We start from the raw sequence: 56369 nt of genomic DNA on the forward strand, positions 1-56369 counted from the left end.
AATCGCGGCCAGTGCGATACCGATATCGCCGAGAAGAACAACAACCAGGCCAGTCCAAGCGCGAGTCGTCTGAACCTTCTTGATGTCTTTGCTCAGCATGGGGTCCTCCAGCCCGCACCGGCAGTAGGCAAGCTGATGGGGTCTTTAGGGCATCCCCCCGGCGGAGTTGCGACGCGCTGCTTCCAGCGTTGCACCAGTCACTGGAAGCCGCATCTCGAACACCGGTTTGCTGAATAACAAACAATTGAATCGGTAATTATCGATGGCGGGTTACGCGAGCACCCGCTGAAGATGCAACGAAGAAGAGAGGGTCTTACGCTTGGATGCGCAGTCTGTGTTCGAGGGGAGAGGACAGGGCCATGCCGTTCGTGCAGGCAGACATTCAAGTCGCCCAGATAAACGACAGAGAGTGGCGGCTACTGCAACCCCTCGTCTATGCAGGTGCCAGTGATCTGTTCACGGTACCTGGGGGAGGTGAGGGCTTTGTCACCGACTTCGCATCCGTACCGCGGATCTTCGTCTGGCTTTTCCCTACCTACGGTCGGTATACCAAGGCCGCGATTCTCCATGACTTTCTATGCCGCAATCCATCGCTGATCGGTCGCGCTGACGCAGATGGTGTATTCCGCCGAGCCATGCTTGAGCTGGAAGTACCCTTCCTGCGTCGATGGATCATGTGGTCCGCAGTGCGCAGCGGCTCGCTCCTGCGAGGCATCAAGCCGAGGGAATTTCCAGTCTGGTTCCTTGTCGCGATCCTGTCGCTGGTGTTCCTGGTGCTTCCTGGAATCGTGCTGATCATATGGCTGGGACTCTATGGGCTTATCGAATGGATCTCCTTCGGCTTCCTGAAGCTGTTCAGCCGGCGACGACGGGTCAATCAGCCGCATGTCCTGCAGTTGGTCAGGGTCCCTTCTAGCGGCTCCCATTGAGCGCCCTTCACGGTCCTCGCCTCTACGAGCCTGTGATGGCCTCGGGAGGGGCCTCCCGAAGTGGCCGTAACACTCGATCGGGTGTGCGACGGTCGTAAGAGCACGACAAGGGACATGGCCATGCAACGCAGGCTTATTGCAGCGAGTTTTGTAGCAGCCTTGATGACGGTCGGCGGCACGATGTTCGTAGGGTGTGGCACTGGAGACGACAACGGTGGCTCGACTCCCGCACCTACTACTCCGACGCAGACCGAAGAGCAGCAGACCGACCAAGAGAGCCCACAGAGCGGACGAGAAGAACCCGAGGCCAACGAACGCAAGGACTTGGTCAGCTTCAAGCTCGATGACCGCTCGCAGTCCGGGTTCACCAACATCTGGGTAACCTGGACGATCAAGAACAACAGCTCTGAGAAGTCGAACTACTCCTGGGACTGGGAAGCGGTCGACCCAAGCGGCACCCGAGTGGCCAACGGCTCTCAGCTTGAGGTCAACGTGCAGCCTGGTCAAACGGCGACAGGTGAGTACTTCACGACGCTGAAGGACACGAACGTCAAACTCAACATCACGGACTTCAACCGGACGAAGGCGTACTAACGGACGTTCGTATCCGTGGCCGCGTAGATCAACTAAGCGGGCGCTGCGCTCCGTATCGATCAAGGAATCAGCAGCGCGGTCACGGCGCGCCTACAAGGCTCTGGTGACGCAACAGGCCCCATATATAGGGACGGCTCGTCTCACATATTTCTCACAGACCGCCTCACGACATCCTGCGAAGCAAGCCCTTGACCTGGACGTTTACCGGACTCCCTGGACTGTGTGGACGCTCTGACCTTGGGCTCAGCTTCTGGGGGTCAAGGGGTCGCAGGTTCAAATCCTGTCGTCCCGACAGCTATGTGACTGGTTGTCGCAGGTCAGGGGCCTTGAATCACCTTGGGTGAGGCGAGGCCCCTGATCTTTTTCAAGCCCGTCAATCATCTGGATTTGGCGGCGGGCCTCATGGCCTCAGGTCGCCGCAGCCCGCAGCTCCGCCCACCGGCTCGTCCCTCCGGCGTGAACCTGCGTCCCGCACTGGGTCGCCAGTGTGGCCACGATGGCGAGGCCGCGGCCGTGCTCGTCGGGGTCGACGGGGCAGAGGGGCGGCTGCGATGGGGTCGCGGGGCCCATGTCGGTCACTTCGACGCGTACGGCCTGGTGGCTGCCTGCTTGCCTGCGGGAGAGCCGTAGCGTCGCCGGGGGCAGTGCGTGGACGACCGCGTTGGTGAGGAGTTCCGAGGCGACCAGCAGCGTGTCATCGGCGACGTCCGCGGCCAGGTTCCAGTCGGTGAGGACCGTGCGTATGCGTCGGCGTATGCTCGATACGGCCCCCGGGGCGTGCGGCAGGGAGAAGACGTGTTCGACTTCCCCGCAGGGCGCGGCATCGAGCTGCGCTGTGATCATGTGTCCTCCTCTTCGGGGAAGCCGTGCCGACTGCCGACCGGACTTCAGAACGCTAAAGACGGATATGTGGGCCGTCAACGAACATCGGTCGGCATTACCGAACGACAGTCCCAAATCAGGACAAGCAGGACTACCATCGCTTCATGGCCGGCCCAGTCCAGTCGATAGAGCGGGCGGCGGCGATCCTGCGCCTGCTGGCAAGCGGCTCCCGTCGGCTGGGCCTCGGGGAGGTGGCGTCGTCGCTGGGGCTCGCCAAGGGCACCGCTCATGGACTCCTGCGCACCCTGCAACACGTCGACTTCGTCGAGCAGGACCCGGCGACGGGGAAGTACCAGCTCGGGGCGGCTCTGCTGCACCTCGGCACCAGCTACCTCGACGTCAATGAACTGCGTTCGCGCTCCATCAACTGGGCCGACGCCCTGGCCGCCCGCAGCGGGGAGGCAGTCCGCCTGGGTACGCCCCTGGAAGGCAGGGTGCTCGTCATCCATCACGTCTTCCGACCGGACGACACCCTCCAGACCCTGGACGTCGGCGCACTCCTGCCGCTGCACGCCTCCTCCCTCGGCAAGGTCCTGCTGGCCTACGGCACCACGCCCGTCGACCCCCTGCTGGCGGACGAACCGGAGGCGTACACCCGGCACACCCTGGTCCACGCCGAGCAGCTCAACCGGGCGCTCGGCGAGATACGCGAGCTGGGCTGGGGCGCCGAGGTGCAGGAGATGAGCATGGGCGAGGCCGGAATCGCAGCGCCGATCCGAGGACAGGGCGGCCTCGTGGTGGGCGCGATAGGGGTGTCCGGTGCCGTCGAGCGGATCTGCGACACCAAAGGCCGGCCTCTACCGGCCCTGATCACCGTGCTGCGGGAGGCGGCACGCGCGATCTCCAGAGACCTGGGCGCGGCCCGCTGGTAGGTCCCCAGCACCTCCGCGACACATCGGAAGGCAGGGCCGATCATGGTTGACCGGTATGTGATGTCCATCGACCAGGGCACCACGTCCACCCGCTGCATCCTGTTCGACCACGGCGGGCGGCTGGCCGCAGTCGCCCAGCGCGAGCACCAGCAGTTCTTCCCCCGGCCCGGCTGGGTCGAGCACGACGCCGTGGAGATATGGCGCAACCTCCAGCGCGTCGTACCCGAGGCGCTGTCCAACGCGGGTATCGACGCCGGGCAGATCTCCGCCATCGGCATCGCCAACCAGCGCGAGACGTCCGTGCTCTGGGATCCGCGCACGGGCGTCCCCTTCGGCCATGCGATCGTCTGGCAGGACACCCGCACCGCGCCGCTCGTCGACGAACTGCGAGAGGATCCGGGGGAGGAGTTCTTCCTCGAACACTGCTGTCTGCCTCCGTCGACCTACTTCTCCGCGCCCCGTATCCGCTGGCTGTTCGACAACGTCGAAGGACTGGAGCAGCGCGCCCGCGACGGCGAGGTGCTGTTCGGCACCATCGAGAGCTGGCTCATCTGGAACCTCACCGGCGGCCCCGACGGCGGCCTGCACATCACGGACGCCACCAACGCCAGCCGCACCATGCTCATCGACATCCGCACGCTGACCTGGGACGAAGCGCTCATGGACTTCTTCGGAGTGCCGCGCGCGATGCTGCCGGAGATCCGTTCCTCCGCCGAGCGCTACGGCGAGGCCCGCGCCCTGCTCCCCGGCGTGCCCATCACGGCGGCCCTCGGCGACCAGCAGGCGGCACTGTTCGGCCAGACCTGCTTCTCGCCGGGCGAGGCGAAGTGCACCTACGGCACCGGCAGCTTCCTGGTGATGAACACCGGCACCGACCTCGTACGGTCCCAGCACGGACTGCTCACCACGGTCGCGTACAAGATCGCGGACCAGCCCACGGTCTACGCCCTGGAGGGCCCGATCGCCGTCACCGGCTCGCTGGTCCAGTGGTTCCGGGACCGGCTGGGACTGATCCACAGCGCCCCCGAGATCGAGACGCTGGCGCGCACCGTCGAGGACAACGGCGGCTGCTACATCGTCCCCGCGTTCTCCGGTCTGTTCGCACCCCACTGGCGCAGCGACGCCCGCGGCGTCATCGTCGGCCTCACTTCGTACATCACGAAGGGCCACCTGGCCCGCGCCGTACTGGAGGCCACCGGCTGGCAGACCCGCGAGGTCGTCGACGCCATGAACGCCGACTCCGCGCTCGCCCTGAAGCAACTCAAGGTGGACGGCGGCATGACGTCCGACCATCTGCTCATGCAGATCCTGGCCGATGTGCTCGACGTTCCCGTCGTACGGCCGCTTGTCCATGAGACGGTGTCGCTGGGCGCGGCCTACGCGGCCGGGCTCGCGGCCGGCTACTGGCCCGACCTGCAGGTTCTGCGCCGCAACTGGCACATGGCCGCCCAGTGGCTGCCGGACATGGATCCCGAACGGCGGGAGTGGGAGTACGACTGCTGGCAGCGGGCCGTCGAGCGGTCCCTGGGGTGGATCCGACCGCCGCGGCGCACATGACGGCCCGGTCCGGGTTGGCGTGCGGTCGGTGCGACAAGGTTCTGCCCAGCGGGTCTGCCACCGTCCGCAGACCTGCTGGGCACGCAACCTCTCGACCGGTCGTGGTCCTGTCGTTCAGTGTCGTTCAGTGTCGTTCAGCGAGTGACCAGCAGGCCCCGACTCCGCAGCACCCTGCGCTCCAGCGGGCTGAAGATCAGCAGGTCGATGGCGATGCCGACGAGCAGGATCAGGAAGATCGCCAGGAACACCTGGGACATGCTGCTGTTGTTGCGCCCGTTCTCCAGCAACTGGCCCAGCCCGACGCCGAGATCGGGCGAGGAGGCGATGATCTCGGCGGCCATCAGCGAACGCCAGGAGAAAGCCCAGCCCTGCTTCAATCCCGCCACGTAGCCGGGGAGCGCCGCAGGCATCACCACATGCCGCGCCTCGCGCAGACCGGTCGCGCCCAGGGTGCGCCCGGCGCGCAGGAACAGCGGCGGGATCTGGTCGACGCCTGCGACGAGGCCGTTGGCGATGGACGGGACCGCGCCGAGCAGGATCACGGCGTACATCATCGAGTTGTTCAGGCCCAGCCAGAGAACGGCGGGCGGCACCCACGCCACCGACGGAAGCGACTGGAGACCGGACAGGATCGGCCCGATGGCCGCCCTCACGAACCTCACCCGCGCCACCAGCAGTCCCAACGGGGTACCGATCGCCAGCGACAGCAGGAAGCCGAGCAGACCGCGCGAGACGGACGTCCAGATGTAGTCGAGCAGCGTGCCCTGGAGCCAGGCCTCGCGCACCTCGCCCCAGACGTCGGACGGCGAGGGCAGCTTGTACTCCGGGACCACCTCGGCCCACACGAGCAGCTGCCACACCACCAGCACCAGTGCGACGGCCGTGAGGGGCGGCAGCACCTTGCGGGTGAGGGTCTCCCGCAGTGACGTACGGCGGACCTGTACGGAGTCCAGCGCGTCGAGCCCGGCCTCCAGTCCGGCGAGGTCATCAGCGCCGTTCTTGCTGGTGTCGACCTTGGTGTCGACGCCGTTGTCAGTGCCGGCCATGGCGGCGGATCTCCCCACGCAGTTCTTCGGTGATCTCGGCGGACAGCTCCGCGACCGCGGCGTCCTCGATACGGCGCGGCTGCGGAATGCCGACCGTCCATTCCCGGGCGATACGGCCCGGCCGCGAGGACAGCAGGACGACGCGCTGGGCCAGCCGCACCGCCTCGCGCACGTTGTGCGTCACGAACAGCACCGACACGCCCGTCTCCCGCCAGATACGGGTCAGTTCGTCGTGCAGCACGTCCCGCGTGATCGCGTCCAGCGCGGCGAACGGCTCGTCCATCAGCAGCAGCCGGCTGTCCTGGGCCAGCGCCCGGGCCAGGGCGACGCGCTGGCGCATACCGCCGGACAGCTCGTGCACCCGCTTGCCGTACGCGCCCTTCAGACGGACCAGTTCCAGCAGTTCCTCGGCGCGCTCGCGCCGCTCGGCCTTGGCGATCCCGCGCAGCTTCAGGGCGAGTTCGATGTTCTTGCCCGCGGTCAGCCACGGGAACAGGGCGTGCTCCTGGAACATCAGGGCGGGCCGGCCGTCCGTGCCGATCGAGCCGGCGGACGGCAGGTCCAGCCCCGCGACCAGGTTGAGCAGGGTGGACTTGCCGCAGCCCGAGGCCCCCAGGAGGGTGACGAACTCGCCGGGTGCGACATCGAGCGTGATGTCGTCCAGGACGAGCTGCCGTCCGGTGGGGCCGGCGAAGGACTTCGAGACATGCTCGAGGCGGGCGGCGTACGCCGCCACCGTGGTGTCCTCGGCGACCCCGGCGGTCGTGGCCGTCGTAGTGGCCATGGTCGTCATCTCCTGGGAACTCGGCGGGTGCGGTGGTCCGTTACTTGACGCCGAGACCGGCGTCGTCGACCTCGTCCTTGCCCTCGGCCTTGAGGACCTTGTTGAGCGGCGCGAGGTCGTAGATGCCCTTCAGATCGGGCTCCTCCAGCAGGCCGGCCTTGACCGCGTGCTGCGCCTCGGTGTCGAGGGTGGCGGCCAGCGGGTCGTCGAGGAAGCTGATCGACTTCCAGGCCGGGTCGATGACCTCGGCGGGCAGGGCCTTGCCGGAGAGCTCCCCCAGGGCCTCGTTCGCGGAGGCCTTGGCCTTGTCCGGGTTGGCGTTGATCCACTCGTTGGTCTTCACCGAACCGCGCAGCACGGCCTCGACGACGTCCGGGTGCTCCTTCAGGAAGCTCTGCGACACGATGATGTTCGTGATCACGAACTTCTTGTCCGGCCACAGGTCGCCCTCGTCCAGCAGCACCTTCCCGCCCTCGGCGACCAGCTTGGACGCGGTCGGCTCCGGCACCCACGCGCCGTCGATCGACCCGGACTTGTAGGCGTCCGGGGTGACCTTGTTGTCGGTGCGGACCACCGAGACGTCACCCTTGCCGCTCTCCGCGTCGACCTTCCAGCCCTGCTCGGAGACCCAGTTGAGCAGTGCCACGTCCTGCGTGTTGCCGAGCTGCGGCGTGGCGATCTTCTTGCCCTTGACGTCCTTGATCGACTTGATCTTGGCCGGATTGACGACGAGCTTCACACCGCCGGAGGCGGAACCGCTGATGATGCGCAGGTTCTTTCCGGCCGCCTTGGTGTAGCCGTTGATCGAGGGAGAGGGGCCGATCCAGCCGATGTCGATGGACCCGGAGTTGAGCGCCTCGATCTCCGACGGACCCGCGTTGAAGGTCGAGCTCTTGATCTTGGTGCCGCCGAGCTCCTTCTGGAACAGGCCCTCCTGAACGCCCACCAGCGCCGTGGCGTGCGTGAGGTTGGGGAAGTAGCCGATCTTCACCTCGTCGACGGAGAGCTTCTTGGCGTCCGCCGCGACCTCGGCCTGCTTGCCGTCGTCGGTGGACTCGGCGCCGTAGCCGCAGGCGGTCAGCAGCAGGGGGAGCGCCGCGATGACGGCGAGGGTACGCAGAGCGGTGAGCGGTCTTGCGGCAGACACGGAGGTGTCCTTTCAGGGGTGGGTGATCAGGGAGGTACGGCAAGGAAGGCGTGCTGCCCGTTCATGTGCACAGGCGCGCGAGCGGTCTCAGAAGGACCGACAGATGGCGCTGGACGTACGCCCGAGATCGATGTGGTGGCGCGAGGTGAGGAGGGGCAGCAACAGGCCCGAGCCGCTGAGCGTTCGCATGGCCCCCCCCGCAGATCCCTAGTTTTCCTACCTGGTTGATGGGGATCGTGGCAGAAGGTGGCTCTCACCCCAAGAGGCTTTTCATATAGTGGACTCAGTCATCTCAGAAATTGAGATGCGCCGCGCTTGGGAGCTCAGGGCGCGCAGCAAGTCACGTGCCACCGCGTCGTTCTGCCGGAAGGCGGGCGCGTTGGTGCGAGGCCGCGCGAAGGCGGCGACGGACCGGCCGTTGGTGGGGGCGCCGAGGGCGATACGGCGAGGGTGAGCGCCGCCGAGGGACGGGTCGACGACATGGCCGTCGGTGGGGGAGACGGCGACCAGGCCGGAGCGGTGGATGTGGGCCGGGTCGGCGATGACCTCCTCGCTGAGCGCGCCGGCCCGGTGCAGGTCACGTAGGAGCGGGTCCTGCGTGCGGTCGAGGGAGGGGCCCGGCAGATACGCCTCGATCAGGGCGCCGGCGTGGACGGTGTGACCGGGCACTGTGGGGCTGCTCGCGGTGAAGGTGCCGGTCGTTTCGTCGGTGCCGATCCGGATGTCGGCGCCCAGGAAGCGGACGATCCCCGCCCGGGACAGGGCCAGCAGCTGGCGCAGCCGGAAGCCGGGCGGGCCGGAGGCCAGGAAGCTGAAGAACCCGTGCCACCAGCCGTCGAGCTGCTCGGCGACCGACCGCGCGGTCAGCCGTCCCGCGGCGACCATGCCCGGTAGCTGCCCGTAGACGGAGAGCAGAGCGAGGAACGCCCCGAGATCGGCGCTGAACTCCGGGTCCTCGCGCCGGACGACGTCCCGGGCGATGTGATCGCGCAGATGGCCCTGGAAGGCGTCCGGCGTGGAGAAGGCGAGGCCGTCCAGTGGGTGGTCCAGCGTCTCGAAGTCCAGACGGTCCGCCGGATCCGGTACGGCCCCGGCGACGAGGGCGGCCATGTCGTCGCCGTACCAGTCCAGACGGTCGTACGCGGCGAGGAACTCCGGCCAGGGGAGGGCGGTGCGCTCGGGGTGGGCGTGGAAGAGCTCGTGGTAGTGGCCGAACCCGATCTCCTTGGTCATCAGCGGCCACACATCGCGACGCAGATCCAGCGCACGCCCCTCGGCGAGGAGTACGTCGATCGCATCAGGGCCGAAGTGGCGCGGCAACGGCGGCCGGGGGCCCCTGAGTTGGTAACGGGTCTTGGAGTGGTACGGCACTCCCCGCCGCGATCCGACGTGCAGGACCGGTTCACGGCCGGACGGAAGATAGGTGAGGGTGCCGTCGGCCTCGGTGCGGAAGGTCCCGCCGCGGCCCTCGGTGAGCAGCGCCATCAGGTCGATGAAGGCGAGTCCGAAGCCGCGCAGGATGACGTCCTCGCCGGGCCGCAGCGCGGACAGGTCGGCGTCGGCGGAGAACTCCGGCGGGAGGTGGAAGAGGCCGTGACGGTGGGCGAAGGCGGCGCGCTCACGGTGCTCGGCGGCGGGAGCGGAGCCGAGGTGTCCCTGCGCGAGGACCACCAGGTCGGCGGTGAGCGGGTCGGCGCGGTCGGCCAGGTGCACGTGCTGCGGGCCGTCCGGGGGGCCGGTGACGGCGGTGGCGGTGGTGCGGTGCCACTCGACCATGACGGCGGGCGGCAGCTCGGCCAGCGCCCTGCGGAACACCCAGTCCAGATAGGCGCTCTGGGCGCGCCGGGTCGGGAAGTCGGCCCCGTCGAGCGTGCGCAGCTCGGCGAGCACCTCCGGGTCGGCGGGTTCGGCGTACGGGGCGTGGCGCGGGCCCGGGCCCGAGAACTGCGCCGACCATTCGGCGAGGGAGGGGCCCGGCCGTACGGGGCCGTCGATCGTGGACGACTCGTCGCTGAACATGGTGACGTCCTCGGCCATGGAGTTCATCCGCAGCAGCGGGGACTGCTCCCGACGCCAGATCCGTCCCGGCCCCGGCGGATGCGGGTCGACGAGGTGGATGTACAACTCCCTCTCCTCGTCCCATAGTTCGGGGGCATTGGCGGCGATGCGCTCCAGCAGACCGGTGGCACGCGGCCCGGCACCGACGACGACCAGGACCGCGACGGACGCGGGAGGACCGACGCTCACCGGCCACCGCCGATCCCCGGGCGGGCGTCGGCGGCCGTCGCCGTGCTCAACCGTCGGCGTACCGCGCTGAGGTGGCCGCGCAACCGCTGCGGCGGAGTGGGCGGCAGGGCACGGGAGTCGCCGCGCCCGTAGTACCGCTCGACATAGAACTGGCCCGCGCTCAGCACCGTCGTGACCGCGATGTACCACAGCGTGGCGACCATCAGCAGCGGGATGACCTGGTAGGTCTGGTTGTAGATCAGCTGCACCGAGTACAGCAGGTCGTGCACGGCCAGCACGCTGACGATGCTGGTGCCCTTGAGGGTGCCGATCAGCATGTTCCCGGCCGTCGGCACGATGGAGCGCATGGCCTGCGGGACGACGATCCGGCGCAGGGTGCGGCGTCTGCTCAGTCCGAGTGCCTGGGCGGCCTCGGTCTGACCGGAGTCCACGGAGAGGATGCCGCCGCGCACGACCTCGGCGGCATAGGCGGTCTCGTGCAGGGCCAGGCCGATGACGGCGGTCAGGGTCGGACCGAGCAGATCGACCGTCTTGACGGTGATGAACTGCGGACCGAAGGGGATGCCGAAACCGAGTGTCGGGTACAGCGCGCCGATGTTGAACCAGAACAGCAGCTGCACCAGCAGCGGTGTGGACCGGAAGATCCACACATATCCCCAACTCAGCGTACGCAGAACGGGGTTGGCGGAGAGCCGCATCACCGCGAGCCCGGTGCCGAGCAGAAAGCCGAGCACCATCACCACGGCGGTCAGCCACAGGGAGAGCAGCAGTCCGTCGAGCACGGCGGCGGTGGTGAAGTACCGGCCCACCACGTCCCATTGGAAGGCGTCGTTGCGGACGACGGAGTTGAGCACCATCGCGAGGAGCAGTAGTGCGACGGCGGCGGTCAGCCAACGGCCGGCGTGCCGGCGCGGCACGATCCGTGGCAGGTCGGGGCTCGGGAGGCCGGATGCCCGCGGGGGCTTCGTGGCAGGGCTGGACGTGACGTCGGGCGGCGTGACCATGGGGAGGCTCTCCGGGGGAGGGAATCGCGGGCGTGGGTGACCCGGTGGCACTCGCGGCGGAGCGCGCTACGGGCGCTGCGCGGGTGGTGCGGTGCGGCCGGGGTCCGGCGTCGTCACGCTCGCCGCGTCCCTCAACGCGGCCGGAGAGGCTGCCGCACAGGGCGGAGCCGATCCGCCGTCGATCGTATGTGTCCATGGCACATATGTGTCAACAGGGCGCCGGAAGGCGCCGATCGAGTGTGTCGACGGCGGGCCGGGAGGTGCCGACCTGGCCGGTCCGGCATCCGGGCGCCGCTTGACGAGTGCCACGATGTACTGCTCGATTAGTCGCATGAATGCCCAGCAGCGCTTGGTCTCGCGCGATCACATCGACTTCGGTCGGGTGTGGTCCGCGGCGTGTTGCGCCTGACTCGGCAGCGGGCCGTCTGACCGGCCCTTCCCTCCCTCGGTGACCCCGTCGCGGGCCGAGCTCTCTCTTCGCGCGCGCTGCCGCAGCACCGCCATCCGCCTTCACCGACGCCTGGCGTCGTCACGCCTGTACTGAACCCGTCAGCCGTTTGCTGACGGCTCATCACTCATGCCTGTGCGCACGGCAGTTGAGTCACTCCCGCCCGCGCGCTCCGCGTTCTCGAAAGGTCATTGCCATGCCCGTGGAGTTCCTCGGCATCGCCGCCACCAACGACGGCTCCGAAACCACGCCCCGCTCCGGCGCCGCCTTCGACAAGGACTACACGCTCCGGCTCGCCCGGGCGCACGAGGACCACGGCTGGGACCGGGTGCTGTTCGCCTACGGATCCGGATCGCCGGACCCGGCACCGGCCGCCGCGTACATCGCGAGCCGGCTGGACCGCCTACAGATCCTGCTGGCCCACCGGCCCAACGTGTCGTACCCGACCTTCGCCGCCAAGACCTTCGCCACCCTGGACCAGATCAGCGACGGCCGGCTGACCGTGCACTTCATCACCGGCGGCAACGACCATGAGCAGGGCCGCGAGGGCGACACGCTCACCAAGGACGAGCGGTACGCCCGCACCCTGGAGTACATCCGGATCGTCAAGAAGATCTGGACGACCCACGAGGCCTTCGACCACGAGGGCGAGCACTACCGCCTCCACGACTTCGTCAGCGATGTCTTCCCCGTCCAACAGCCCCGCCCCGGCGTGTCGTTCGGCGGCTCGTCGCCCGCCGCGTACGCCGCCGGAGGGGCCGAGGCCGACATCTACTGCCTGTGGGGCGAGCCCCTGGCCAGGACCGCCGAGCAGATCGAGAACGTGAAGGCCGCCGCGCAGGCCGCGGGCCGCGCCGACGTGCCGCGCATCCAGGTCGCCTTCCGCCCGATCATCGCCCCGACCGAGGAGCTGGCCTGGGAGAAGGCCCATCGCACGGTCGGCGCCATCCGGGAACGGCGCGAGGCGGGTCTCGTACGGCACCACCGCAGCGGCGCACCGGAGAACACCGGGTCGCAGCGGCTGATCGCCATCGCCGAGGCGGGAGAGCGCTACGACCGCGCCCTATGGACCCCGACCGCCGCCGCGACCGGCGGCGCGGGCAACTCCAACGCCCTGGTCGGCACCCCGGAGACCGTCGCCCAGGCCCTCCTCGACTACTACGACCTCGGCGTCGACATCCTCTCCGCGCGCGGCTACGACCTGCTCGGCGACGCCATCGACTTCGGACGGCATGTGATCCCGATCGTGCGCGAGGAGGTCGCCAAGCGCGACGCCGAGCGGGCGACGCGCGAGGCGCAGGCTCTCACGGCGGTGAACGGATGACCTCCGCATCGGAATTGACGGTCGTTCACCTCCCGGTCTCCGACCCACGCGTGAGACCCCTGCTGCACGAACTCGGCCAGGAGTACTCCACGCGCTACGGCAAGGACGCCCACGCCGAGATCTCCCGCCACCCCGACGAGGAGTTCACCGAACCGTACGGCGGCCTGCTCCTGCTGCTGGAGCGCGGCGAGCCCGTCGCGGGCGGCGCCTTCCGCCGCTACGACGCCACGACGGCGGAGCTGAAGCGGATCTGGACCCACTCCGAGCACCGGCGCCGCGGCCTCGCCCGGCGCGTCATCGCCGAGCTGGAGCGCGAGGCCGGCGCTCGCGGCTACCGGCGGATCCACCTGACCACCGGGCCACGCCAGCCCGAGGCCCGATGCCTGTACCTGGCCACCGGCTACATACCGCTGTTCGACACGGAGGCCGACCCGGAATCCATCGGCCCGCTGCCCTTCGAGAAGCACCTCGCAGCGTGGGAACACACGGGAAAGGCCCTCGACCGGTGAACATCCGCACGATCGGCACCCGCCTGCGCGGCGGCACCGCCGCCCTGGCCCTGATCCCTCTGCTCGCGCTGACCGCCTGCGGCTCCGGCGAAACCGGCGGCACGGCGGCCGCGGGCGCCCAGGCCTCGCCCGCGCCGACCGACGACCCGGTCGCCGCCGTACACGAGGTGGACTCCGTCGCCGCCCTGCTCCCCGCCGACGTACACGAGGCGGGCACGCTGCGGGTCGGCAGTTCGGTCGGATTCCCTCCGGGGGCGTACTACCCGAACGGCGCGGACAAGGCGCCCGCCGGTCAGGACATCGACCTCGCCGACGCCGTGGCCAAGGTGCTCGGCGTGAAGCTGGAGCGCCAGGACGCGTCCTTCGAGACGATCCTGCCCGCCCTCGGCAGCGGCAAGTACGACTTCGGCACCGGCAACTTCGGCGTCACCGCCGAGCGCCTGAAGACCATCGACTTCGTCACCTACATCAACGACGGCCAGGGCTTCGCGGTGAGGAAGGGCAACACCACGCTCAAGTCGAAGATCACCGACCTCACCCAGCTGTGCGGGCTGACCATCGGCACCGGCGCCGGCACCACCTTCGAGGCGACGCTCAGCGCGCAGAAGGGGGTGTGCGCGAAGGCGGGCAGAAAGCCGTACGACGTCAAGGTCTACGCGGAGAACGCGGTGACACTCACCGCGCGGTGGTGCGGCATCCGGTGACCGTCGTCTGATCGGGCCCGGTCACGAACGGGCGTCCTGCGCACGGGCGTTGAGCACGCCACTGCAAGCGGGTGCCGCCCCTCGTCCCCGAACCGGAGGCCCAGGACGCCGAGTCCGTGTCCCTCGCCGCCCGAACCCGAGCACCGCCCCCTCTCCGACCAGTCTGCGAAAGGTCCTCCCATGGCCACCGTTCTGTCCGTCTCCGGAAGTCCCTCCGCCAGCTCGCGCACCGCCCGGCTGCTGCGCCACCTGGACGACCGGCTCACCGCCCAGGGGCACGACGTGATCCCGTTCGACGTTCGCACGCTCCCGCCCGAGGCCCTGTTGCACGCGGACTTCGGCCACCCGGCGATCGTCGAGGCCACCGCTCTGTTCGAGCGCGCCGACGGGGTCGTGATCGGCACCCCCGTCTACAAGGCCGCCTACTCCGGTCTGCTGAAGTCGCTGCTCGACCTGCTCCCGCAGTACGCGCTCGCGGGCAAGACCATCCTGCCGCTGGCCACCGGCGGCACCACCGCCCACGTCCTGGCCATCGACTACGCCCTGCGCCCGGTGCTGAACTCCATGGGCCCCGCCCACATCACCCCCGGCTGGTTCACCCTCGACAAGGACATCGCCGTCGGCGACGACGGCACGCTCACCGTCGCACCGGGCGCCGCCGAGGCTCTGGCCCATGTCACCGACCAGTTCTCGCTCGCTCTCGGCGGCCGACCGACCCTGCTGGCGGCCACCGGATGAGCACCGCGACGGTGATCGCCGGCGCGGACGTCCTCGACGGCGTCAAGCACTACGCGACCGGCGCGCTCTTCGCCGACTGGATCCCCGTGCTCCCCCGCGTCGACCTGACCGACGACTCGGCCGCCGAGGCATCCATCGCGGTGGCCGCCGACAAGATGACGGCGACGGACACGGCCGTCGAGGTCGGCAGTGTCCTCTTCGAGGTCATCGGCACCCCGGCCGGACCTCGACTCCCTGGGCTCGCACTGCCGTTGGCGAGACGCCCGCATCCACACCCCGAAGAACCGCGCGCTGAAAGTTCCAGCACATCGGCCGCCCTGTGCTGAGCGGCACCAGGCCGCCGCGGCACTGACTGCCGTGACGAACGACCCCGATCGGAGCTCCCCATGTCCCTCACCTTTCACTGGTTCCTGCCCACCAACGGCGACAGCCGCCATGTCGTCGGAGGCGGGCACGGCACTCCCGCCACCGCGTCCGGCCGCGACCGGCCGCCGACGGTCGCCTACCTCAGCCAGATCGCCAGTGCCGCCGAGGACCTGGGCTTCGTCGGCGCGCTCACGCCCACGGGTGCCTGGTGCGAGGACGCGTGGCTGACCACCGCGATGGTCAGCCGGCACACCGAGCGCCTGAAGTTCCTGGTCGCCTTCCGGCCCGGCTCCGTCTCGCCGACACTCGCCGCGCAGATGGCGTCCACCTTCCAGCGGCAGAGCGGCGGACGGCTGCTGCTGAACGTGGTGACGGGCGGGGAGAGCCACGAGCAGCGGGCCTACGGCGACTTCCTCGACAAGGACGACCGTTACCGCCGTACCGGTGAATTCCTCCAGATCGTACGGGGGTTGTGGGAGGGCAAGAGCGTCGATCTGGTCGGCGAGCACCTCCAGGTCGAGGACGCGAGGCTGGCCCGGGTGCCCGATCCGGTCCCCGAGGTGTACTTCGGCGGCTCCTCGCCCATCGCCGGGGAGATCGCGGCCCGGCACGCCGACGTCTACCTCACCTGGGGCGAACCGCCGGCCGCCGTCGCCGAGAAGATCGCCTGGGTCAGGGCGCTGGCCGAGAAGGAAGGCCGCACGGTCCGCTTCGGTATCCGCCTCCACGTCATCGCCCGCGACACCGCGGAGGAGGCGTGGGCGGAGGCCGGGCGGCTGCTGGCCGGGTTCGACCCGGAGACGGTACGGGCCGTCCAGGCCGGACTCGCCCGCAGCGAGTCCGAGGGACAGCAGCGCATGCTCGCGCTGCACGGCGGCAGTTCCGGCGGCCTCGAGATCCACCCCAACCTCTGGGCGAGCATCGGGCTGGTGCGGGGCGGCGCGGGCACGGCGCTGGTCGGCAGCCACGACGAGGTCGCCGAGCGGATCGCCGAGTACCACCGGCTGGGGATCGACGAGTTCGTGCTCTCCGGCTACCCGCACCTGGAGGAGGCGTACTGGTTCGGCGAGGGCGTGCTGCCGAGGCTTGCGGTGAAGGGGCTGTGGACGCATCCGTTCCGGGACGCGACGGCCGTGGTGAGCGGGACTCAGGTGCCCTTCGCGGGGCGGAAATGAGACAGCGCGCGGCTCGTTCCCTATAATTCCTATCGAATTACTAGGGAAGTGTTGACCCTCGTCGGTGGAGCGAGTGAGGATGACGCCATGACGATCGCCCCACCGGCTCCGGCAGCTCTGTTCGGCGACCCCGGGCGGGGTGCGGGTGCGCCGGACACGGACGGACCGGTCGACTGGCCGCACATCGCGGGCGAGTTGGCGGACGACCTCGCCACCGACGCCGTCGAGCGCGAGCAGGCCGGCAAGCCCCCGCTCGACGAGGTCGCGCGACTGCGCGAATCGGGACTGCTGACGCTGTTGGTCCCGACGGGACGCGGCGGCGGGGGCGCCGACTGGCGCACGGCCTACACGGTCGTACGGACCGTCGCCGCGGCGGACGGGCCGATCGGCCATCTGCTGGGCAGCCACTACTTCCTGTCCTGCTGTGCCCGGTTCTTCGCCGGACCCGACCGTGCCGCACGCATCGAGCGGGCGTCCGCGGCGGGGCAGTGGTGCTGGGGCGGCGGCATCGCCTCCCAGGAGCCGCCGCTCATGCTCACCCCGACGGCGCACGGCTATCTGCTGGACGGGCATCAGCGATACGGCTCCGGAGTCGGCGTCGCCGACCGGCTGCTGGTCCGCGCCGCCGTGCCCGGCGCCGGCGAGCCCCTCGCCGTCCTCGTCGACCCCGCCCATCCGGGCCTGGTGAGCAGCGGCGGCGGGGACACCTTCGGCCGGCGGCTGGCCGGGGCGGGCGGCGTGGCGTTCGACTCCGTGCCGGTCGCGCACGACGACGTGCTCGGCTCCCTCTCCGCCGACGAGGGCACCCTGACCCCCTTCGCCGGCCTGGCCGCACCGACCGCACGGCTCGTCTCCGCGCAGTTCTGTCTCGGCGTCGCCGAGGGGCTGCTCGACGAAGTCCGCGAGCACGGCCGGGCGATGACAGCACCCTGGCAGCCCTTCTCGACCCAGCCCTGGCCGGGCAGTCCGCAGCGGGATACGTGCGGGCGGGATGCGTGCGGGCAGGATCAGTACGGGCAGGATCCGTACGTGCTCACCGCGTACGGCGAACTCGCGGTCGCCGCACGTGCCGCGTCCGCTCTCGCCGACCAGGCGGTGGACGCCCTGACAGGAGGCCTGGCGCGGGGCGAGGAACTCGACGACGAGGAGGGCGCGGAGATCGCCGTCCTCGCGAGCGCGGCCGAGGCTGCCGCCGCGCGGGCCGCGCAGGAGATCACCACGCGGGCGCTGGAGGCCGTCGGCGCGCCCGCCGCGCACGCCCGGCACGGACTGGACCGGTTCTGGCGCGACACCCGCACGCACACCCTGCGGAAACCGGTCGCCCATCGGCTGCGCGAGGTCGGGGACTACTTCCTCAACGGCGCGCACCCTCCGTTCGTCCTTCCCGCCTGACCGGGGGCGGCCGGTGAGGGCCGGTGCGGCGGTGAGGGATAATCTCGGCATGCGGATCTCGGCCAGAGCGGACTATGCGGTGCGGGCGGCGTTGGAGCTGGCCGCGGCAGGGGACGACACCTCGCTGAAGGCCGAGGCCATCGCCGAGGCACAGGGCATCCCGCACAAGTTCCTCGAGGGCATCCTGGGCGACCTGCGCCGGGGTGGCCTGGTGGTCAGCCAGCGGGGCGGCAAGGGCGGCTACCGGCTCGCCCGCCCGGCGGACTCGATCGCCATCGCCGAGGTGATCCGGGTGGCGGACGGCCCGCTGGTCTCGGTGCGCGGCGTCCGGCCGCCCGACCTGTCCTACATCGGCCCCGCGGAGTCCCTGCTGCCGCTGTGGATCGCCGTGCGCGCCAACGTCCGCAAGATCCTCGGCGAGGTCACCCTGGCCCATGTGGCGGCGGCGAAGCTGCCCGACGACGTGCTGGGCCTCGCGGACGACCCCGAGGCGTGGACGAATCCCTGACGGACGCCTGAACACCCCGAGGCCCCTCTCACGTGGTGAGACGCCCCGATCCGGGGCGACGGGCCCTCTTGACGCGGCCCGCGCGAGCCCTGACACTCCACTCAGGGAATCCTAGTGAATTGGTAGGGAACCATGGGCCGCACCGCGCAGGACCTCGGCAGTGACGTGGTCCGTGTCGCCGTCCGGCCGCCGCTGCCCCTGCTGACGTCCCGCCGCCACATCGACCTCGTGCGCGTGTGCAGTGCGGCGAGTTCCCTGCCCGGTGCGGGCGGCACGCCCGGCCGCGTCTGAAGCCCACCCTCGCGTACCTCATCCCGGCCGCGCCGAAGCCGCCGCGTGCCGTCGCCGTCGTATGCCCCGCACGTCGTACGCCCTGCGCTTCGTATGCCCTGCACTTCGTACGCCCTGCACGTCGTAGCCCAGACGTCGTATGCCCGCGACCGAGCACCCCAGGGAGACGCATGTCCGCCCCAGCCCCGACCGCCGTGCCGTCCTTCCGGAGCAGGATCGGTGGTGACGCGCGCAGCGGCTACTACGCCGTGCCCCGCCGCTACCGACTCCATCTGACGCCGTCGTGTCCACGAAGTCTGCGGATCGCCGTCGCGCACAGCCTGCTCGGCCTCGACGACATCCTCCCCGTGACGCTGCTGCCTGCGGTTCCCGACGCCCCGGACGGCGGGTATCTGGAGCTGCGCCCGCTGTACGAGGCCAGTTCGCACCAGCACCCCGGACCGGCCGTCGCGCCCGTGCTCAGCGACGCCTGGACCGGCACGATCGTGAGCACCCACACCCCCGACATCCTGCGGGACCTCGCCCGGCGCTTCGGCGGCCGCGGCCCGGATCTGCTCCCGCGCGGTGCCGAGGAGGCCGTCGAGAGCATCGGCCGGCTCTGCGAGCAGGACATCACCGCCGCCGCGCAGCGCGCCGGGGACCGGCACGCCGACGCCGCGGCGCGTGACACCGCACTCGCCACCCTGCAGGGCGCACTGGACACACTGGAGCGGCGGCTCGTCTCCCGGAAGTACGTGCTGGGTGCCGAACCGACCCTCGCCGACGTCGAGTTGTGGGTGACGCTCGTGCAACTGGACACCGTGCACGGCGTCACCGACCACCCGCAACTGTGGGCCTACGTCCGCCGGTTGGCGACCCGGCCGGCCTTCGGCTCCCATCTCGACCTCAGCCGGCCGGCTTCTCCCACACCGACACATGCTTGCCGCTCTCGCTGGTGAACGGCTCGCGCGTCCAGCTCTCCCACCGGTCGCGCAGCCGCAGGCCGGCGAGCCGGGCCATCAGGTCCAGCTCGGCCGGCCAGACGTACCGGAACGGAATGGACCAGTGCTCGGCGCGGCCGTCCACGATGGTGACGTAGTGGGAGCTCATCGCCTGGGTGGCGACGTCGTAGGTGTCGAACGCCCACTGGGTGTCGCTGATGCGGAACGGTACGGCCGTCTGCCCGGGCGGCAGCCGGCGCAGCTCGGGCACGCCCACCTCGACCACGAAGCAGCCGCCGGGCCGCAGATGGGCGGCGGCGTTACGGAAGCAGTCGACCTGGGCGTCCTGGGTCGTCAGATTGTCGATCGTGTTGAAGACGAGGTAGGCGAGCGAGAACTCGCCCGCCACCCGTGTCGTCGCGAAGTCCCCGATCGTCACCTCGACGGCGTCGCCGCCGCGCTTGGCGCGCAGCCGGTCCACCATGGCGCGGGACATGTCGATGCCGTGCACCGGGACCCCACGGCCGGCCAGCGGCAGCGCGATGCGGCCGGTGCCGACGCCCAGTTCGAGCGCCGGGCCGTCGCCCGCCAGTCCGGCCAGCAGATCCACCGCGGGGTCCACCACGTCAGGGTGGAACATGCCGGCGGCCGACGAGTCGTAGTCGGCCGCGATGCTCTCTCCGAAGTAGCCGTCCTCATCGATCACATCGCGACCGTACTGCCGGCCGCCGCGCCGGGGCACATGCTTTTCCACGGCGGTCAGGCGAGGGTGACCTCGACCGGCAGCTTCTTGATGCCGTTGACGAAGTTGGAGCGCACGCGCGGTACGTCGCCGGCCAGCCTGATGTCGGCGATGCGCGGGATCAGCTCCTCGAACATGATGCGGATCTCGGTGCGGGCCAGCAGATTGCCCAGGCACAGGTGCGGGCTGCCCTTGCCGAAGGTGACGTGGTCGTTGTCGGCGCGGGTGACGTCGAAGTCGTACGGGTTGCCGAAGACCTTCTCGTCCCGGTTGCCGGAGGCGAACCACATGACGACCTTGTCGCCCTCCCTGACCCGCTTGCCGCCGAGTTCGACGTCCCGCGTCGCGGTGCGGCGGAAGTGGTAGACGGGGGAGGCCCAGCGCAGGAACTCCTCGACCGCTGTGGGGATCAGGGACGGGTCCGCCTTCAGGCGGGCGAGCTGCTCGGGGTGCTGGAGGAGGGCCAGCATGGAGTGGGAGATGGTGTGCCGGGTGGTCTCGTTGCCGGCCACCACCAGGAGCAGGAAGTAGTTGTCGAAGTCCCGCGCGGAGAGCGGGACTCCGTCGCGCGGGGTCGTGTTGACCAGCCGGGAGACCAGGTCCGTGCCGTCACCGCCGCGCCGCTGCCGGGCCAGTTCCCGGCCGTACTCGAAGACCTCGATGGACGCGGGGGAGCGGAACGGCAGATCGCGGTACTTCTCGCTCTCCTCGCTGTGCAGCAGCACGTCCGCGTAGTCGGGGTCGGTGTTGCCGATGATGCGGTTGCCCCAGTCGATGAGCTGCTGGTTGTCCTCCGGCGGCACATCGAGCAGCCGGGCCAGGACGTTGATGGGGAAGTCCGCGGAGACATCGGCGACGAAGTCGAACGTGCCCTTGGCGAGGGCAGCGTCCAGGGTGGTGGCGGTCAGGCCGCGCAGGAAGTCGGCGTAGCTGTTGATCACGCCCGCGCCGAACTGCCGCTGGATCACGCTGCGCAGCGCACGGTGCCGTACGCCGTCCATCTCCAGGATGGAGGCGCGCTTGTTGATCTGGTCGTCGTCGACCTCCTCCAGATTGACGAACCTCGTCGAGGTGAAGGTCTCCGGGTCGCGGTCGACGCGGGCGATGTCGGCGTGCCGGGTCACCGCCCAGAAACCGGAGTTGGGGGCCTCCTCCGGCTGCCAGTGCACCGGGTCCTCGTGGCGCAGGGTGTGGAACATACGCCAGGGCGTCACACCGTCCGTGAAGTTGTCGAGGTCGGCGAGGTTCACGTCGGCGAGCCGCATCGGCTCGGTTGCGGAAGTCATCGATGGCTCCTGGGTGTCACAGGTGGTAGGCGTACTCGGTGAACTCCCAGTCGGTGACATGCCGTTGGAAGCGTTCGACCTCGTTGCGCTTGTAGGAGAGGTAGGAGGTGGCGAAGTCCTTGCCGAGCAGCTCGGCGAGGTCGGTGTCCGCCTCCAGCGCGTTCAGCGCGGCGGACAGATCGCCGGGCAGCACCGCGGACCGGGTGGTGTCGTAGCCGTAGCCCTCCAGCGGGGGCGGCGGCTCCTCGCCGGCCTGGACGCCGAGGACGGCGGCGGCGAGCGTGGCGGCGACGGCCAGGTAGGGGTTGGCGCTCGCGTCGCCGAGGCGCAGTTCGAGGCGTGCGCCCGCGCCTCGCTCGGGCGGGATGCGGACCATGGCGCTGCGGTTGTCCAGGCCCCAGTCGACCAGCCAGGGCGCGAGGGTGTCCGGGCCGAAGCGCTTGTACGAGTTCACGGTCGGGTTGAGCAGCGCGGCGAGGGCGGGCGCGTGGGCGATGACGCCGGCGATGGCGTGCCGGGCGACGGCCGAGAGACCGTGGGCGCCCGCGGGGTCGTCGAAGGCGTTGCGGCCCTCGGCGTCGTCACAGGACAGGTGCAGATGGAAGCCCGAGCCGCCCGCGTCCCCGAACGGCTTGGCCATGAAGGTGGCGAGCCGGCCATCTTTGCGGGCCAGCTCCTTCACCGCGGCCTTGAAGCGGAAGGAGCGGTCGGCCGCGTCCAGCGCGTCGGAGTGGGTCAGGTTGATCTCGTACTGGCCGCCGTCGAACTCGTGGTTGCCGGTGATGACGCCGATGCCCAGGTCGCGCAGGTGCCGCAGGGTGCGCAGCAGATGGTTCTCGGGATCGGCGCGCAGGCCGGCCGTGTATACGGCGCCGGTCGTCTCGGGGGAGCGGCGCCAGCCGGTGGGGGTGCCGGAGGCGGGCTCCAGCAGGAAGTACTCCAGCTCCGGGCCCACGATCGGCCGCAGCCCCTGCTCGGCACAGCGGGCCAGGACCCTGCGCAGCAGATCGCGCGGTGACTCCGGGGCGGGGGCTCCGGTCGCCGGGTCGGTGACCTCGCCGAGACAGGTGGCGACGCCGGGCTCCCAGGGCAGTACGGCCAGCGTGGACAGGTCGGGTCGCACGGTCACGTCGGGCAGACCGGCGTCCAGGCCGCCCGCGACCGGGACCACGTCGCCCTGCGGGCTGGTGTGGTAGACGGCCCGGCAGAAGGCCAGACCGTGCGCGCAGGCCGACGGCAGATGCTCCACCAGGACGTCACGGGCGCGGTCGGTGCCGATGAGGTCGGGATAGATCACCCGGACCACGTCCACACCCTCGGCGATGAGCCGCTCCATGTGCCGGCGGATATCTGGAATGTCGTGATCTGGGATGGCGTGATCGCTCACCGAAGTCTCCTCGGGCGGATCGTGCAGGGTGGCGTGCGGACGACCTGATCGGCGGGTGGCGGGTGGGGAAGGGCGACCCGGAGTCGTCGTTTGAACCCGAACGGTATGGAGAGGTTCGCCGCCCCGCAAGAGGGTGGCCGCAAAAATTTATCCACGTGGACAGGTATTGACCAGGGGCGAGCCGCTTCCTATGTTGTTTGAAGCCAAACGAGTAAGGGGTTCGGCTCTCGCACCCCTTTGGCCAAGGGGCCCGGCCGCACAACCGGCCGGGCCCTCCATCCCCTTCGCCACCGCACCGACGCCCTCACTCCCAGGAGGACCGGCCATGAAGGTCGTAGTCGACATGAACAAGTGCCAGGACCACGGCCAGTGCGTCTTCGCGGCCCCCGACGTCTTCTCGATGGACGACGACGGACACCTGGTCCACGTCTCCGACCCCGACGACGCCCTGCGCGAGGAGGTCGAGGAGGCCGCCGACGTCTGCCCGCTCCAGGCCATCCGGATCGAGGGCTGAGCCCCATGACCGACCGCGTAGTCGTCGTCGGCGCCTCGTTGGGCGGCCTGCGCGCGGCGGAGCAGCTGCGTGCGGCCGGCTGGACCGGCGCGATCACGGTGGTGGGCGACGAGCCCCACATGCCCTACAACCGGCCGCCGCTGTCCAAGGAGGTCCTCGCGGGAAAGGCACCCTTCGAGTCGCTGGCCTTCACTCCCCGCAGGGCTGCCGCCGATGTGGAGTGGCGGCTGGGCACGAAGGCCGTCGGGGCGGCGCCGGCCGAGCGGTCCGTCGCACTCGACGACGGCTCGGAGATCGCGTACGACGGACTGGTCGTCGCCACCGGCATGCGCCCCCGGCGCCTGAGGTGCCCCGGCCCGCTCGCCGGCCGGCACACGGTCCGCACCCTCGCCGATGCCCGGGGACTGCGGGAGGAGCTGATCCGGCCGGGCGCCCGGCTGGTCGTCATCGGCGCCGGGTTCATCGGCTGCGAGGTCGCCGCCACCGCCGTAGGACTCGGCGTCCGTGAGGTGACCGTCGTCGATCCGCTGCCCCTGCCCATGGTCGGCCCGCTCGGCGAACTGCTCGCCCGTGCGCTGCTGGAGCGGCACGAGGAGCGCGGGGTGCGCTTCGCGCTCGGCACCGCGGTCGCCGCCTTCGAGGGCGAGGAGCGGGTGACAGGCGTCGTCCTCGCGGACGGCGGCGTCCTGCCCGCCGATGTGGTGGTCGAGTCGGTCGGCTCCGTCGCCAACGTCGAGTGGCTGGCCGGCAACGGGCTCGACCTCACCGACGGAGTGCTGACCGACGAGCAGTTGCGGGTCGGCGGCCGGCCCGAGGTCGTGGCGGTCGGTGACGTGGCCCGCTTTCCCAACGCCCGCTACGACGGGTTGTCCCGACGCGTCGAGCACTGGTCCATCCCGACCGACACGGCCAAGCACGCGGCGAGGACGCTGACCGCGCATCTGACCGGCGTCCGGGCCGACTTGGCTCCCTTCGCTCCGTTGCCCACCTTCTGGAGCGACCAGCACGACTTCCGGTTGCAGTCGTTCGGTGCGCCCGTCCTCGGCCTCGATGACGTACGCGTCCTGGACGGCGACCTCGAAGGCGACGTCCTCGTGGGCTACCACACCGACGACCGGCTGGTCGGCGTCGTGGCGCTCGGCGGCCACAGCGCCGCCATGGGTGCCGCCCGCTACCGCGCCCAACTGCTGAAGCAGCCCGCCCTCACCGCGTAAGGAACCTTGTCATGCCCTCAGTTCGTGGTTACTTCCATCCCAGGACGGCGACGGGTGCCTCGTCGCTGATCCCGTCGCCGCCGTGGCGCTACTCGGGTGACCTGCTGACCGTCGAGTACCGGACCGATCCGGCGCGGGTGCGTGAACTCCTGCCGGAGCCTTTGGAATTGGCCGACGAGGATCCGGGCGCCGTCGCTCTGATCTGGGCCGACTGGCAGTCGTGCTCGGAGTCGGGGACGGAGCTGCTCGATCCCGTGCTGGCCCAGTACAAGGAGGCCTTCGCGGTCGTCCGGTGCACGTACCGGGGGCAGACGTATTCGCGGTGCGTGTACATCTGGGTGGACAAGGACTTCGCCATCGCGCGAGGGCTTCACCAGGGGTATCCGAAGAAGCTCGGGTCCATTCACCAGACGCGGCCGCATCCGTTCGGGCCCGCTCCCCGGATCGAGGCGGGGGCGCGGTTCGGGGCGACGCTGGCTGCCGCGGACCGGCGGTTGGCGCAGGCCGTGGTGACTCTGCGGGAGCCGTCCGAGACGAACGGGTTCGTCAACGGGCATCCCATGGCCCATCACAGGTGGCTTCCCTCGATCGAGAAGGGCAAGGGGCCAGCGCTCGATGAGCTGATCGAGTCGGGGGCCGCTTCGTTCGAGGGGGGGCGACCCTGGGTCGGTGACGCCGAGTTGGAGCTGTTCCAGGCGCCGACGGAGGAGCTTGCCCGGCTGGAGGTTCGTGAGCCGATCGCCGCGTACTACCGGCAGGTCGGGGTGGTCTGGGACGGGGGGCGGCTGCTGGAGGCCGGTGCGTCGGAAGCGTCTGCCGAGTAACGCCGCCGGCGGGCCGCGGGTTCGTTGTGGCTGGTCGCGCAGTCCCCGCGCCCCCGGGTGGGCCAGATCCCCTTCGTTTGAATGGAGCCCTTCTCATGACTGACAAGATCGTCGTCGGTGGTGTCTGCGTCGACACCCGGCACTGGATCGGCGGCCGACGCGTCGCCTCCGCCGACACCTTCACCGACAGCTCTCCCATCGACGGAAGTACCCTCGGCGAGATCGCCCGCGGCGGCCCCGCCGAGGCCGAAGCCGCCGTGGCCGCCGCCCGTGATGCCTTCCCTGCCTGGGCCGTCACGCCCCGCGAGGAACGCGCCCGCCTCCTCCACGCCATCGCCGACGGCGTCGAGAAGCGGCTCGAAGAGCTCGCCATCGTCGAGACCACCGACAACGGGGCCCTGCTCCGCTCGCACCGGCGCGGAGTCATGCCCCGTGTCGCGCACAACTTCCGTTTCTTCGCCGACTGGTTGCTGAAGCTGGACCACGAGGACTTCGAGACCCGCGGGCACACGAACCATGTCTCCTGGGACCCCGCGGGCCCCTGTGTGCTGATCACCCCGTGGAACGCCCCTTTGATGCTGGCCACCTGGAAGGTCGCCCCCGCCCTCGCCGCCGGGGACACCGTCGTCCTCAAGCCCGCCGAGTGGTCCCCGCTCACTGCCTCCCTCCTCGCCGACATCGCGGCCGAGGCGGGACTGCCCGCGGGCGTCCTCAACGTCGTCCAGGGCTACGGCTCGGAGATCGGCGACGCCCTCACCTCCCACCCGGACGTACGCCGGATCAGCTTCACGGGTTCGGTGCCCACCGCCCGGCGGATCGCCGCGTCCGCCGCCGCCAACCTGACCCCGCTCAGCCTCGAACTCGGCGGCAAGTCACCGCTGTTGGTCTTCGCCGACGCCGACCTGGGCCTCGCCGTCGACCTCGCCGTGGAGCAGTACGACAACGCCGGGCAGGTGTGCCTCGCGGCCACCCGCGTCCTGGTCGAGGAGACGGTCGCCGAGGAGTTCACAAGCCGCTTCGTGGAGAAGGCGGGACGGTTGCGGCAGGGCGACCCGCGTGACGAGGCCACCGACATCGGCCCGAACATCCATCCCCGCCAGCTGGAGAAGATCGACGGGTTCGTGCGCAGGGCCCTCGCGGCCGGGGCCCGCGCCGTCATCGGCGGGCATCGCAACGACAGCCGGTACTACGCGCCGACCCTGCTCACCGATGTCGCCCAGGACGCGGAGATCGTGCAGGAGGAGGTCTTCGGACCGGTCCTGACCCTCCAGACCTTCGCCGACGAGGACGAGGCCGTACGCCTCGCCAACGACACCCGCTTCGGCCTGGCCGCCACCGTCGCCACCGGCGACCCCGAGCGCGCCGAACGCGTCAGCGCACAGCTCGTCGCCGGCACCGTCTGGGTCAACTGCTTCTTCGTCCGCGACCTTCAGGCCCCCTTCGGCGGCTCGCGCCTCTCCGGCGTCGGACGCGAGGGCGGCAGCTGGAGCTTCGACTTCTACTGCGACCTGAAGAACACCGTGACCGCCCCGAAGGGATGGGACCACAGCCATGGGTGAGATCGTCGGGGCCGGGCTGCTCGCCCATGTCCCCACCATCGTGCTGCCGCGGGCCGACCGTCTCGAGCTGAACGAGGGCAAGGAGATCAGCCTCGTCACCGGCCTCCAGGAGCTGCGCAGGGACGTCTTCGAGCGGGACGACTACGACACCGTCGTCGTCCTCGACTCCCACTGGGCGACCACCGTGGAGTTCGTCGTCACCGCCCAGCAGCGCCGCGCCGGACTCTTCACGTCCGAGGAACTTCCGCGCGGGATGTGCCGGATGCCGTACGACTTCCCGGGCGACCCCGAACTCGCCCGCAACGTCGAGAGGTTCGCCGACCGGCACGGCACCTGGATCACCGCTATCGAGGACGACTACCTGCCGATCTACTACGCCACCATCAACCTCTGGAAGTTCCTCGGCGAGGGGCTCGCGGACAAGCGGTGGGTGACCATCGGCGTCTGCCAGACCGGTGACATGGAGGACCATCTGCGGCTCGGACGCGCGCTGGCCGACGGCATCGCCGCCACGCCGGGGCGACGGGTCCTGCTCATCGCCTCCGGTGCCCTGTCGCACACCTTCTGGCCGCTGCGCGAGCTGCGCGACCACGAGGCCGGCGACCCGGCGCACATCTTCACGCCGCAGGCCCGGGCGGCCGACCAGGAGCGCATCGCCTGGTTCAAGGAGGGCCGCCACGACAAGGTCCTCGACACCATGGACGAGTTCTGGAAGTACAAGCCCGAGGCGAAGTTCTTCCACTACCTGATGATGGCCGGCGCCCTCGGCGAGCAGGCCTGTGTCGCCAGGGCCCGCCAGTACGGCGAGTACGAGAACTCCATCGGCACCGGTCAGGTCCATCTGTGGTTCGACCGTCCGGCCGACGGCTGGACCGGAAACGGCCTTTCCACCCCGCGCAACCCGCACACCCGCGTCTAGGAGCCTCCATGCCCGAGTACCGCCGCATCCTCCTCGACGGCGCCGCCGTCCAGGTCACCGTCGACGGCGACGAACTCGTCGCCGGTGACGGCCGCCGCGTCAAGGTGGAGGACGCCCGGCACCTGCCCCCGGTCGTCCCCTCCAAGATCATCGCCGTCCACCTCAACCACCGCAGCCGGGTCGACGAGTTCCGGATCGAGCTGCCGGACACCCCGACCTACTTCCACAAGCCGACCTCGTCCCTCAACTCCCACAAGGGCGCGATCGTCCGCCCCGAGGGCTGCAGGTGGCTCAACTACGAGGGCGAGGTCGCCATCGTCATCGGCAGGACCGCCCGGAACGTCTCCCCGGCCGAGGCGGGCGACCACATCGCCGGCTACACGGTCGCCAACGACTACGGGCTGCACGACTTCCGCGACACCGACGCCGGGTCGATGCTCCGGGTGAAGGGTTCGGACACCCTGTGCCCGCTCGGGCCCGGGCTGGTGACGGACTGGGACTTCCACGGCAAACGGCTGCGGACGTACGTCAACGGCGAGGTCGTCCAGGACGGTTCGACCGACGAGATGAAGTGGGACATGCACTATCTCGTCGCCGACATCGCCCGCACGATCACCCTGTATCCGGGAGATGTGCTGCTGTCCGGCACCCCCGCCAACTCCCGCCCCGTCGGGCCCGGTGACGTGGTCGAGGTCGAGGTGGAGGGGCTGGGCCGGCTCACCAACCACATCGTCACCGGCCCGGCCCCGATTCGCACCGACGTCGGTGCCCAGCCGACCGAGTCCGAGGAGGTGCTGTCCACCGCGCTCGGCGGTGACTGGGAGTTCCGCGGCATCCGGCCGCCACGGCGTTGACCGGGCGCACGGCGGTGACCAGGCGTACGCCGTCGACCGGGCGTACGCCGGTGTCCGAGGCGGCGGGTAAGGTCGCGGCCATGACCGCATCCGCCGAGCGACCCGAGGACCACGAGGGACCCGAGGACCGCAAGCCGCGCCGGCGCATGAACTACGGCGAGGGCCGCGAGGCCCTGCTCAACGCCGCCGTGCGGGTCGTGGCGCGGGGCGGGCTGCGCAAGCTCACCTACCGGGCGGTCGCCCAGGAGGCGGGCACGACCCACGGCCTGGTCGTCCACCACTTCGGCTCGCGCGACGCGCTGATCGAGGAGGCCCTCGCCCACGCGATCCGCACCTCCCTCAACACCAGCGCACTCGAACCCGGTACCGGCAAGGTCGCCGACTTCTCGGTCGGCGTCTCCGACATGGTCACCGCCGATCCGGACATCCAGGCCTTCCAGTACGAGCTACTGCTGGAGGCCCGGCGCTGCCCCGAGCTGCTCCCGCAGATCCGTGCCCTGTACGACGACTACTTCGACGCCACCGAGCGCGAGCTGTCCCGCATGCTGCCCGGCGACGCCGGCCGCCCGCTGACCAGGCTGGTCTTCGCCGCCCTGGACGGGCTCGTGCTGCACCAGCTCGTCTTCGGGGAGCCCGGGACGACCGACGCCGCGATCGAGGAGCTGCGCGGCCTGCTGCGGCTCATCGCGGCGGACGGCACCGACGAAGCACCGGAGAACGACGTCTGACCTGCGTCTTTCGGGACCCCGGGCACCGTTGGTCCGGGGTCCTTGCTCGTTGTCGTACCAATTCTTGGCTTCGCCCCTTGCCAAACGGATAGTTCCAGCCCACCATGAGGCAACTCGTTTGGCCTGAAACGAAATCCTCTCTCCTTGGCAGGTGATCCGAGTGGACAGTCAGACGGCGGTCCGGAACGAGAACGCGCCCGATGCCTCCACCGCAGGCAAGCTCAAGCCCAACTCGCTCGGTGTACTGGGCATCCTCTTCTTCGTCCTCTCCGCCCAGGCGCCACTGACCGGCATCGCGGGCGCCGTCCCCATCGCCGTGGCCATCGGCAACGGCGCCGGGGCCCCCGCCGCCTATCTCGCGGCCGGTTTGATCGTCCTGCTGTTCTCGGTCGGCTTCGTCGCCATGGGCCGGCACGTGGTGGACGCCGGGGCCTTCTACCGGTACATCGGCAAAGGCCTCGGCCGAAACCTCGGCAACGGCAGCGCGGGCATCGCCCTCTTCGCGTACTGCGCGATCCAGGCCGCCATGTACGGCCTGTACGGGGCCACCGTGAGCGGTCTGCTGGCGCACTACAGCGGGGCGGACGTGCCCTGGTGGGCCTGTGCCCTGGTCACGATGGTGATCGTGCAGGTCCTCGGCGCGACCGGCATCGAGATGGGCGCGAAGGTGCTGGCCGTGTTCGTGCTCGCCGAGTTCAGCATCCTCAGCGTCTTCGCCGTCGTCACCTTCGCCAAGGGCGGCGGGCCGGAAGGGCTCGGCTTCGCGGACACCTTCTCGCCGGGTGCGGCGCTGGACGGGGCGCCGGGTGTGGCGCTGATGTTCGCCGTCGCGTCGATGATCGGCTTCGAGGCCACCGCGATCTACGGCGAGGAGGCACGGGAACCCCGCAGGACGGTGCCCCGTGCCACGTACCTCGCCGTCGCCCTCGTCACCGGCTTCTTCGCCTTCGCCTCCTGGATGCTGATCTCCTCCTACGGCGCCTCGAAGGCGACCGCGGCCGCCGGCCAGGCGCTGGAGGGCGGCGACTCGACCGCGTTCGTCTTCGCGCCGATCGCCGCGCAGTTCGGCACCTGGGTCGATGACGTCCTGCCCATTCTGCTGGCCACCTCGCTCTTCGCCGGCATCCTCGCCTTCCACAACTCGGCCAACCGCTATCTGTTCTCGCTCAGCCGCGAGGGCCTGCTGCCGCGTGCCCTGTCGGCGGTGAACCGCCGGCACTCGCCCGGCGCCGCGGGGTTCGTGCAGACGTCGATCGCCGCGCTGCTGGTGATCCCGTTCGCGCTGGCCGGCAAGGATCCCGTGGTGACCCTGTTCTCGTGGGGGAGCGGGGTCGCTGTGCTGGCGATCATGCTGCTGTACTTCATGACCTCGGCGTCGGTCGTCGTCTTCTTCCGGCGCGAGCGCCTCGACACGCGGCCCTGGAACACGCTGATCGCCCCGCTGCTGGGGGCCGTCGGGATCGCGGGCGCCATCTGGCTGATCGTCGAGAACTTCACCACGCTCATCGGCGGCGACAGGGCCACCGCCGTATGGCTTCAGCTGACGGTGCCGGCCGTGCTGGTGCTGGGTGTCGTCGCGGGACGTCTGACGCGCTCGACCCGCTCGTAGGCCGTGCCCGCCGTCCGGTCGAGCGGTCCTCGGCCGGACGGCGGGGGTGCTCACGGGGGTGCTCACGGGGGTGCTCACGGGGGTGCTCACCCCTGACCATTTTGTTTGGTGCCAAACGCTATCTGGAGGTCCCCGCATGCTGGACGCCCCTCATGAGGAGTGGCTGCGTCGCGCCAAGTCCCTCGAACTGTCCGGCGCCCACCACATCGGCGGCGCCGACGAACCGGGTGGGGGAGGGGCCTTCGCGGTCGTCTCGCCCCGGGACGGGCAGGTGCTGGCACAGGTCGCCGACGGGGGCGCCGCCGAGGTGGACGCCGCCGTCGCCGCCGCCCGGCGGGCCTTCGACGCCGGACCGTGGCCGGGTCTCGCCCCCGCGGAGCGCGGCCGTGTGCTGCTGCGGATCGCCGACCTGCTGGAGGAGCGGCGCGCGGAGCTGGCGCTGACCGTCACCCTGGAGATGGGCAAGCCGATCACGGACGCGTACGACATCGAACTGCGCGCCGCCGTCGCGACCTTCCGCTGGTACGGCCAGCTGGCCGACAAGCTCACCGACGAGTCCCCGCACACCGCCCCCGACGCGCTCGCCCTGGTCACCCGTGAACCGGCCGGCGTCGTAGGGGCCGTAGTGCCCTGGAACTTCCCCCTGACACTGGCGAGTTGGAAGATCGCCCCGGCACTCGCGGCCGGCTGCGCGGTCGTACTGAAACCGTCCGAGAACTCCCCGCTGTCCGCCCTCCTCCTCGGACGGCTGGCGACCGAGGCAGGGCTGCCGCCAGGTGTGCTCAACGTGGTGAACGGCAACGGCCCCGTCGCCGGCCGCGCCCTCGGACTCCACCCCGACGTCGACGTCCTGGCCTTCACCGGATCCACGGCCGTCGGCCGCCACTTCCTGCACTACGCGGCCGACTCCAACCTCAAGCGCGTCTGGCTCGAACTGGGCGGCAAGTCACCGAACATCGTCCTGCCCGATGCTCCCGACCTGGAGCGGGCCGCCGCCACCGCGGCCTGGGGCATCTTCTTCAACCAGGGGGAGATGTGCACGGCCCCCTCCCGGCTCCTCGTGCACTCCTCCGTCGCCGAGCGCGTCACCGAGGCCGTCGTCCGCCGGGCGCACGAGCTGCGGGTGGGCGACCCCCTCGACCCGGCCACCGAGATGGGTGCCCTGGTCGGCGAGGCCCACCTCGGCCGTGTGCTCGACCACGTCGGCACCGGCCGGGACGAGGGTGCCCGGCTGCGTACCGGCGGTGAACGCGTCCTCGCCGAGTCGGGTGGGACGTACCTGGAACCCACTGTCTTCGACCGGGTCGACCCGGGCATGCGGCTGGCCCGCGAGGAGATCTTCGGTCCCGTCCTGTCCGTCCTCGCCTTCGACGACCTGGACGAGGCGGTACGGCTCGCCAACGCCACCGAATACGGTCTCGCCGCCGGCCTGTGGACCTCCGACCTGTCCACCGCCCACCGAGTCTCCCGTGCCCTGAAGGCCGGCACGGTCTGGGTCAACTGCTACGAGGAGGGGGATCTGACCGTTCCCTTCGGCGGCATGAAGCAGTCCGGGAACGGCCGCGACAAGTCCGTGCACGCCCTGGAGAAGTACACCGAGCTCAAGACGACCTGGATCCAGCTGTGACCCGTCCCCTGATCGCCGTGCCCGCCCGCTTCTCCGCCACGACCTCGGCCCTTCGGTACGCCGCGGAGGTCAACGCCCGCGCCCTGATGGAGGCGGTGTGGCGAGCGGGCGGCGAGCCGGCGAGCATCCACCCGGCCGACACCGATGTGGCCGACCGGCTCGCCCGCTTCGGCGGCGTCCTGCTCCCCGGCGGCGGCGACCTCGCGCCGTACCGCTACGGAGCCGCCGACGTACACGACGCCGTCTACGACGTGGACGACCTCCAGGACACCTTCGACCTCGAAGCCGCCCGGCACGCGCTGGACCTCGGCATCCCCCTGCTGGCGATCTGCCGCGGCATGCAGGTCGTGAACGTCGCGCTCGGCGGCACGCTGGAGCAGGACATGGGCGGCCCCGAGCGCGAACACCGGCACATCGTGCACCCGGTGGCGATCGAGCGCGGCACCTGGCTGGAACGGGCCACCGGCGCGGAGAAGGCGGAGGCCTCCTGCTATCACCACCAGCGGGTGGCCCGCCTCGGCGCCGGCCTTTCGATCAGCGCTCGGGCCGCCGACGGAACGGTGGAGGGGCTCGAACTCCCGGACGCGAAGGGGTGGTTCACGGCCGTGCAGTGGCACCCCGAGGACACCGCACACCGGGACCCGGCACACCAGGGCCTCTTCGACGCCCTGGTGCGGGCCGCGAGCGAGCGCCGCTGAACGGACGAGCGCGGGGGTCAGGCCTTCGGCCGCCGCCCACTGCGCCGCGGCGCGGGCTCGGCACCGTCGAGCAGCGCGAGCCGGCGCTCCTCGCCCCGCTCCTCGACCTGGAGCACCACCCGACGCAGCCCGTCCGCGACGGTCCGGCACTCCTCGTCGCTCAGCCCCCCTGCGACAAAGGCCTCCTCCTCGTTGAACGCCGGGAACAGCCGCCGCATCAGCGCCTCGCCCTCTTCGGTGAGGCTGAGCAGCACCAGCCTGCCGTCACTGGGGTGCCCGGCCCGCCGCAGCAGGCCCCGTCCCTCCAGCGTCCGCGCCACGCCGGTGAGCGTCCCCTTGGAGATCCCGGCCTCCTCCGCGACATGCCGGGTCTCCGACTCGCCCCACACCCACACCACCCACAGCACCACGAAGGCCGTCCAGGTGAGATCGGCCCCGCGCAGCACGGAGTTCTCCAGGTGCTGCCGGACCGTGGAGGCCGCGCGGTAGATGTTGGCGACGACCGCCATCTGCTCCCGATGCAGCGGAATACCACCGAGCTTGGCCTCGGCGAGCTTCTCGGCTGCGGTGATCGATCGTTGGCCGGGCATGGCACACTCCTTCGCCGCGGGGTGCGTCGTACGGCGGTGTCGTTCGTCAAGTATGTCGTTCGGGATCAAATTGTACGAAGCGACAGCCACCGCCCGTTCCTGGGGCCCCGCGTCCAGGCATACGGAGCGGCCGGCGCACGTCGCCCTCCCCCGAAGGCGGCGTGCGCCGGCCTGTTCCCCGGCGCCGGACCATGGACCGCGGTGTCCGTGCGCTGCAGCGGATCGTGCCGTCACCAGCACATGACCGCTGTCTCCCCCGATCCCCAGTTGGCATAGAGGCGCACCCGGACGAAGTAGCGGCGGCCCTTCACGAGACGGGCCTTGATCGTGGTGTTGTGCGGGGTGCCGCCGTCGTCCTGGGCGGTGAGGTAGCGGGGTTCGCCGTCCCGTTCCTCGAAGACCACGACGAGTGTGTCGCTGTCGCCGAAGGTGCCCACCGTGTACTCGCGGGTCTCCGGCGGCTCGACCACGAAGTCGGCCTGCTCGGCGGGCCCGAGCCGCAGCGGCACCGAACGGAACGGCACCAGCTCCCGCGGCCCCGGCGTCCGGGTCGGCGGGTACCAGCGGCGGACGAACTCCTGATCGGCCTCGGACAGCGCACCCGGCGGGTTCAGGCCCGCGCGGAACTGCTCCGGCTCCAGGATCAGCCCGGCGGAGAAGGGGTACTCCATGATCGAGTGCGGGTCCCAGGCGGAACCGTTGACCTCGTTCGGGTCCAGCTTGCGCAGGATGTTGAAGTACGTCCTGTCCCGGCTCCAGAAGTTCGGCGGGCCCGCCAGATCGGCGTACACGGCCTCGTCGTCCCAGTGGATCCCGGCGAACGGGCTCTGGTGCTCGTGCAGCATGCCGAGCGCGTGCCCGATCTCGTGCAGTGCCGTCCCGCGCTCCCCGGGCACGGTCAGGTCCCAGCCGAAGTTCATGGTGCGCTCGTTGAGTCCGACCCGCAGCGCGTCCTTGCCCACGGTCGACCAGGAGCCGTCGCCGAGCTGGAACCCGATGCGCAGCTCGGCCTCCGACCGGTCGCTCACCTCCGTGAACGACAGCCCTATGCCGAGGTCCTGCCACTCCTGGAAGCACTCGCGCACCACATCCTGCTGCTCCTTGCCGCCGACCCACGAGACACGCCGTGTCGCGCCGGTCTCCGGGTCGGGGATCGAGGATCCGTCGGAGTCCCGGTCGAAGAAGCAGTAGTGCAGCACCGTGCCGTTGACCCACATCCGGTGCCCGCTGACGAGCGCGTCGAGCCGCTCGGCGGCCAGCCCCGGTGCGAAGGCGGGCGCCGACTGCTGCGCGAGGGAGCAGTAGCGAGCGGTCATGCCGAACAGGTTGCCGTCGGTCCGCCCCGGGCGCCTGAGTCGGGGGCTACTCAAGTACCCCTGTATCAGAGGTGAGTCACCGTGCTCTCATTGCCGTGACGACATTCGAACGTGACGCGAAGACCCTGGAACTGCCGTGGTCGTTCGCCGGCCGGGAACACGAACTGGAGCTGATCCGCGGCGCCTTGACCGCGAGCCGGCACGGCATCGTGATCACCGGCCCGGCCGGCTGCGGCAAGACCCGGCTCGTCACCGAGGCCGTCCGCGGCACCGACTGCCTCCGCGTGGCCGGCACCCCCGAGACCCGCCGAATCCGATTCGCCGCGTTCGCGCACCTCGTCCCCGAGACGGCCTCCCTGCACGGCGCGTTCCAGCACCTGTCGGGTGTACGGCTGCTCCTGGTCGACGACGCGCATCTGCTCGACGACGCCTCGGCCGCCCTCGTCCACCAGCTGGCCGTGCACGGCCGCACCCGTCTGCTGGTCGTCACCACCGACGGTGCCCAGGCCCCCGGCGCGATATCCCGACTGTGGACCGGCGAACTCCTGCCCCGGCTCAGCCTGGAACCGCTGCCCCAGGAGGAGACCGCCCGGCTGCTCGCGGGCGCGGCCGCCGGCGTCGGCCTGGAACCGCTCACCGTCAACCGGCTGCACCGCCTGTGCCAGGGCGACCTGCGGCTGCTGCGCGACCTGGTGGGCGCGGTGCGCGAGCGCGGGCTGCTCAGCCGCGTCCCGGACACGGACGAGTGGGCGTGGCGTGGCCCGGTGCCGGTCACCGCGACCGTGCGCGAGCGCACCGCACACGTCCTCGACCGCGCCCGTCCCGAGGAGCGCGAGATCCTCGAACGCCTGGCCTTCGCCGAGCCGTTGCCCCTGGACCTGGAGCGGGACCGACTCGACCTGCGCACCCTCGAACACCTGGAGGCCGACGCCCTGGTCCACGTCGACGACCAGGGCACCGTCCGCCTCGCCCACCCCTTGCACGGCCCGGTGCTGCGGGCCGCCGCCGGCAGGCTGCGCGCACGGCGGCTGTCCCGCACACCCGAGCAGTGCGGCCCCGCCCTGGACGCCGAGCGGGCCGCGCTGATCCGCCGTATCGAGCGCGCGGACGTACGGCAGACGCCGGCGCCCGTGGGGGAGTGGCTGGTCGCGGAGGGCGCGCCGGTACCGGCCGGATACGCGGCCGTACGCGCCCGGTACGCACGGCTGCGCGGCGAGCTGCGGGAGGCGACGGCATGGGCGCGCGAGGGGGTGCGGGACGGCGGTGACGATCCGTCCTGCCGACTCGAACTCGCCCTCGCCGCGGCGCAGTCGGGCGATCCGACAGCCGCGCACCAGATCTCGGGTGGCCGCTCCCACGGGGGTGGGGCGGTCACCCGGGCGGCAGCGGCCCGCGGCGACGCCGGCGGGGCGGTCGAGGCGATCGGCGGCGACCCGTACGACGCCGTCCGCCTCGGCGCACCCGAGCGTGCCGCGGGCCGTCTGACCGGCGTCTTCGCCGAGCACGCCGACGCGCTCGCCCGAGCCGACGGCCCCGCGCTGGACCAGGTGGCCGAACAGCTCCAGGCGCGCGGCTTCCTGCTCTTCGCGGCCGAGGCGCACGCCCAGGCCGTACGGGCCCACCGCGATCCGCGAGCCGCCCGCACCTCACGCACGCGTGCCGTGGCCCTGGCCCGCCGCTGCCAGGGTGCCCGCACCCCGGCCCTGTCCGGGTTGGTCCTGGGCGAACTGACCGCCCGGCAACGGCAGATCGTCACACTCGCGGCCACGGGCCTGAGCAATCGCCAGATCGCCGAGAAACTCACCCTGTCCGTCCGCACGGTCGGCAACCACCTCTACAGCGCCTACGCCCGCCTGGGCGCGAGCGACCGCGGCGCACTGCCGTGGCTGGTGGAACTGCCGGACGCGCGAACGGCGTGAACCTGCCGGGTCGGCCGTGGTCATCGGGGCCGCTGTCGTGCCGGGGCCGTGCGGCCCGGCCTCAGGCCGCCCCGAACGCCGAGAACGCCCAGCCCGTGGCCCGATGCAGCGCGTCGCCCGGCAGTGCCGCGCGGGCGTCGCACAGGGCCTCCGCCAGCGACAGGCCCTCGCCGAGGCCTTTGTGGAGGGCGAGCATCAGCGGCACCACCGCCGCGTCGTTGACGGGGGCCGTGCAGGCCACCACCCCGGCCGTGCCCAGCGGCAGCAACGCGGTGACCAGGCCGAGCAGTTCGTCGGCGCCGACGGAGGCGAAGCGGGCGGTGTCGCAGCAGGAGAGGATGATCCGGTACGGGCTGCGGTCCAGACGCTCGAAGTCGTGCACGATCAGCGGCCCGTCGGCCATCCGCAGCGACGAGAAGAGCGGACTGTCCGCGCGGAACGTGCCGTGGGCGGCGATATGCGCCAGCGCTGCCCCGTCGAGTTCCTCCAGCACCCGCGGGACGCGCGCGTCGGCGTGCTCCAGGACCACGGCACCGCCGTACCGGCCGGCCAGATGGGGCACCTCCGCACCGCCGGTCGCGAGCCCGGGCCCGCGCACCAGCACAGGGCGGCCGCCGGGCGGCGGCTCCGTCTCCCGCGCGCGCAGCCAACCGCTCGCCGACGGCGACACGCTGAGCACCCGCTCCCGCAGCGACGGCAGCAGCGCCCACGGCACCCGATGCAGCCTGGCCGGCGGTACGACCACGACAGGGCCGTCGCCCAGATGCGCCGCCGCCGGACCCAGCAGCAACTCCTCCAGTCGCCGCCCCGCGGCCTCCACCACCGGCAGCCGCCCCTCGGCGCCCGGATGTGCCAGCCGCCGCAGCCCGGCCTGCACATGCTCGGCCTCGGTCTCCGCCTCGGCCAGCAGCCCGGCCTCGTACCGGCGCACCCGCCCCTGCCCGCACAGCAGCACCTGCACCCGCCCGTCCAGCACGGCGAGTTCGACAAGCCGTACGTCGTCGCCCAGCCGTTCCAGCAGTAGCCCAGGGTCGAAGCGGTGACCGTCGCCGGGCGTGTCGCCGCGCAGGTGCAGCGTCCGGGACCGTATCTCCCGCTCCAGGCGCCGCTGTTCGCGCTCCAGCGCCGGAACCGGCCTGGCGTCCATACGGGCGGCCTCCGCGCGTGCCGCGATCTCCCGGAACGCGGTCAGATCGCTCTGCAGCTCCGGATCGGCCGGCGGCCGGGTCGGCGGCGTCGACAGCGCGGTGGCCCGCCAGCGCTCGCTCCACACCAGCAGCCGGCGCGGACTGCCGGAGTCGAGGCTGGCCTGCTGGGCCAGCGCGGCGAGTTCGGCGCCCTGCGCGGTGGCGCGGGCCCTGAGCTCGGAGGCGCCCAGCGTCATCCGGTGCGCGTCGAGTACGTCCAGGCCCCGTCGGCAGGCTTCCAGGACACCGCGCCCCGACCCGGCCGTCCGCGCCCGCAGCGCCTGCGCCGCCCAGCCCGTCATCCGCGCCAGCGGCGGTCCGCTGTGCCTGCCGCGGGCGGCGAGGGCCAGATGCCGCTCGGCGTCCGCCCGCCAGCCCAGATCGAGCGCGATCCGGCCCGCGAGCAGCGAGGCCTCCGGCGCGGCCGGCGCGCCGAAGGAGGCCAGCCGTTCGGCGACCGCCGCCGTGTCGGCCACGAGCCGCCCCGAACTGCGCCCGGCGGCCACCCGGGCCTCGATCAGCACCAGCCGCGCATGGGTCTCCCACCAGCTGCGCCGCTGCCCCAAGAACAGCCGTACGGCCATGTCGGCGCGTGCGATCGCGGTGTGCGCGTCGCCCGCCAGCCGGGCGGCACGCGCGGCGGCCAGCAGCAACTCGGCCTTGCGGGTGGACTGTCCGCCTATCCCGTCGAGCACGGCGATCGCCGCGTCGGCCTCGGCCAGCGCCTCCGGGGCCAGCCCGGCCGCCATCAGCACCTCGCAGCGCCGGACGGCGAGCATGAAGGTGGGCGTGCCGAGCTTGGCGTACCGCTCCTCGGCCGCGTCGAGCAGCCGCAGCGCCGCCGGGATGTCGCCCGACCGGAACGCCGCGAGCCCCCGGCTCTCCACCGCGTCGGCCTTGTCGTGCTCCTGGCCCGTGGTGTCCCACAGCGCCTCCGCCGCCGTGAAGTCGGCGTCCGCCCGGTCCACCGCGCCCAGCGCCAGATGGACGGTCGCGCGCAGGGTCAGCGCCCGCGCCGTCCAGATGACGTCCTCGACCTGCCGCAGCACCGGGATCGCCCGCCGTACGTCCTCCAGCGCCTCCCGGTGATGTCCCAGGACCCAGCGGGCGTAGGCGCGGCGGAACAGCACCCGCGCGCGGGTGTGCCCACTGCCGCGCTCGATCCCGCGCTCCAGCGCGGCGAGCCCCTGCTGAGTGCGCCCCGCGTGCACCAACGCGACCCCGAGCGTCGCCAGGGCATCCGCCTCCCGGTCCGCCGACTCCGCGCGGGCCGCGAGATCCCGGGCACGCCGCAGGTGATGGAGGGCGATACGCATGTCGCCCCAGTCCCGCTGCCAGATGCCGATCACCTGGTGGGCGACGGAGGCGTGCAACGGCGACGGATCGGCGTCGAGCACCCCCTCCGCCCGCGCCAGCGCGTCGTTCGGGGCGGCGAACACCATCGGCAGCAGTTCGAGAACCGATTCGCTTCCCGCTGTCACTCCACGGATGGTAGTTGCCCCGGAACCGTGCCACACAGGTTTGGCGCTGTATCAATCAGCGACAGCACGGCTCTGATTGACGACCGTCGCCTCAGCGGGAGGACACGCCATGGCACCACAGCGATTCCACGAGCAGTTCGAGCAGATCCAGCGCTCCATGCAGGACGTCCCCCTCGCGATGGGACCGGACGACTCCGCCGAGTTCATCTACGAGAAGGGCTACGTCCTCGTCCGCGACGGCGAGGACGCCCGCCTCGTCGAGGACACCGTACGCGCGCACTTCACCGCCGAGCCCGACCTGGTGCAGGACCACGTGCGCCGGGCGAGCCCGCGGACCAACCGCTCCGGCATCACCCGGATCCAGGTCGGCGACCCCGGCGAGGGCGACCGGAGCGGCGACCGCACCGTCGCACACGCCCTGCGCGCCCTGCGGGAGACCGAGGGCCGGGCGGGCCGTCGGCTGGTCAGCCGCAACCACCTGGTGTCGATCGCGGTCAACTCCTGCCCCGGCGACGAGCCGGTGCCCGTCGCACACGCCGAGGGACTCAACCCCGCGGCGGTCGAGGGCAGTTACGACGCGGAGAGCGCCGTCGGCGTCCTGGTCGTCGACACCGGCCTGATGCGCGACTACCGCTCCGCCGCACTGCTGGCCCACACCGACGGCGACGCGCAGCTCAAGGAGTGCGACGACGACGGTGTGCTCCAGCAGTACGTCGGACACGGCACGTTCATCGCCGGGCTCGTCGCTGCCGTGGCTCCCAACACGAACGTCACCGTCCGCAACTCCCTCAACGACGCGGGCGCCATCCTGGAGTCCGAGTTCGGCGAGAAGCTCTTCGAGGCCGTCGACGCGGGCGGCTGGCCCGACGTCCTCAGCCTCTCCGCCGGCACCTCCAACGGCCGCACCGACGGCCTGCTCGGCGTCCAGGCCTTCATGCAGGAGCTGCGCGAACAGCGCACCCTGCTCGTCGCGGCGGCCGGCAACAACGGCAGCGCCACGCCCTTCTGGCCCGCCGCCTACGCCGACCTGCCCGACTACCAGGACGTCGTGCTGTCGGTCGGTGCGCTGCGCGGCGACGGCGAGTTCGGCGCCTGCTTCAGCAATCACGGCCCCTGGGTGAAGGTGTACGCGCCCGGCGAGCGCCTCACCGGCGTCCTCACCGGCTTCGACGCGCCGATGCCGTACATCTACCAGCACTCCACCTACGACGCCTGCCGGTACGGCTTCGGCTACTCCTGCACCTGTGTGTCCCCACGCCACACCGGCGTGTTGAGCGAGCAGGGCGGCACCGCCAAGCCCGACCAGGTGATGTTCGAGGGGTTCGCGAACTGGAGCGGCACTTCCTTCGCCACCCCCCTCGTCGCCGGCATGATCGCCGCCCATATGACCGCGCAGCAGGAGAACGACCCGCGGGTCGCCCGGTACAAGATGCTCGCGGCGAACTCCGGGTACGCGGAGGTGCGGGGGGCGCATGTTCCGGCACTTCGCCCCGCCACCTGGCGTCCTGCGCCCGTCACAGCTTCGGCTCCTCGGTCATGAGGGTCGGAACCATCCCCTCCGCGGCGTACGATGACTTGCCGTACACGAGGGGTGGGGCTGTGGACCGAGCAGATGTCGGTGCGCTGGTGCAGTCCGCCGTCGACGGCGACGCGGCGGCCTGGAAGGCGCTCGTGGAAGGGTTGAGCCCGCTGGTGTGGTCCGTCGTGCGCGCCCACCGGCTGGGTGACGCCGACGCCCATGAGGTGTATCAGACCGTCTGGTTCCGCTTCGCCCAGCATCTCGGGCGCATCCGTGAACCGGAGAAGGCCGGATCGTGGCTCGCGAGCACCGCCCGGCACGAGTGCCTGAAGGTGCTCAAGACCTTGCGGCGGCTCACCGTGACGAGCGATCCGCAGCTGCTCGACCGGGTCAGCGAGGACCGTACGCCCGAACAGTCGGTCCTGGACTCGGAGGAGGCGGCCGCCCAGACCGAGCGCATCCGCTGGATGTGGCAGGAGTTCGAGGAACTCGGTGAACGCTGCCGCCAGTTGCTGCGCGTGCTGATCGCCTCGCCGCCGCCCAGCTACCAGGAGGTGTCCGCCGCACTGGGCATCGCCGTGGGCAGCATCGGACCGCTGCGCCAGCGCTGTCTGCGCCGGCTGCGGGCCCGACTCGACGCGCGGGGGGCGCTGTGAACGACGACATGCACGACGATGTGACGGGCGAAGAGCCCCCCGGCGACGACGGGTTCGACACCGATCTGCTGGAGGAGGAACTCCGTCAGGCCGCCACCATCCTGGATCCCGTACCGGCCCAGTTGCGCAGGCTCGCCGTCGAGGCGTTCGTGCTGCACGACCTCGACGCCCGGATCGCCGAGTTGACCTTCGACTCGGTGGAGGACGCCATTGCGGTCAGAGGGGCGACGGATGCGCCGCGGATGCTGACATTCCGCGCGGGCGAGGTGACCATCGACGTGGAGGTGACGGCACAGGGCCTGATGGGGCAGGTGCTGCCGCCGCAGCAGGCGCGGATCGAGGTGCTCGGCGGCCCGCAGACGGCCACGCCGGTCGACGCCGACGACATGGGCCGCTTCACCAGCGACGCCCCGCCCTCCGGCCCGTTCGCCCTGCGCTTGCGGACCGGCGGGGAGGTCGTGGTCACGGAGTGGCTGCGGGCCTGAGCCGCGGGGTCAGCGTGCGGCGGCGTCCACCAGCGCCGCCAGCGCCTTCGCGAGCCGGGTGAGTCCGGGACCGGCCGGACCGCCCGGCTCCGTCATGTACGTGTCCCGGCGGATCTCGATCATCAAGGCGCTGACGCGTGGCTCGCTGCCGTAGAACTCCAACGGGACGTACGTGCCGCTGAACGGACTGTCCAGCCCCGTCTCCCCGCACCCGGCGAACGCCTCTCGCGCCGCGGCGAGCAACTGGGGCGGCGTGTGGAAGGGATCCGTGCCCAGGCACACCGGCGGCCGCGGGCCCTCGCCGTGCAGTTCGTAGGGCAGCCGGGCGGTCGGATAGGAGTGCACGTCGATGATCACGGCCCGGCCGGTGACGGCGAGCCGGTCGGCCACGGCGGCCGTCATGGCCTTCGCGTACGGCCGGAAGTACCGCTCGATCAGGGGCGCGGGGTCGCTGTCGGCGGGGCGCAGGTCCGCGAGATGCGTGGTCCGGGTGTAGACGGCGCCCATGCCGACGGACAGCATCTCCTCCCGCTCGTCCGGGAACCGCTCCGGGTCGACCACCAGCCGGGACAGCCGGTTCACGAACCGCCACGGGGTGACCGCCGACGCCCGCGCCGCCTCCTGCGCGAGCCGCGCGGTGTGCGCGTCCACGATGTGGTCCAGCTCCCGCTCCAGCGCGCGGTCGTCCAGGACGATCCCCGCGCGCACCTCGGAGGGTATGTCCCGTGCCGAATGCGGCACATGCAGGATCACCGGCGATGCCCCGGCCCCGGGGAGCAGCTCGAACGACGGCTCGGCAGAGGTCATGACGGCTGCTCCCGGTGCATTGTCAGTGGTGTCGTGCACCATCACAGCATGAACATCAGCGACCAGCGGGTGACCGCACGCCCGTTCCTCAAGGCGCTCTACGAGGACGACTACTACCCCGACCGCGTGGTGGACCGGGGCAAGGCGATCCTGCTGCGTCTGTGCGAGCGCATCGAGGCCGAGCGCCCCGCCGACCTGGCCGCGCTGTACCGGCTCACCCATGCTGCCACCGACGAATTCAACGCGCTCCAGGACGAGTTCTGGGCCGCCGGCAGCGAGATCGAGACCGTTGCCCGCGAGGAGATAGCCGAGGACTTCTGGTTCGTGGCCGAGGCCTACGGCTTCGCGGACGCGGACATGGAGGAACTGATCGCCACCCGGGACTGGTGAAGCCGATGACCGTCCACGAGCTCTCCCGTACCGACGCCCGCAGGATCGCCGTGCGCGCACAGTTGCTGGACGCCGCTCGCCCGCCGGGCGGGCTGCCGGCCGTCGTACGGCGGCTGACCCTGCTCCAGATCGACCCGACCGCAGCCGTCGCGCCCAACGCCGACCTCGTGGCGTGGAGCCGGCTCGGCTCCTCCGGGTACGCACCGGCCGACCTGACCGCCGCCCTGGCGGACCGGACCCTGCTGGAGCTGCGGGCGATGATCCGGCCCGCCGAGGATCTCGCGCTCTACCGCGCCGAGATGGCCCAGTGGCCGGAGCGGGGGACACCGACGTCCTGGCGCGAGTATCACGGCATGTGGGTGGCCGCCAACGACGCCTGCCGACGGGACATCCTGGACCGGCTCGCCGCCGCGGGGCCGCTGCCCTCCCGTGAGCTGCCCGACACCTGCGCGCTGCCGTGGCGGTCGAGCGGGTGGAGCAACAACCGCAATGTCACCAAGCTGCTGGAGCTCATGGTGCAGCGCGGTGAGGTCGCCGTGGCCGGACGCGGCGGCGGTGACCGGCTGTGGGACCTGGCCGAGCGCGTCTACCCCGACATGCCCGCGGTCCCCGTGACGGAGTCGCTGCGCATCCGGGACGAACGCCGGCTGCGGGCCCTGGGCATCGCCCGCGCGAGGGGCCCGGAGTGCCAGGTCGAGCCGGCGGACGTGGGAGAGGCCGGTGAACCGGCCGTCGTCGAGGGTGTGCGGGGCAGATGGCGCGTCGACCCGGCTCAGCTGGGGCAGCCCTTCACCGGGCGTGCCGCCCTCCTGTCACCCTTCGACCGGCTGATCCACGACCGCAGACGGACCACCGAACTCTTCGGCTTCGACTACCAGTTGGAGATGTACAAGCCGGCCGCCAAGCGCCGCTGGGGGTACTTCGCGCTGCCGATCCTGTACGGCGACCGTCTGGTGGGCAAGCTCGACGCCACCGCCGACCGAAAGGCCGGGGTGCTCAGGGTCGACGCGGTCCACGAGGACGAGGAGTTCGGCAAGGGCGTGCGAGCGGAGGTCGGCCGCGAGATCGAGGACCTGGCGCGCTGGCTGGAGCTGGAGCTCGTACGGCAGAAGTAGCCGCGCACACGGCTCCGCCCCGGCCGGGCGGTGCTCGGCCGGGGCGGTTCGCTCAGGCGGCCCTGTCGGGCGTCCGGCCCCCTTTCAGGGGCACCCGTGTCAGCTGAGGGACGCGAGCGACTCGTTCCAGGTGGCCGACGGGCGCATGACCGCGGCGGCCTTGGCCGGGTCGGGCTGGTAGTAGCCGCCGATCTCGGCCGGCTTGCCCTGGACGGCGTTCAGCTCGCCGACGATCTTCTGCTCGTTCGCCGCGAGCGTCTCCGCGAGCGGGGCGAAGGCCTTCGCCAGCTCCGCGTCGTCGGTCTGCTTGGCCAGCTCCTGCGCCCAGTACAGGGACAGATAGAAGTGGCTGCCGCGGTTGTCGATGCCGCCGACGCGACGGGTCGGGGACTTGTCCTCGTTGAGGAAGGTCGCCGTGGCGCGGTCCAGCGTGTCCGCGAGGACCTTGGCGCGGGTGTTGCCGGTGGCGGTCGCGTACTGCTCCAGGGACGGCACCAGCGCGAAGAACTCACCGAGGGAGTCCCAGCGCAGGTAGTTCTCCTTGACCAGCTGCTGGACGTGCTTCGGCGCGGAGCCGCCGGCGCCCGTCTCGAACAGGCCGCCGCCCGCCATCAGCGGGACGACCGACAGCATCTTGGCGCTGGTGCCCAGCTCCAGGATGGGGAAGAGGTCGGTGAGGTAGTCACGCAGCACGTTGCCGGTCACCGAGATGGTGTCCTCGCCGCGGCGGATGCGCTCCACCGACAGCTTGGTGGCCTCGACCGGGTTGAGGATCCGGATGTCCAGACCCTCGGTGTCGTGCTCCGGCAGGTACGCCTTGACCTTCGCGATCAGGTTGGCGTCGTGCGCGCGGGTCTCGTCCAGCCAGAACACGGCCGGGTTGCCGGTGGCGCGGGCGCGGGTGACGGCCAGCTTCACCCAGTCCCTGATCGGCGCGTCCTTGGTCTGGCAGGCGCGGAAGATGTCGCCCTGGGCGACCGGCTGCTCGATGACGACGTTCCCGGCCTGGTCGACCAGGCGGACCGTGCCGGCGGCCTTGATCTCGAAGGTCTTGTCGTGGGAGCCGTACTCCTCGGCCTTCTGCGCCATGAGGCCGACGTTCGGGACCGAGCCCATGGTCGACGGGTCGTAGGCGCCGTGGGCGCGGCAGTCGTCGAGCACCGCCTGGTAGACACCGGCGTAGGAGGAGTCCGGCAGCACCGCGAGGGTGTCGGCCTCCTGGCCGTCCGGGCCCCACATGTGGCCGGAGGTGCGGATCATGGCCGGCATCGAGGCGTCGACGATCACGTCGGACGGCACGTGCAGGTTGGTGATGCCCTTGTCGGAGTCGACCATGGCCAGCGCCGGGCCCTCGGCGAGCTCCGCGTCGAAGGACGCCTTGATCTCGGCGCCGTTCGGCAGCGCGTCCAGGCCCTTGAAGATGCCGCCCAGACCGTCGTTGGGGGACAGACCGGCGGCGGCGAGGGCGGCGCCGTACTGCTCGAAGGTCTTCGGGAAGAAGGCGCGCACCACGTGGCCGAAGATGATCGGGTCGGAGACCTTCATCATCGTGGCCTTCAGGTGCACGGAGAACAGCACGCCCTGGGCCTTGGCCTCGGCGACCTGGGCGGTGAGGAACTCGCGCAGCGCGGCGACACGCATCACGGAGGCGTCGACGACCTCACCGGCGAGGACCGGTACGGACTCGCGCAGCACGGTGGTGGCGCCGTCCTCGGCGACGTGCTCGATCTTCAGCGCGCCGGCCTCGGAGATCACGACGGACTTCTCGGTGGAGCGGAAGTCGTTCTGGCCCATGGTCGCCACGTTGGTCTTGGACTCGGCGCTCCAGGCGCCCATACGGTGCGGGTGGGTCTTGGCGTAGTTCTTGACCGAGGCCGGGGCGCGGCGGTCGGAGTTGCCCTCACGCAGGACCGGGTTCACGGCGGAACCCTTGATCTTGTCGTAGCGGGCCTGGATCTCCCGCTCCTCGTCGGTCTTCGGGTCGTCCGGGTAGTTCGGCAGCGCGTAGCCCTGGCTCTGGAGCTCGGCGACGGCGGCCTTGAGCTGCGGGATCGACGCCGAGATGTTCGGCAGCTTGATGATGTTGGCGGCGGGCGTCTTCGCGAGCTCACCGAGCTCGGCGAGGGCGTCCGGGATGCGCTGGTCCTCGGTCAGGTACTCCGGGAACACCGCGATGATGCGGCCGGCCAGCGAGATGTCACGCGTCTCCACGGCGACACCCGCCTGCGAGGCGTACGCCTGGACCACCGGCAGGAAGGAATACGTCGCCAGGGCCGGGGCCTCGTCAGTGTGCGTATAGATGATGGTCGAGTCAGTCACCGGGTGCTCCGCTCCACGTCTGCAACATTGCTCGACATCAAGATATCTCGTGACCGACCCGTACTCGACAGGGGTCCGCACACCGGTGCGGTATGTCTGCCGAGATCGCCGATCCACGCAAACGGATCCAGGCCCTCCGTGCAACCGGATCAGCTGGTCCCGCAGTCATGTAGGGAGATCAAGACCGATCCGGCGGCCGGCCCTGACCACCCGGTCGCCCCAGCGAAAGCGGACCATGAGATATCGCAGCAGAGTGACGGCCCCCGCGGCCGCCCTGATCGGCACGGCGGCGGCGCTGGCCGCCATCCCCTCCGCCCACGCGGCACCGACGCGCACGGGGACGTCGGCCTCCAAGAACCCCGGCACCCCGGGCCCCGAGACCCTCGGCGACACCGTCTACCCCGCCCTCGGCAATGACGGCTACCGCGTCTTGGCCTACCACCTCGACTTCTCCTACGACGCCACGACGCGGCTGGTCGACGCCACCGCGATCCTGAAGATCCGCACCACCCAGGCACTGTCCCGCTTCTCCCTCGACTCCCTCGGCCTGGACATCCGCTCCGTCCGGGTAGGCGGCCGCACGGCGACGTTCGAGCAGGTGGACGAGAAGCTGCGCGTCACGCCCGCCCGGACGCTGCCGAACAAGTCCTGGGTGACCGTGTGCGTCGAGTACTCGGCAGACCCGCGCCGTATCCCGCAGCCGCACACCGGCTGGGTCGACACGCTGGACGGGTTCGCGGTCTGCTGCCAGCCGAACTTGGCCCACACCGTCTTCCCGTGCAACGACCACCCCTCCGACAAGGCCGACTTCACGTTCCGCATAACCGTCCCCGGCGGCCTGCGCGGCGTGGCCACCGGCCTGCTCGTCCGCACCGAGACCCTTTCCGGTGGCCGTACCGCCTACACGTACCGCTCCCGCGAGCCCATGGCCACCGAGCTGGTGCAGATCACGGTCGGCGACTACGTGATCAAGGACCGGCAGGGCCCGCACGGTCTCCCGCTGCGCGACGTCGTCCCGGTCGCGCGCGCCGAGGCCCTGGAGCCGGCGCTCGCGCTGACGCCGAACCTGGTCGAGTGGCTGGAGGCGCGGCTCGGGGCCTACCCCTTCGAGACGTACGGCCTGCTGCCCTGCAACTCCGACGCCCCGAACGCCTTCGACTTCACCGGCCTGGAGTCCCAGACCCTGACCATCTACAAGCCGAACTATCTGCTCCAGCCGGAGCCGAAGATCGGCTCGCACATGATGCACGAGCTGGTCCACTCCTACTTCGGCAACAGCGTCAGCCCCGCCTCCTGGGCCGACCTGTGGATCAACGAGGGCCACGCCGACTTCTACGGGCTGCTCTACCGCTACGAGCGCGGCTGGACGGACTCCCTGGGCCTGACCACCCTGGAAGCCCGGATGAAGCACACCTACGCGCAGGGCGACCAGTGGCGGCGCGACTCCGGGCCGGTCGCCGCGCCCAACGCGGCCAACCTGTTCGACAGCCAGCGCTACCTCGGCGGTGTGCTGGTCCTGTACGCGCTGCGCAACCTCGTCGGCGAGGGCGCCTTCAACGCGCTGGAGCGCGCCTTCCTCGACCGGTACCGCAACTCCTCGGCGTCGACGGCCGACTACATCGCCGTCGCCTCGGAGGTCTCCGGTCAGGATCTGTCCGGATTCCTCCAGGACTGGCTGTACGGCACGAAGACCCCGCGGATGCCGGGGCACCCGGACTGGACGGTCACGCCGGTGAACCCGGCGCTCACCGCGCCGCACAGCCGTAAGCGCAGCCGCTCCCACGACAACTCGGCCACCCTGTAGCAACGTCCGGGCAGGTCAGTCGAGGCGGACGGGGATCACCTCGTCCGCCTCTCCGGGGATGCGCTGCTGCGGGATCGACACCGTCCCCTGCTGGATCGCCACCGTACGGGTGGGCGCCGGGATGCTGATGCCCTCCGCGCGGTAGCGCCTGTGCAGGCGCTTGATGAACTCGTGCTTGATCCGGTACTGGTCGCTGAACTCGCCGACGCCCAGGATGACGGTGAAGCCGATGCGGGAGTCGCCGAAGGTGTGGAAGCGGATGATCGGTTCGTGGTCCGGGAGGGCGCCCTCGACCTCGGTCATCACCTCGGCGATGACCTCGTTGGTCACCCGCTCGACGTGGTCGAGGTCACTGTCGTAGGCGACGCCGACCTGGAGGAGGATCGTCAACTCCTGCTCGGGACGCATGAAGTTGGTCATGTTCGTCTTCGCGAGCTCCCCGTTGGGGATGACGATCAGGTTGTTGGAGAGCGCGCGCACGGTCGTCTGGCGCCAGTTGATGTCCTCGACGTAGCCTTCCTCGCCGCTGCTCAGCCGGATGTAGTCGCCGGGCTGGACGGTCTTGGAGGCGAGGATGTGGATGCCCGCGAAGAGGTTGGCGAGAGTGTCCTGAAGCGCGAGTGCGACCGCCAGACCGCCGACACCCAGGGCGGTGAGCAGGGGCGCTATGGAGATGCCCAGCGTCTGCAGCACCACCAGGAAACCGATGGCCAGGACCAGGATCCGGGTGATGTTGACGAAGATGGTGGCGGAGCCGGCGACGCCGGGGCGGGCCTGGGTGACCGACCGCATCACCCCGGCGATACCGCGGGCCGCCGCCAGCGTCACGACGAAGATGAGCAGCACGGTCAGGGTCTGATTGACGTTGTGCTGGACCGTCCTGGTCAGCGGCAGCGCCGCGCCCGCGGAGGCCGCGCCGCCGAGGAAGGCCGCCCACGGCACCACGCTCCGCAGCGTGTCCACGATGAGGTCGTCACCGCTCCAGCGGGTACGGTCCGCGTGCTTGCCCAGCCAGCGCAGCAGCATCCGCAGCAGGAAGGCCGCGAGCAGCCCCGCCGCCAGCGCGATCCCGGCGATGACCAGGTCGTCCACGGTGAGCGCCCGGTTCACCGGTCACCTCCGGGAAGAAGAGCTGCGGCGAATCCCTTCGCCGACGGCCGGATGTGAAGTCTCGTCACGTTGTCACCTGCTCGATTTCCGCGATGTGCCGTCGCGTCGGTCACCCCGTCCCCCGTGACCGCGCGAGGGCTCATCCTGCCGTATCGGGTACACGTGTTCGTGCCGGGACCGTCTGGGGGACGGCATCATCGGTCGCTTTCGGGCATTCTCCCGTGGACTCACGCTGCCTTGGGAGGCCGAACGACCGCGGTCCGGGGCGCGCTTGATGCGTGCGCGCCCCGTGAGGGTCGCCCGCCCGCGCGCACCCCGGCGGACGACGAGGGCGGTGCTTCAGAGCTCCGTGAACGATCCGTGCCGCCCGGCGCCGGACGCGAAGCGGGCCGCGCCCTCCATGCTCTGCGCCAGCACACCCATGCCGTACCGGAGTTCACCGCGCATCGCGGCCGGCTCGTCCTGCCCGTCCTGGTCGAGCACCGAGGCCCGGTCGGCGCGCAGACACGCCTGAGGGAACCGCGCGATCGTCGCGGCCAGTTCCTCCGCCTCGGCGCGGGCACGGCCGCTCGGCACGACGCGGTTGGCGAGCCCGATGTCGTAGGCCTCACACGCCGGCACAGGCCGTCCGGTGAGGATCATGTCCATCGCACGGCTGGTGCCGATCAGCCGGGGCAGCCGTACCGTTCCGCCGTCGATCAGCGGCACGCCCCAGCGGCGGCAGAACACGCCGAAGACGGCGTCCTCCTCCGCCACCCTCAGATCGCACCACAACGCCAGCTCCAGGCCCCCCGCCACGGCATGTCCGGCCACGGCGGCGATCACCGGCTTGGACAGCCGCAGCCGGGTCGGCCCCATCGGCCCGTCGCCCTCCTCGGCGACCCGGTTGCCCCGCTCGGTGCCGAGCGCCTTGAGATCGGCGCCCGCGCAGAACGTGCCGCCCGCACCCCACAGCACCGCCACCCTCGCCCCGTCGTCCGCGTCGAACTCCCGGAAGGCGTCCGCGAGCTCGGCGGCGGTCGGGCCGTCGACCGCGTTGCGGACCTCCGGGCGGGAGAGGACGACGGTGGTGACGTGTCCCTGGCGCTCGACGCGCACCGGCATGGCGGGGTCCTTCCGTGGGTCGGACCCCGTACGTTACTGAGCGGTCACATGACCTTCCACCGGAACCGTGCGGTCAGATGACCTTCAAGCGCACCAGCGCACCCAACGTCAGCGCCCCCGGCAGCAGTGGCAGCCACACCGTGATGATCCGGTACGCCAGCACCACCGCCGTGGCCACCGCCACCGGACCGCCCGCCGCCACCAGCGCCACTATCAGCGCCGCCTCCACCGAGCCGAGCCCGCCGGGCGTCGGCACGAGGGCGACGGCGACGGTCGCCGCCAGATACGCGAGGGCCATGTGGGCCGGCGGCACATCCAGCCCCAGGGCGAGCCCGACCAGGACAAGACCGGCCGCCTGAAGCGCGGGAAAGGCCAGCGAACCGCCCCACAGTGCCAGCGCCCGGGACGGCCGGGTGTGCACCGAGCGCGCCTCGCCCAGCGCGGAACGCAGGAACGACAGCACGGCGATGCGCAGCCGGTGTACGAGGGCGAAGACGGCCACGACCACGACGACCGCCGCGCCGATGACCATCAGCAGCGGGCCCCACGCCCCCTCCGGAAGGAGCGGGCCGATCCGCAGCGCGTGCGGGAAGGCGATGAGCAGCGCGGCCAGCAGTCCGACGCGGGCCACGCTCTCCGCGAGCAGATACAGCGCCAGCGCGGCCGAGGAGCGGGCCAGCGGCAGCCCGCACACCGTCATGAAGCGCAGGTTGACCGCGCTCGCACCGAGCCCCGTGGGCAGCAGATGGTTGGCCGAGCCCGCGGCGAACTGGGTGACGAGCAGCCGCACCTTGGGCAGCCGGTCGACCACGGCACCCTGCCGGGTCACGGCTGCCGCCACCCACGTCAGACAGGTGGCACCGGTCGCGGCGAGCAGCCAGGGCCACTTGGCCGTCGCCAGATGGCCGATGCCCTCGGCGAGCACGGCCCGGTGCTGCACCGCGACCAGGATGACGAGGGCGAGCGGGAGCAGGACCAGTATCTGGCGGATCGGGAGGCGCCGGAGCAGGCGTCCCGCGTGGAGTCGTACGGCGGTCACATCGGGAGAGGTTTTCCGTGTCGCGACAACGGCGGGTTGCGGTAGCGGAGACGGCGCCTTACGGACCGGCTGCGGACGGACACCGATCTTCGCGAAGCTGCCGATATTGACCTCAACATTGCTTGAGGGTCTACGTTGCCTTCCATGAGCATGGAGACCACAGCCTGGATGCAGCTGCACAGTGTCATGAACGCCGAGCGGGAGCGCCGCCCGTTCGCCCGCGTCACGCTGCGCCGCATCGGCGCGTTCGCCCGCCCGCACCGCCGCGGGATCGCGCTCTTCGTCGTGCTCGGGGTGGTGACCGCACTGCTCGCCGTGGCGACCCCCGTACTGGCCGGCCGCGTCGTCGACGCGATCGTGACGGGCGGCGACGAGGGCACCGTCGTCCGCCTGGCCCTGCTGATCGCCCTGATCGCGGTCGCGGAGGCGGCGCTCGGGATCCTCGCTCGGCGCCTGTCGGCGACGCTCGGCGAGGGCCTCATCCTCGATCTGCGGACGGCTGTGTTCGATCATGTGCAGCGCATGCCGGTCGCGTTCTTCACACGTACTCGTACGGGGGCGCTGGTCTCCCGTCTCAACAACGACGTGATCGGCGCCCAGCGCGCGTTCAGCAACACGCTGTCCGGAGTGGTCAGCAACCTCGTCACCCTGCTGCTCACCCTCGCCGTCATGCTCACCCTGTCCTGGCAGATCACCCTGCTCGCCCTAGTCCTGCTCCCGGTGTTCGTGATTCCCGCCCGGCGCATGGGGCACCGCATGGCGGGCATGCAGCGGGAGGCCGCCACACTCAACGCCGCGATGGGGACCCGCATGACCGAGCGCTTCTCGGCCCCCGGCGCCACCCTGGTCAAGCTCTTCGGGCGCCCGCAGGAGGAGTCGGAGGAGTTCGCGGCCCGGGCGCGCCGGGTCGCTGAGATCGGCGTACGGACCGCCACCGCCCAGTCGGTGTTCATCACCGCCCTCACCCTGGTGTCCGCCCTGGCCCTCGCCCTGGTCTACGGCCTCGGCGGCTGGTTCGCCCTGCGCGGCACCCTGGAGCCGGGCGCCGTCGTCTCGCTGGCGCTGCTGCTGACCCGTATGTACGCGCCGCTCACCGCGCTCGCCGGCGCCCGGGTCGAGGTGATGAGCGCCCTCGTCAGCTTCGAGCGGGTCTTCGAGGTGCTCGACCTCAAGCCGCTGATCGAGGAGAAGCCGGACGCGAAGCAGGTCCCCGAGGCGGCGGTGTCGGTGGAGTTCGAGAACGTCCGCTTCGGCTACCCGTCGGCCGACAAGGTCTCCCTGGCCTCCCTGGAGGAGGTGGCGTCCCTCGACACACGGGGTGGCGCCGAGGTGCTGCACGGCATCTCCTTCCGCGCCGAACCCGGGCAGACCGTCGCCCTGGTCGGCTCGTCCGGCGCCGGCAAGTCCACCGTCGCGCAGCTGCTGCCGCGGCTGTACGACGTCGACGAGGGCGCCGTACGCGTGGGCGGCGTCGATGTCCGCGACCTGAGCGCCGAGTCCCTGCGCGCCACCCTCGGCATGGTCACCCAGGACGGCCACCTCTTCCACGACACCGTCCGCGCCAACCTGCTGCTCGCCCGCCCCACGGCCACCGACGCCGAACTCTGGGACGCCCTGCGCCGCTCCCGCCTCGACGAACTCGTACGGTCACTGCCCGACGGCCTCGACACGGTCGTGGGCGAGCGCGGCTACCGGCTCTCCGGTGGCGAGCGCCAGCGGATGACCATCGCCCGGCTGCTGCTGGCCCGCCAGCGCGTCGTCATCCTCGACGAGGCCACCGCCCACCTCGACAACACCTCCGAGGCCGCCGTGCAGGAGGCGCTCACCGAGGCGCTGGAGGGCAGGACCGCGATCGTGATCGCCCATCGCCTGTCGACCGTGCGGGCGGCCGACCTGATCCTGGTGGTCGAGGCCGGCCTGATCGCCGAACGCGGCACGCACGAGGAACTGCTGGCGGCCGGAGGCCGCTACGCCGAGCTGTACCGGACGCAGTTCGAGGAGGGGCACGGGGAGATGACGGAGGTGGAGGCGGCGGCGTAGCGTCCGACGGGGTGGGGAGGGGGCGGGATTCGGCCAAGGTCGGCGAGCGCACCCATCAGGAACACACAAACATCGACAGCATCATTGCTTCCCCTGTGTTCAGAACCTAGTGTGCGTTCGGTTTCCCAACAGCACCGCACATGATCTGACGCTCCCTCAAGCCGTGCAGCGCCGCCCGCCGCACCGTCGTCCCGAGGAAGGCCACCGTCGATGCCGCTCTCTCCCGCGTCCCCCGCCGGCCCGTCCCGCCTGCCGGGCGTGCCGGTCAGCCGCCGCCGTCTGCTGGAGGGAGGAGCAGCCCTGCTCGGGGCGCTCGCCGTCTCCGGATCGTCCGCCACGGTGCACGCGGCCGACGGGACCGGGCCGGCGGCCGGCACCCCGGAGTGGAACGGCCACATCGACGTCTTCCGGATCGGCACCCAGCCGCCGCACACCACGCTCATGCCGTACGCGGACGTCGGACAGGCGCTGAACGGCGACCGCACCCGCTCGCCGTACCGGCTCAGCCTCGACGGCAAGTGGAGGTTCGCCCACGCCGACCGGCCCGACGACCGGGACGCCGACTTCCACCGCACCGACCTCGACGACAGCGGCTGGGACACCATCCCGGTCCCCTCCGTCTGGCAGATGCACGGCTACGACCGCCCGATCTTCGTCAACATCACCTACCCCTGGTGGGGCCCGAACGGTCTCGGCGAGGACGCCCAGCCCCCGTCCGCGCCGACCCGCTTCAACCCGGTGGGGCAGTACCGGCGCACCTTCACCGTGCCGCGCGGCTGGGCGGGGCGCCGGACCTTCCTGCACTTCGAGGGCGTCAAGTCCGCGCACTACGTGTGGATCAACGGGGAGTTGGTGGGGTACGCCGAGGACTCGTTCACCCCCGCCGAGTACGACATCACCGCGCACCTGAAGCCCGGGACCAACCAGATCGCCGTCGAGGTGTACCGCTTCTCCGACGGGGACTGGCTGGAGGACCAGGACATGATCCGGCTGAGCGGCATCTTCCGCTCGGTCTACCTCTACTCCACGCCCGACGTACGCCTGCGCGACTTCAAGCTGGACACCCCGCTCAGCGACGACTACAGGGCGGCCGAGCTGTCCGTCACCGCGAGCGTGCGCTCGTACGGTGATCGCAGCGAGGGCGGCTACTCCGTCGAGACCCAGCTGTACGACTCCCGCGGCCACGCCGTCTGGCCCAGACCGCTCCAGCAGGCCGTCGACCTCGCCTCCGCCCCCGCCGGTGAGGACGTGACCGTCCGGGCGAGCAGAGCCGTACCCGAGCCCCGGCTGTGGTCCGCCGAGCACCCGAACCTCTACACCGCCGTGCTGCGGCTGCGGGACCCGGCCGGAAAGGTGATCGAGACCCTCTCGCACCGCGTGGGCCTGCGCGAGTTCGCCCTCAAGGACGGCCTGATGCGGATCAACGGCAAGCCCGTCTCCTTCCGTGGCGCGAACCGGCACGAGATGCATCCCGACAGCGGCATGGCTCTCACCCGCGAGCACATGGTCAAGGACATCGAGATCATCAAGCGGATGAACATGAACTCCGTCCGCACCTCGCACTACCCCAACAACCCGCTGTGGTACGAGCTCGCGGACGAGTACGGCCTCTACCTCGTCGACGAGACCAACCTGGAGACCCACGGCATCCGCGGCGAATACCCGGGCAACCACGCCGACTGGACCAAGGCGTGCGTGGCCCGCGCCCAGAGCATGGTCCACCGCGACAAGAACCACGCCTCGGTGGTCATCTGGTCGCTGGGCAACGAGGCGGGCGGCGGCAGCACGTTCGTCGCCATGCACGACTGGATCAAGTCGTACGACCCGACGCGCGTCGTCCAGTACGAGGGCGACGACCGGCCGACGATCAGCGACATCCGTTCAGAGATGTACGACAGCCCCGCACGTGTCGAGCAGCGCGCGAAGGACACCGCCGACACCCGGCCGTACGTCATGATCGAGTACGCGCACGCGATGGGGAACTCGAACGGCAACTTCAAGGAGTACTGGGACATCGTCCGCCGCTACGACGTCCTCCAGGGCGGCTGGATCTGGGACTTCGTCGACCAGTCGCTGACCTGGCCGGTGCC

50 protein-coding genes and 2 pseudogenes (2 of these 52 only partly in view) are annotated in these 56369 nt (G+C 70.9%); 33 read left to right on the top strand and 19 right to left on the bottom strand.

From position 1 onward, the window contains the following. A protein-coding gene (locus ACZ7NC_RS15825) for a hypothetical protein (protein WP_471488555.1) crosses the window boundary here: on the bottom strand, window positions 1-99 show its 5' portion. Its footprint begins 195 nt before the window's first position; only the first 99 of its 294 coding nucleotides appear in the window; it begins with the start codon at window positions 97-99; the stop codon falls past the left edge of the window. Between the two features lie 260 nt (window positions 100-359). Between ACZ7NC_RS15825 and ACZ7NC_RS15830 the strand changes: the two genes are divergently transcribed. Further along, entirely contained in the window at window positions 360-929 is a 570-nt protein-coding gene (locus tag ACZ7NC_RS15830; RefSeq protein ID WP_471488557.1) for a DUF1353 domain-containing protein, read from the top strand. A gap of 114 nt (window positions 930-1043) precedes the next feature. Next, a complete protein-coding gene (locus ACZ7NC_RS15835) occupies window positions 1044-1523 on the top strand; it encodes a DUF4352 domain-containing protein (protein ID WP_471488559.1) in 480 nt (159 codons plus the stop codon). A 408-nt stretch (window positions 1524-1931) separates the two neighbouring features. Here the strand turns inward: ACZ7NC_RS15835 and ACZ7NC_RS15840 are convergent, their stop codons facing one another. Further along, on the bottom strand, window positions 1932-2366 hold the full coding sequence (locus tag ACZ7NC_RS15840; protein WP_471488561.1) for an ATP-binding protein: 435 nt from the start codon (window positions 2364-2366) through the stop codon (window positions 1932-1934). A gap of 143 nt (window positions 2367-2509) precedes the next feature. On the opposite strand from ACZ7NC_RS15840, the gene ACZ7NC_RS15845 reads away from it, so the two are divergent. Together ACZ7NC_RS15845 and glpK are read left to right on the top strand one after the other, a co-directional pair. Further along, entirely contained in the window at window positions 2510-3277 is a 768-nt protein-coding gene (locus tag ACZ7NC_RS15845; RefSeq protein ID WP_471488563.1) for an IclR family transcriptional regulator, read from the top strand. Window positions 3278-3319: 42 nt separating this feature from the next. Next, complete coding sequence (gene glpK / locus ACZ7NC_RS15850) at window positions 3320-4834, top strand: glycerol kinase GlpK (protein WP_471488564.1); 1515 nt, start codon at window positions 3320-3322, stop codon at window positions 4832-4834. A 134-nt stretch (window positions 4835-4968) separates the two neighbouring features. Here the strand turns inward: glpK and ACZ7NC_RS15855 are convergent, their stop codons facing one another. From ACZ7NC_RS15855 to ACZ7NC_RS15880, 6 genes are all read right to left on the bottom strand, one after another. Continuing rightward, entirely contained in the window at window positions 4969-5880 is a 912-nt protein-coding gene (locus ACZ7NC_RS15855; protein WP_471488566.1) for an ABC transporter permease, read from the bottom strand. Further along, on the bottom strand, window positions 5867-6673 hold the full coding sequence (locus ACZ7NC_RS15860; protein WP_471488567.1) for an ABC transporter ATP-binding protein: 807 nt from the start codon (window positions 6671-6673) through the stop codon (window positions 5867-5869). The genes ACZ7NC_RS15855 and ACZ7NC_RS15860 overlap by 14 nt, the downstream gene beginning before the upstream one ends. A gap of 31 nt (window positions 6674-6704) precedes the next feature. Beyond that, window positions 6705-7811, bottom strand: a complete 1107-nt coding sequence (locus ACZ7NC_RS15865; protein WP_471488569.1) for an aliphatic sulfonate ABC transporter substrate-binding protein — start codon at window positions 7809-7811, stop codon at window positions 6705-6707. A gap of 87 nt (window positions 7812-7898) precedes the next feature. After that, window positions 7899-8000 (bottom strand): putative leader peptide, encoded by a 102-nt coding sequence (locus ACZ7NC_RS15870; RefSeq protein WP_471488570.1) that lies wholly within the window; start codon window positions 7998-8000, stop codon window positions 7899-7901. An 81-nt stretch (window positions 8001-8081) separates the two neighbouring features. Further along, entirely contained in the window at window positions 8082-10058 is a 1977-nt protein-coding gene (locus tag ACZ7NC_RS15875) for an FAD/NAD(P)-binding protein (RefSeq protein ID WP_471488572.1), read from the bottom strand. Further along, on the bottom strand, window positions 10055-11062 hold the full coding sequence (locus tag ACZ7NC_RS15880) for an amino acid ABC transporter permease (protein ID WP_471488573.1): 1008 nt from the start codon (window positions 11060-11062) through the stop codon (window positions 10055-10057). Before ACZ7NC_RS15880 ends, ACZ7NC_RS15875 begins: the two co-directional genes overlap by 4 nt. 644 nt (window positions 11063-11706) lie before the next feature. Between ACZ7NC_RS15880 and ACZ7NC_RS15885 the strand changes: the two genes are divergently transcribed. From ACZ7NC_RS15885 to ACZ7NC_RS15930, 10 genes and pseudogenes are all read left to right on the top strand, one after another. Continuing rightward, complete coding sequence (locus ACZ7NC_RS15885; RefSeq protein ID WP_471488574.1) at window positions 11707-12834, top strand: LLM class flavin-dependent oxidoreductase; 1128 nt, start codon at window positions 11707-11709, stop codon at window positions 12832-12834. Further along, on the top strand, window positions 12831-13343 hold the full coding sequence (locus ACZ7NC_RS15890; RefSeq protein WP_471488576.1) for a GNAT family N-acetyltransferase: 513 nt from the start codon (window positions 12831-12833) through the stop codon (window positions 13341-13343). Before ACZ7NC_RS15885 ends, ACZ7NC_RS15890 begins: the two co-directional genes overlap by 4 nt. Window positions 13344-13354: 11 nt before the next feature. Beyond that, window positions 13355-14026 (top strand): annotated as a pseudogene (locus ACZ7NC_RS15895) (transporter substrate-binding domain-containing protein); the annotation flags it as partial. Between the two features lie 201 nt (window positions 14027-14227). Further along, on the top strand, window positions 14228-14785 hold the full coding sequence (gene ssuE / locus ACZ7NC_RS15900) for an NADPH-dependent FMN reductase (RefSeq protein WP_471488578.1): 558 nt from the start codon (window positions 14228-14230) through the stop codon (window positions 14783-14785). A gap of 95 nt (window positions 14786-14880) precedes the next feature. Continuing rightward, a pseudogene (locus tag ACZ7NC_RS15905) lies at window positions 14881-15137 on the top strand (SfnB family sulfur acquisition oxidoreductase); the annotation flags it as partial. 34 nt (window positions 15138-15171) lie between these two features. Then, window positions 15172-16326: an LLM class flavin-dependent oxidoreductase gene (locus ACZ7NC_RS15910; protein WP_471488579.1), complete on the top strand. Its 1155-nt coding sequence runs from the start codon at window positions 15172-15174 to the stop codon at window positions 16324-16326. 87 nt (window positions 16327-16413) lie between these two features. Beyond that, window positions 16414-17718 carry an acyl-CoA dehydrogenase family protein gene (locus ACZ7NC_RS15915; protein WP_471488581.1) on the top strand — a complete coding sequence of 435 codons (1305 nt, stop codon included), beginning with the start codon at window positions 16414-16416 and terminating at the stop codon, window positions 17716-17718. Window positions 17719-17767: 49 nt separating this feature from the next. Further along, window positions 17768-18226, top strand: a complete 459-nt coding sequence (locus ACZ7NC_RS15920; RefSeq protein WP_471488583.1) for an RrF2 family transcriptional regulator — start codon at window positions 17768-17770, stop codon at window positions 18224-18226. Window positions 18227-18358: 132 nt separating this feature from the next. Beyond that, complete coding sequence (locus ACZ7NC_RS15925) at window positions 18359-18517, top strand: hypothetical protein (protein ID WP_471488585.1); 159 nt, start codon at window positions 18359-18361, stop codon at window positions 18515-18517. Window positions 18518-18687: 170 nt separating this feature from the next. Beyond that, window positions 18688-19455, top strand: coding sequence for a glutathione S-transferase C-terminal domain-containing protein (locus ACZ7NC_RS15930; RefSeq protein ID WP_471488587.1), 768 nt, complete (start codon window positions 18688-18690; stop codon window positions 19453-19455). Here the strand turns inward: ACZ7NC_RS15930 and ACZ7NC_RS15935 are convergent. Genes ACZ7NC_RS15935 through ACZ7NC_RS15945 form a run of 3 tightly spaced genes read right to left on the bottom strand, consistent with a single transcriptional unit; the run spans window position 19403 to window position 22801 of the window. Next, window positions 19403-20143 (bottom strand): class I SAM-dependent DNA methyltransferase, encoded by a 741-nt coding sequence (locus ACZ7NC_RS15935; RefSeq protein WP_471488589.1) that lies wholly within the window; start codon window positions 20141-20143, stop codon window positions 19403-19405. The genes ACZ7NC_RS15930 and ACZ7NC_RS15935 overlap by 53 nt on opposite strands. 53 nt (window positions 20144-20196) lie before the next feature. Continuing rightward, entirely contained in the window at window positions 20197-21465 is a 1269-nt protein-coding gene (locus tag ACZ7NC_RS15940; protein ID WP_471488591.1) for a cytochrome P450, read from the bottom strand. A 16-nt stretch (window positions 21466-21481) separates the two neighbouring features. After that, window positions 21482-22801, bottom strand: coding sequence for a glutamine synthetase family protein (locus ACZ7NC_RS15945; protein WP_471488680.1), 1320 nt, complete (start codon window positions 22799-22801; stop codon window positions 21482-21484). A gap of 376 nt (window positions 22802-23177) precedes the next feature. On the opposite strand from ACZ7NC_RS15945, the gene ACZ7NC_RS15950 reads away from it, so the two are divergent. The 10 genes from ACZ7NC_RS15950 to ACZ7NC_RS15995 all read left to right on the top strand — a co-directional run bounded on the left by ACZ7NC_RS15950 (window position 23178) and on the right by ACZ7NC_RS15995 (window position 33398). Then, window positions 23178-23366, top strand: coding sequence for a ferredoxin (locus ACZ7NC_RS15950; protein ID WP_471488594.1), 189 nt, complete (start codon window positions 23178-23180; stop codon window positions 23364-23366). A 5-nt stretch (window positions 23367-23371) separates the two neighbouring features. Further along, the gene (locus tag ACZ7NC_RS15955; protein ID WP_471488596.1) at window positions 23372-24580 is read left to right on the top strand and encodes an NAD(P)/FAD-dependent oxidoreductase; all 1209 of its coding nucleotides are present in this window, start codon (window positions 23372-23374) and stop codon (window positions 24578-24580) included. An 11-nt stretch (window positions 24581-24591) separates the two neighbouring features. Then, on the top strand, window positions 24592-25404 hold the full coding sequence (locus ACZ7NC_RS15960; RefSeq protein WP_471488598.1) for an acetoacetate decarboxylase family protein: 813 nt from the start codon (window positions 24592-24594) through the stop codon (window positions 25402-25404). A gap of 95 nt (window positions 25405-25499) precedes the next feature. Beyond that, window positions 25500-26963 (top strand): aldehyde dehydrogenase, encoded by a 1464-nt coding sequence (locus ACZ7NC_RS15965; protein WP_471488600.1) that lies wholly within the window; start codon window positions 25500-25502, stop codon window positions 26961-26963. After that, the gene (locus ACZ7NC_RS15970; protein ID WP_471488602.1) at window positions 26956-27882 is read left to right on the top strand and encodes a 3,4-dihydroxyphenylacetate 2,3-dioxygenase; all 927 of its coding nucleotides are present in this window, start codon (window positions 26956-26958) and stop codon (window positions 27880-27882) included. Before ACZ7NC_RS15965 ends, ACZ7NC_RS15970 begins: the two co-directional genes overlap by 8 nt. Window positions 27883-27890: 8 nt before the next feature. Next, a complete protein-coding gene (locus tag ACZ7NC_RS15975) occupies window positions 27891-28736 on the top strand; it encodes a fumarylacetoacetate hydrolase family protein (protein ID WP_471488604.1) in 846 nt (281 codons plus the stop codon). A gap of 80 nt (window positions 28737-28816) precedes the next feature. Further along, window positions 28817-29464, top strand: coding sequence for a TetR/AcrR family transcriptional regulator (locus ACZ7NC_RS15980; RefSeq protein ID WP_471488606.1), 648 nt, complete (start codon window positions 28817-28819; stop codon window positions 29462-29464). 160 nt (window positions 29465-29624) lie between these two features. Continuing rightward, window positions 29625-31073, top strand: coding sequence for an APC family permease (locus ACZ7NC_RS15985; RefSeq protein WP_471488608.1), 1449 nt, complete (start codon window positions 29625-29627; stop codon window positions 31071-31073). A 136-nt stretch (window positions 31074-31209) separates the two neighbouring features. Beyond that, a complete protein-coding gene (locus tag ACZ7NC_RS15990) occupies window positions 31210-32700 on the top strand; it encodes an aldehyde dehydrogenase (RefSeq protein WP_471488610.1) in 1491 nt (496 codons plus the stop codon). Next, window positions 32697-33398 carry a gamma-glutamyl-gamma-aminobutyrate hydrolase family protein gene (locus tag ACZ7NC_RS15995; RefSeq protein ID WP_471488612.1) on the top strand — a complete coding sequence of 234 codons (702 nt, stop codon included), beginning with the start codon at window positions 32697-32699 and terminating at the stop codon, window positions 33396-33398. The genes ACZ7NC_RS15990 and ACZ7NC_RS15995 overlap by 4 nt, the downstream gene beginning before the upstream one ends. A 17-nt stretch (window positions 33399-33415) precedes the next feature. Here ACZ7NC_RS15995 and ACZ7NC_RS16000 read toward each other — a convergent pair whose 3' ends face one another. Continuing rightward, a complete protein-coding gene (locus ACZ7NC_RS16000; RefSeq protein ID WP_471488614.1) occupies window positions 33416-33988 on the bottom strand; it encodes a MarR family winged helix-turn-helix transcriptional regulator in 573 nt (190 codons plus the stop codon). Window positions 33989-34218: 230 nt separating this feature from the next. Then, on the bottom strand, window positions 34219-35304 hold the full coding sequence (absR1, locus tag ACZ7NC_RS16005; RefSeq protein WP_471488616.1) for a beta-glucuronidase AbsR1: 1086 nt from the start codon (window positions 35302-35304) through the stop codon (window positions 34219-34221). A 95-nt stretch (window positions 35305-35399) separates the two neighbouring features. Between absR1 and ACZ7NC_RS16010 the strand changes: the two genes are divergently transcribed. Next, complete coding sequence (locus ACZ7NC_RS16010) at window positions 35400-37223, top strand: LuxR family transcriptional regulator AbsR2 (protein WP_471488618.1); 1824 nt, start codon at window positions 35400-35402, stop codon at window positions 37221-37223. 61 nt (window positions 37224-37284) lie between these two features. Here ACZ7NC_RS16010 and ACZ7NC_RS16015 read toward each other — a convergent pair whose 3' ends face one another. Then, window positions 37285-39852 carry a CHAT domain-containing protein gene (locus tag ACZ7NC_RS16015; protein ID WP_471488682.1) on the bottom strand — a complete coding sequence of 856 codons (2568 nt, stop codon included), beginning with the start codon at window positions 39850-39852 and terminating at the stop codon, window positions 37285-37287. Window positions 39853-40000: 148 nt separating this feature from the next. Here ACZ7NC_RS16015 and ACZ7NC_RS16020 point away from each other — a divergent pair, with 148 nt between their 5' ends. The 3 genes from ACZ7NC_RS16020 to ACZ7NC_RS16030 are packed head-to-tail and all read left to right on the top strand — an operon-like array spanning window position 40001 to window position 42551. Then, complete coding sequence (locus ACZ7NC_RS16020; protein WP_471488620.1) at window positions 40001-41431, top strand: S8/S53 family peptidase; 1431 nt, start codon at window positions 40001-40003, stop codon at window positions 41429-41431. A 59-nt stretch (window positions 41432-41490) separates the two neighbouring features. Next, window positions 41491-42066 carry an RNA polymerase sigma factor gene (locus ACZ7NC_RS16025; protein ID WP_471488622.1) on the top strand — a complete coding sequence of 192 codons (576 nt, stop codon included), beginning with the start codon at window positions 41491-41493 and terminating at the stop codon, window positions 42064-42066. Window positions 42067-42074: 8 nt separating this feature from the next. Next, complete coding sequence (locus tag ACZ7NC_RS16030; protein ID WP_471488684.1) at window positions 42075-42551, top strand: hypothetical protein; 477 nt, start codon at window positions 42075-42077, stop codon at window positions 42549-42551. Between the two features lie 9 nt (window positions 42552-42560). Here the strand turns inward: ACZ7NC_RS16030 and ACZ7NC_RS16035 are convergent, their stop codons facing one another. After that, entirely contained in the window at window positions 42561-43358 is a 798-nt protein-coding gene (locus ACZ7NC_RS16035) for an N-formylglutamate amidohydrolase (RefSeq protein ID WP_471488624.1), read from the bottom strand. A 48-nt stretch (window positions 43359-43406) separates the two neighbouring features. On the opposite strand from ACZ7NC_RS16035, the gene ACZ7NC_RS16040 reads away from it, so the two are divergent. Then, complete coding sequence (locus tag ACZ7NC_RS16040; protein ID WP_471488626.1) at window positions 43407-43748, top strand: DUF5713 family protein; 342 nt, start codon at window positions 43407-43409, stop codon at window positions 43746-43748. Window positions 43749-43753: 5 nt separating this feature from the next. Beyond that, window positions 43754-44863, top strand: a complete 1110-nt coding sequence (locus ACZ7NC_RS16045) for a DNA glycosylase AlkZ-like family protein (RefSeq protein WP_471488628.1) — start codon at window positions 43754-43756, stop codon at window positions 44861-44863. A gap of 99 nt (window positions 44864-44962) precedes the next feature. Here ACZ7NC_RS16045 and ACZ7NC_RS16050 read toward each other — a convergent pair whose 3' ends face one another. Further along, a complete protein-coding gene (locus ACZ7NC_RS16050; RefSeq protein ID WP_471488630.1) occupies window positions 44963-47182 on the bottom strand; it encodes an NADP-dependent isocitrate dehydrogenase in 2220 nt (739 codons plus the stop codon). A gap of 235 nt (window positions 47183-47417) precedes the next feature. On the opposite strand from ACZ7NC_RS16050, the gene ACZ7NC_RS16055 reads away from it, so the two are divergent. Then, window positions 47418-48986, top strand: coding sequence for a M1 family metallopeptidase (locus tag ACZ7NC_RS16055; RefSeq protein ID WP_471488632.1), 1569 nt, complete (start codon window positions 47418-47420; stop codon window positions 48984-48986). Window positions 48987-49001: 15 nt separating this feature from the next. Here the strand turns inward: ACZ7NC_RS16055 and ACZ7NC_RS16060 are convergent, their stop codons facing one another. From ACZ7NC_RS16060 to ACZ7NC_RS16070, 3 genes are all read right to left on the bottom strand, one after another. Continuing rightward, complete coding sequence (locus ACZ7NC_RS16060; protein WP_471488634.1) at window positions 49002-50096, bottom strand: mechanosensitive ion channel family protein; 1095 nt, start codon at window positions 50094-50096, stop codon at window positions 49002-49004. Between the two features lie 339 nt (window positions 50097-50435). Continuing rightward, window positions 50436-51200 carry a crotonase/enoyl-CoA hydratase family protein gene (locus tag ACZ7NC_RS16065; protein WP_471488636.1) on the bottom strand — a complete coding sequence of 255 codons (765 nt, stop codon included), beginning with the start codon at window positions 51198-51200 and terminating at the stop codon, window positions 50436-50438. A gap of 73 nt (window positions 51201-51273) precedes the next feature. Next, on the bottom strand, window positions 51274-52239 hold the full coding sequence (locus tag ACZ7NC_RS16070; protein WP_471488638.1) for a lysylphosphatidylglycerol synthase transmembrane domain-containing protein: 966 nt from the start codon (window positions 52237-52239) through the stop codon (window positions 51274-51276). Between the two features lie 150 nt (window positions 52240-52389). Here ACZ7NC_RS16070 and ACZ7NC_RS16075 point away from each other — a divergent pair, with 150 nt between their 5' ends. Both ACZ7NC_RS16075 and ACZ7NC_RS16080 read left to right on the top strand, forming a co-directional pair. Beyond that, window positions 52390-54279, top strand: coding sequence for an ABC transporter ATP-binding protein (locus tag ACZ7NC_RS16075; protein WP_471488686.1), 1890 nt, complete (start codon window positions 52390-52392; stop codon window positions 54277-54279). Window positions 54280-54489: 210 nt separating this feature from the next. After that, window positions 54490-56369: the 5' end (the start) of a glycoside hydrolase family 2 TIM barrel-domain containing protein gene (locus tag ACZ7NC_RS16080; RefSeq protein ID WP_471488640.1), read on the top strand. 2044 nt of this gene lie beyond the right edge of the window; the window shows 1880 of its 3924 coding nt (coding positions 1-1880); it begins with the start codon at window positions 54490-54492; the stop codon falls past the right edge of the window.

The sequence above is a fragment of the Streptomyces sp. NPDC111802 genome, from assembly GCF_055634335.1.

What these genes read in the sequence shown, in the direction of transcription:
- ACZ7NC_RS15830 (WP_471488557.1), top strand. Translation starts at nt 360, where the DNA reads ATGCCGTTCGTGCAGGCAGACATTCAAGTCGCCCAGATAAACGACAGA.
- ACZ7NC_RS15835 (WP_471488559.1), top strand. Translation starts at nt 1,044, where the DNA reads ATGGCCATGCAACGCAGGCTTATTGCAGCGAGTTTTGTAGCAGCCTTG.
- ACZ7NC_RS15840 (WP_471488561.1), bottom strand. Translation starts at nt 2,366, where the DNA reads ATGATCACAGCGCAGCTCGATGCCGCGCCCTGCGGGGAAGTCGAACAC.
- ACZ7NC_RS15845 (WP_471488563.1), top strand. Translation starts at nt 2,510, where the DNA reads ATGGCCGGCCCAGTCCAGTCGATAGAGCGGGCGGCGGCGATCCTGCGC.
- glpK (WP_471488564.1), top strand. Translation starts at nt 3,320, where the DNA reads ATGGTTGACCGGTATGTGATGTCCATCGACCAGGGCACCACGTCCACC.
- ACZ7NC_RS15855 (WP_471488566.1), bottom strand. Translation starts at nt 5,880, where the DNA reads ATGGCCGGCACTGACAACGGCGTCGACACCAAGGTCGACACCAGCAAG.
- ACZ7NC_RS15860 (WP_471488567.1), bottom strand. Translation starts at nt 6,673, where the DNA reads ATGACGACCATGGCCACTACGACGGCCACGACCGCCGGGGTCGCCGAG.
- ACZ7NC_RS15870 (WP_471488570.1), bottom strand. Translation starts at nt 8,000, where the DNA reads ATGCGAACGCTCAGCGGCTCGGGCCTGTTGCTGCCCCTCCTCACCTCG.
- ACZ7NC_RS15880 (WP_471488573.1), bottom strand. Translation starts at nt 11,062, where the DNA reads ATGGTCACGCCGCCCGACGTCACGTCCAGCCCTGCCACGAAGCCCCCG.
- ACZ7NC_RS15885 (WP_471488574.1), top strand. Translation starts at nt 11,707, where the DNA reads ATGCCCGTGGAGTTCCTCGGCATCGCCGCCACCAACGACGGCTCCGAA.
- ACZ7NC_RS15890 (WP_471488576.1), top strand. Translation starts at nt 12,831, where the DNA reads ATGACCTCCGCATCGGAATTGACGGTCGTTCACCTCCCGGTCTCCGAC.
- ssuE (WP_471488578.1), top strand. Translation starts at nt 14,228, where the DNA reads ATGGCCACCGTTCTGTCCGTCTCCGGAAGTCCCTCCGCCAGCTCGCGC.
- ACZ7NC_RS15910 (WP_471488579.1), top strand. Translation starts at nt 15,172, where the DNA reads ATGTCCCTCACCTTTCACTGGTTCCTGCCCACCAACGGCGACAGCCGC.
- ACZ7NC_RS15915 (WP_471488581.1), top strand. Translation starts at nt 16,414, where the DNA reads ATGACGATCGCCCCACCGGCTCCGGCAGCTCTGTTCGGCGACCCCGGG.
- ACZ7NC_RS15920 (WP_471488583.1), top strand. Translation starts at nt 17,768, where the DNA reads ATGCGGATCTCGGCCAGAGCGGACTATGCGGTGCGGGCGGCGTTGGAG.
- ACZ7NC_RS15925 (WP_471488585.1), top strand. Translation starts at nt 18,359, where the DNA reads ATGGGCCGCACCGCGCAGGACCTCGGCAGTGACGTGGTCCGTGTCGCC.
- ACZ7NC_RS15930 (WP_471488587.1), top strand. Translation starts at nt 18,688, where the DNA reads ATGTCCGCCCCAGCCCCGACCGCCGTGCCGTCCTTCCGGAGCAGGATC.
- ACZ7NC_RS15940 (WP_471488591.1), bottom strand. Translation starts at nt 21,465, where the DNA reads ATGACTTCCGCAACCGAGCCGATGCGGCTCGCCGACGTGAACCTCGCC.
- ACZ7NC_RS15945 (WP_471488680.1), bottom strand. Translation starts at nt 22,801, where the DNA reads ATGGAGCGGCTCATCGCCGAGGGTGTGGACGTGGTCCGGGTGATCTAT.
- ACZ7NC_RS15950 (WP_471488594.1), top strand. Translation starts at nt 23,178, where the DNA reads ATGAAGGTCGTAGTCGACATGAACAAGTGCCAGGACCACGGCCAGTGC.
- ACZ7NC_RS15955 (WP_471488596.1), top strand. Translation starts at nt 23,372, where the DNA reads ATGACCGACCGCGTAGTCGTCGTCGGCGCCTCGTTGGGCGGCCTGCGC.
- ACZ7NC_RS15960 (WP_471488598.1), top strand. Translation starts at nt 24,592, where the DNA reads ATGCCCTCAGTTCGTGGTTACTTCCATCCCAGGACGGCGACGGGTGCC.
- ACZ7NC_RS15965 (WP_471488600.1), top strand. Translation starts at nt 25,500, where the DNA reads ATGACTGACAAGATCGTCGTCGGTGGTGTCTGCGTCGACACCCGGCAC.
- ACZ7NC_RS15970 (WP_471488602.1), top strand. Translation starts at nt 26,956, where the DNA reads ATGGGTGAGATCGTCGGGGCCGGGCTGCTCGCCCATGTCCCCACCATC.
- ACZ7NC_RS15975 (WP_471488604.1), top strand. Translation starts at nt 27,891, where the DNA reads ATGCCCGAGTACCGCCGCATCCTCCTCGACGGCGCCGCCGTCCAGGTC.
- ACZ7NC_RS15980 (WP_471488606.1), top strand. Translation starts at nt 28,817, where the DNA reads ATGACCGCATCCGCCGAGCGACCCGAGGACCACGAGGGACCCGAGGAC.
- ACZ7NC_RS15990 (WP_471488610.1), top strand. Translation starts at nt 31,210, where the DNA reads ATGCTGGACGCCCCTCATGAGGAGTGGCTGCGTCGCGCCAAGTCCCTC.
- ACZ7NC_RS16000 (WP_471488614.1), bottom strand. Translation starts at nt 33,988, where the DNA reads ATGCCCGGCCAACGATCGATCACCGCAGCCGAGAAGCTCGCCGAGGCC.
- absR1 (WP_471488616.1), bottom strand. Translation starts at nt 35,304, where the DNA reads ATGACCGCTCGCTACTGCTCCCTCGCGCAGCAGTCGGCGCCCGCCTTC.
- ACZ7NC_RS16015 (WP_471488682.1), bottom strand. Translation starts at nt 39,852, where the DNA reads ATGGTGTTCGCCGCCCCGAACGACGCGCTGGCGCGGGCGGAGGGGGTG.
- ACZ7NC_RS16020 (WP_471488620.1), top strand. Translation starts at nt 40,001, where the DNA reads ATGGCACCACAGCGATTCCACGAGCAGTTCGAGCAGATCCAGCGCTCC.
- ACZ7NC_RS16030 (WP_471488684.1), top strand. Translation starts at nt 42,075, where the DNA reads ATGCACGACGATGTGACGGGCGAAGAGCCCCCCGGCGACGACGGGTTC.
- ACZ7NC_RS16035 (WP_471488624.1), bottom strand. Translation starts at nt 43,358, where the DNA reads ATGACCTCTGCCGAGCCGTCGTTCGAGCTGCTCCCCGGGGCCGGGGCA.
- ACZ7NC_RS16040 (WP_471488626.1), top strand. Translation starts at nt 43,407, where the DNA reads ATGAACATCAGCGACCAGCGGGTGACCGCACGCCCGTTCCTCAAGGCG.
- ACZ7NC_RS16045 (WP_471488628.1), top strand. Translation starts at nt 43,754, where the DNA reads ATGACCGTCCACGAGCTCTCCCGTACCGACGCCCGCAGGATCGCCGTG.
- ACZ7NC_RS16055 (WP_471488632.1), top strand. Translation starts at nt 47,418, where the DNA reads ATGAGATATCGCAGCAGAGTGACGGCCCCCGCGGCCGCCCTGATCGGC.
- ACZ7NC_RS16065 (WP_471488636.1), bottom strand. Translation starts at nt 51,200, where the DNA reads ATGCCGGTGCGCGTCGAGCGCCAGGGACACGTCACCACCGTCGTCCTC.
- ACZ7NC_RS16075 (WP_471488686.1), top strand. Translation starts at nt 52,390, where the DNA reads ATGGAGACCACAGCCTGGATGCAGCTGCACAGTGTCATGAACGCCGAG.